Origin of the sequence: Nocardia sp. 852002-51101_SCH5132738, assembly GCF_001665695.1 — a bacterium.
In the GTDB taxonomy this organism is placed as follows: domain Bacteria; phylum Actinomycetota; class Actinomycetes; order Mycobacteriales; family Mycobacteriaceae; genus Nocardia; species Nocardia nova.
In genome coordinates, this window is sequence record NZ_LZML01000211.1 from 57,672 (window position 1) to 108,481 (window position 50,810).

Below are 50,810 nucleotides of genomic sequence, written 5' to 3' on the forward strand. Positions count from 1 at the left end.
TGGTGCACCTCGGCTTCCCGGATTCGGCGGTGGAGCGTCGAGCACCCCGAGAGGAGCCGGGTGATGAGCGGGCAGCAGGCGGAGAATCCGGAGTTCGCGCAGATCGTAGAGGCCGTCGTCCTCGGCATGCCCGCGGCGCGACATCTGGGGTTCGCGTTCCGCCGCGTCGAACGGGGCGAGGTCGAGATCGTGCAGCCCTATCGCACGGAGTTGACCGAGCACAACGGCAACTTTCAGGGCGGCGTGATCGGGTCGCTCGCGGACTTCGCCGGTGGTTCCGCGGCGGGGACGCTGTTACCGGCCGGCTGGGTGAACATGACGGTCGACTACACCGTCAAACTTCTGTCTCCGGCGCGAGGTGAGTATCTAGTGGCCCGCGGGCGGGTCGTGAAGCCCGGCAAGGCGCTCACCGTCGCGGCGGCCGAGGTCTACGGTGTCGACCAGGGCGCCGAAACACTCTGTGCGACAGCGTTGGTCACGATGCGAAACATCGACCTGCGCAGACCAGGAGCTACGCCCGCGGCTTCCGCCGCCGGTCGCGGGGATGCGTGAGTCGACCGCTCGCCGGATTTCTCTGTTCGGGCCTACACGTGCGAACACATCCTCGGCAACCCGGTGATCGGCGCGATGGCGAGGCCGAGTCGGGGCGCATTGTTACTGTTTTTCATGACCAGTGACTCGGCGCGGCGTAGAGAACAGCTGCGCAAATTCCTCCGCAGTCGCCGCGAACGGCTCGACCCCGCCGAGGTCGGGCTGGTGGCGACCGGACGACGTCGCACGCCGGGCCTGCTGCGCGAAGAGGTCGCACAGCTCGCGGGGGTCGGAGTGTCCTGGTACACGTGGCTCGAGCAGGGGCGCGATATCAAGGTGTCGACCGAAGTGCTGGACGCGATCGCGAGCGCACTGCGATTGACCGAGTGGGAGCGGGCCCACGTGTATCGGCTGGCAGGGATGAATCCGCCTCGGGCCGTGCGGGATCGGGATGCACAGGTCACCGCGGAACTGCGGCATCTGCTCACGGTGTGGTCACCGCGGCCCGCGGTGCTGCGTGACCGGTACTGGAACATCCTGGCCGTCAACGACGCGGCACGGATGGCCTTCGGCTACGACTGCGACGACTACAACTGTCTCGTCTCGTTTTTCACCAACGCGAGCTACCGGGAAATGCACCTGCACTAGGCCGCCGCCGCACCGGCGGTCGTCGCCGCCTATCGCGCGGATGCGGCGCTGAACGATCCCGAATTCGACAGGGTGATCACCGAACTCTCCACGATCAGCGCGGAATTCGCCGAACTGTGGGCCCGGCAGGAGGTGGGCGCCCCGACGCAGGCGGTGCACGCGGTGCGCCATCCGGCGGCGGGCGAGCTGTTCTTCGACACCACCACGTTGATCGTCGCGGACCATCCCGATTGGCATCTGGTGCTGTACAACCCCCGGCCGGGCACCGGGACCGAGCAGCGGCTGAGCCTGCTGACGCGGGATCGAACGGCCGCACCCGCATAGCCTGGTGGTGGTTATCCCACGTTGATCTCGCACTGGTTGTCGAGTCCGGCCCTCGGCAGGCTTCTTCCCATGGCACACAACAGATTCGACGGCAAGATCGCACTGGTCACGGGCGGGACGAGCGGTATGGGACTGGCCACCGCGCGGCGGTTGCGTGACGAGGGCGCGCGGGTGATCGTCACCGGCCGCGACCCGGGCCGGCTGGCCGCGACCGCCGATGAACTCGGGCCGGAGGCGCTCGCGATCGCCGGCGACACGACCGACCTCGCCGCCATCGATGCCGTCTTCGAGACCGTCCGGAACGGGTACGGCCGATTGGACGTGCTTTTCGTGAATGCGGGCATCGGATTCTTTCCGCCGACCGATGCGGTGACCGAGGCCGATTTCGACCGGGTGATCGGCGTCAACCTCAAAGGGGTGTTCTTCACCGTGCAGAAGGCGATTCCGCTACTGGCCCCCGACGCGGCCGTCGTGATCAACGCCTCGTGGGCACTGCACCGCGGCATGCCGTTCGGCTCGCTGTATTCGGCGACCAAGGCCGCGGCGCACAATCTGGCACGCACGTTCGCTGCCGAGTTGGGCGCCAAGGGAATTCGGGTCAACTCGGTGAGCCCGGGATATATCGACACCCCCGCGCTGCGGGCCGAGCTTCCCGAGGCCGTGCAGAGCGCTGTGGCCGGCGATATCGTCGCCGGCCGGATCGGGTCCGCCGAGGACGTCGCCGCCACTGTGGCCTTCCTGGCCTCGTCCGAGGCGTCGTACATCACCGGCCAGGATCTGCTCGTCGACGGAGGGCTGGTGGGCCTGGTTCCGAGCGCTGCGACCTGATCCCCCGGCCATAGCACTGCGCAAAACGCGGTTCACCGGGGCGCGTGGGCTCCTCTGTCGGAGGCAGCGGAAGTCACCGATTCGCGCCGGCACTGCCGGTGCCGGCGATCGGCACACACCACGAAGACCGGAAATCTGTCGTCTCGCGGACGCGGCTGGAAATGCACCCGCACCGGTCGATCCGACAGCAGCGGCACCTCCCCCTCCAGCGAGGTGTAGACCCACGGCCCCTCGTCGAGTTCGACGATCGCGACCGTCGACGGCGCACCACCAGCACCGGCACGGTCCACCACCCGCCACGACACGATCGAACCCACACCCGACGACGGCACCCGTTCCAGGTCATCCGACGCACACGAGGAACACCCCGCCGTGAGCGGCGCGAACAACTTGTCACACTTCGCGCATCGCCGGATCATCAAGATCTCTTCCGTGGTGCCGGCATGGGACCTGTGCCGAAGCTCGGGTGCAGACATCGAATCCTCCGCAACGTGACCGATAGATACGAACTCCAGGTTCGTCGCCGGCGACCACCATCGCGACGGTAGAACTACCTGTGCGTATACCTATTTTTCGGAGACCGACGTGTCGAGCCGCGAACCCCACGGATTCGACGTGGGGCACATTGCAGGCCTTCTGACCTGCACAGACAGAGTGGGCGCAGAGGGGTTCGAACCCCCGACCGCTGGTGTGTAAAACCAGTGCTCTACCACTGAGCTATACGCCCGGACTTCACCGGCCGGGCGGCGGTGAAGATGGTGTGCTGCGCGGGGCCGGTTGACCGGGACCGTGCGCGGCGGTTCATGAATCTAGTGCAGTGAGCGCTTTCTCCCAAGCCGCCTGGTCACGGGGCTCTCCGGGGCCGTTCATCTCGGCGAAGCGGATGATTCCGTCCTTGTCCACGACGAAGGTGCCGCGGTTGGGGAAGCCGGTTTTGTCGTTGAAGACACCGTAGGCCTGGGTGACGGCGCCGTGTGGCCAGAAATCCGACAGCAGCGGGAAGGTGTAGCCCTGCTCGGCCGCCCAGATCTTGTGGGTGGGCGGGGGTCCGACGGAGATGGCGAGGATCTCGGCGTTGTCGTTCTGGAACTTCGGCAGTTCGTCGCGCACCTTGCACAGCTCACCCTGGCAGATGCCGGTGAAAGCCAGCGGATAGAAGACGATCAGGACATTCTTGTGGCCCCGGTAATCGGCGAGGCTCACATCCTGGTTGTTCTGATCCTTCAGCGTGAAATCCGGTGCGGCCGTTCCCACTTCGAGCGGCATGCGCAGTCCTCCTGTCTTCGACGGCGGGCTGTTCCGGTACTCGGCGGCCGCCCGTGCGAAACAATAGTCACGCGGTGGATCAGCGCTGCTTCGAGGGCGTCTTGGGCTGCATCAGCTTGGTGCCGGTCCAGGTGCCGAGGCTGACCGGTGTGGTCGACGTCAACCCCGCGGTGGGGGCGGATTCGGCGATCTCGCTGGGGTCGACATGGCCGGGCTGACCGGTCTTGGGGGTGAGTACCCACACGACACCGTCCTCGGCGAGCGGACCGATGGCATCCATCAGCTCGTCGACCAGGTCCCCGTCTCCGTCGCGCCACCACAGCAGTACGACGTCGATCACCTCGTCGGTGTCCTCGTCGAGTAGCTCGGAGCCGATCGCGTCCTCGACAGACGCCCTCAACTCGTCTGCGGTGTCCTCGTCCCAGCCCAATTCCTGAACCGCCATGCCGTGGGCAATGCCAAGCTTCTGAGCGTAGTTCTGCGCGTCCGCCGCGGCGACCACGGTGGTGTCCTCCTCAACTCCCGACAACAGATAGTTGCAAGCGAACATGGTTATCGGCCGCAACGCAAGCCGATCCGCCCAAATAGCCTCCGAAATGTCGCGGATGCATGCCCCGGGGCGAAGCCCGCAGAGGCGGTTCGCAACGCCCTGAGCGGCCCCGGGACATCCGTTTCCCGGCTATCGCGCCGGGCATGCGGTCCGCACCGCGTTCAGCGCGTCGTTGACTCGCTTACTCGCGTCGTTGAGCGTGCCGACCGGTGCGGTGTAGGTCATCTTGCGGGATTCGCCGGCCAGACCGCGGGCGGCGTTCACGTATTCGGTGAGCTTCTGCGCGAGATCCGGGGGTAACGCGTCGCCGGCGGCGGTGACCCGCCCCTCCACGGTCCGCGCGGCGTCCTCGAGGGTCTGCGCTGCGGAATCGCGCTTGGCGTCCTGGTCGGGGGCGTTCGCATCGTGCGCGTCGACGAAGTCGTTGTACTTCGTCACCGCGGCACCGGTGGTGTCACGGAACGGTGTGCAGTTGTCGGCGACGGCTTTCGTCTGCGCGGCAGCCTTTTTCGACGAGGTGGCCGCGGCCGAGGACGCTGCCATCTCGGTCCGGAACGCGGCCGCGTCCGCCTGGTTCACGGTCGCGGTACCGTGGACAGCGGTAGAGCATCCTGCCACCACGAGTCCGGTGCCGACCGCCAAGGTCGCGCACGTCAGTCCGAACCCACGTGGGTTCAGCAGTTTCATCGTCCTCCCCGCTTCTCGAGCAGTCGAAAGAATGTCTTGTGGCGAGTTCGCTGCAACGAGCGTCACAGCCTAGCGAACGGTACTGGATTTACGGCTGACATGATGACCTGGGACGCATCATCGACAAGGATGTGAGGTGCGCCCCAAACCGTGAGCGACGGACGGCCCGCACACCAGCGGTGCTGCCCGGGGTTAGAGCCATCAGCTTGTCCACCCCCTGTACGAGGAGCATTGATTTTGACCGACCTGATGCACCCGATTTCGTCAAGTTCTGCATCCGACCCCGAGCCGACGAGCGCCAACGGTTCCGCCGACCACCAGTCGGCGCCCGCCCGCCCGGCCGGTGCGCGTGTGCGTGTGATCCGCGAGGGGGTGGCGTCATATCTACCGGACATCGACCCGGAGGAGACGAGCGAGTGGCTCGACTCCTTCGACGAGATGCTCGAGCGCGAGGGCCCCGGCCGCGCACGCTATCTGATGCTGCGCCTGCTGGAGCGCGCCGGTGAACGTCACGTCACCATCCCGTCGTTGACCTCCACCGATTACGTCAACACCATCCCCACCGAGAACGAGCCGTGGTTCCCCGGTGATGAAGAGGTCGAGCGCCGCTACCGCGCCTGGATCCGCTGGAACGCCGCGGTCATGGTGCATCGCGCGCAACGGCCGGGAATCGGTGTGGGCGGCCATATTTCGACCTACGCGTCGTCCGCGGCGCTGTACGAGGTCGGCTTCAACCACTTCTTCCGTGGCAAGAACCATCCCGGCGGCGGCGACCAGATCTTCATCCAGGGCCACGCCTCCCCCGGCATCTACGCCCGCGCCTTCCTCGAGGGCCGGCTGACCGAGGATCAGCTCGACGGGTTCCGCCAGGAATACAGCCACGGCGGTCCGGGCCACGGGCTGTCGTCGTATCCGCACCCGCGACTGATGCCCGATTTCTGGGAATTCCCCACGGTCTCCATGGGCTTGGGCCCGATGAACGCCATCTACCAGGCGCGCTTCAACCATTACCTGCACGATCGCGGGATCAAGGACACCTCCGATCAGCACGTGTGGGCCTTCCTCGGCGACGGCGAGATGGACGAGGCGGAATCGCGCGGCCTGGCCCATGTGGCGGCGCTGGAGGGTCTGGACAATCTGACCTTCGTCATCAACTGCAACCTGCAGCGGCTCGACGGCCCGGTCCGCGGTAACGGCAAGATCATCCAGGAGCTGGAGTCGTTCTTCCGCGGCGCCGGCTGGAACGTCATCAAGGTGATCTGGGGCCGGGAGTGGGACGCGCTGCTGGGCGCCGACCGCGACGGCGCGCTGGTCAACCTGATGAACTCCACCCCGGACGGCGACTACCAGACCTACAAGGCCAACGACGGCGCCTACGTGCGCGAGCACTTCTTCGGCCGCGATCCGCGCACCAAGGATCTGGTCAAGGATCTGACCGATCAGCAGGTCTGGAACCTCAAGCGCGGTGGCCACGACTACCGCAAGATCTACGCGGCCTACGCCGCGGCGCTGGCGCATCAGGGCAAGCCGACGGTGATCCTGGCCAAGACCATCAAGGGTTACGGCCTGGGCAAACACTTCGAGGCGCGCAACGCGACGCACCAGATGAAGAAGATGACGCTCGACGATCTGAAGGCGTTCCGCGACGTGCAGCGCATTCCGATCACCGACGCCCAGCTCGAGGCCGATCCGTATCTGCCCCCGTACTACCACCCGGGCATGGATTCGCACGAGATCGGCTACATGCTGGACCGCCGCCGCGCCCTGGGTGGCTTCCTGCCCGAACGGCGTTCGGCGGCAAAGCCTTTGCAGCTGCCCGGCGACGCGCCCTACGCCTCGGTGCGCAAGGGTTCGGGCAAGCAGAACGTCGCGACCACCATGGCGTTCGTGCGGCTGATGAAGGAACTGTTGCGCGACAAGGAGATCGGCAAGCGCATCGTGCCGATCATCCCGGACGAGGCCCGCACCTTCGGTATGGACTCGTGGTTCCCGTCGTTGAAGATCTACAACCGCAACGGGCAGTTGTACACCTCCGTCGACGCGGAATTGATGCTGGCCTACAAAGAAAGTCAAGTGGGCCAGATTCTGCACGAGGGCATCAACGAGGCCGGATCGACCGCATCGTTCACCGCGGCCGGCACGTCGTACGCCACCCACGGCGAGCCGATGATCCCGCTCTACATCTTCTATTCGATGTTCGGGTTCCAGCGCACCGGCGACGGCCTGTGGGCGGCCGCCGACCAGCTGGCCCGCGGCTTCGTACTCGGCGCGACCGCCGGGCGCACCACGCTGACCGGCGAGGGGTTGCAGCACAACGACGGCCATTCGCTGCTGCTGGCCTCCACCAATCCGGCGGTGGTCGCCTACGATCCGGCGTTCGCCTTCGAGATCGCCCACATCGTGCGCGACGGCCTGCGACGGATGTACGGGGGCGGGCGAGCGCAGCTCGGTCCGGGCGGAACCCTCGCCTCCGAGATGCCCGGGACCCATCCGGTGATGAAGGACGACGTCTTCGGCGGCGAGAACGTCTTCTACTACATCACCCTCTACAACGAGCCGTATCAGCAGCCGGCCGAGCCGGACGACCTCGACGTCGAGGGCCTGCTGAAGGGCATCTACCTGTACCGCCGGGGCGGCGAGGGTGACGTGCGCGCCCAGATCCTGGTCGCGGGTGTGACGCTGCCCGACGGCCTGCGCGCGCAGGAACTGCTGGGCGAGGACTGGGGTGTGCAGGCGGACGTGTGGTCGGTGACCTCGTGGAGCGAGCTGCGCCGGGAGGCGCTGGCCAAGGAGATCCACACGCTGCGGCATCCGGATGCCGGAACCGACGCGCCGTACATCACGCGAGTGCTGTCGCAGGCGCAGGGGCCGTTCGTGGCGGCCTCGGACTGGATGCGCGCGGTGCCGGACCAGATCCGCAAATGGGTCCCCGGTGACTACACCACGCTGGGCACCGACGGATTCGGGTTCTCCGACACCCGGCAGGCGGCGCGGCGGGTGTTCAACGTCGACGCCCAATCCATCGCGCTGGCGGCGCTGGAGGCCCTGGGACGCACCGGCGGGGTCGATCCGTCGGTGGTCGGGCAGGCCGCAACCCGCTACCGCATCGACGACGTCGACGCCGCGCCGAAATCGATGAGCAGCGAAGAACAGCTCGCGTGACCGTTCCGGTAGGGGCGCGAATCGCGCCCCTACCGGGGGGTTGCGGAGACCGACAGCGCGATGACGGAATATTGAACAGTGGAACGTAAACCGCCGCGGCCTCGCCGGGTTTCCGAGGGGTCGTCCGAGCACGAGGTCTATCTGCCGACCGGGGCGCTGTCCCCCAATCGGCAAACCCGCGATCCGCTGCCGGACACCCTGCTGAAACGGGTGAAGCAGTTCTCCGGGCGGCTGTCCACCGAGGCGATCGCCTCGATGGAGGACCGGCTACCGTTCTTCGGCGATCTGGATGCCGCCCAGCGCGCGGGCGTGCAGATGCTGGTGCAGACAGCGGTGGTCAATTTCCTGGAGTGGTTGCAGGATCCGGAAAGCGATATCCGTTTCAGCCTCGACGCGTTCCAGGTGATTCCGCAGGACCTGGCCCGCCGGCTGACCTTGCGGCAGACCGTCGACATGGTCCGGGTCGCGATGGAGTTCTTCGAGCAGTGGCTGCCGGCGCTGGCCCGCAACGACCGCCAGCTGGTGGCACTCACCGAGGCGGTGCTGCGCTACGGCCGCGAACTCGGTTTCGCCGCGGCGTCGGTCTACGCCTCCGCGGCCGAATCCCGCGGCGCCTGGGACACCCGCCTGGAGGCGCTGGTGGTCGACGCCGTGGTGCGTGGTGACACCGGCGCCGAAATGCTCTCGCGCGCCGCCACATTGAACTGGGATGCCACCGCCGCCGCGACGGTGCTGGTCGGCACACCACCGAAAGATCAAGTGGCCGTGGTGAGTTCGGTGCACGTCGTCGCCGCCCGGCACGGCCGCGCGGCGCTCGCGGTGGTGCAGGGTTCGCGGCTGGTGATGGTGGTCAGCGGCAATCTCGGCGATACCGGCTACCCCTCGCCGTTCCTGATGGATCTGCTCGCCGAGGCGTTCTCCGAGGGGCCCGTGGTGATCGGCCCGACCATGCGCACGCTGTCGGCGGCGCACGTCAGCGCGGTGGAGGCGATGGCCGGAATGGAGGCCGTGGTGGGCTGGCGGGCGGCGCCGCGGCCGGTGCACGCCTCCGAACTTCTGCCCGAGCGAGCCCTGCTCGGCGATCGGGCTGCGGTCGACGCTCTCAACGAGTATCTTGTGCTACCGTTGGCCGCCGCCGGGTCGGCCTTGTCGGACACGCTCGACGCCTACCTCGATTGCGGTGGAGCGGTCGAGACTTGCGCCCGGCAGCTGTTCGTTCATCCAAATACGGTCCGCTATCGGCTCAAGCGCATCGCCGAGGTCACCGGCCGGGATCCGATGAATCCTCGTGACGCCTATGTGCTCCGAATCGCGGCAACAGTGGGTCGTTTGACACGAATGCGTAACGAATCGTCTACACCTGCCTCAGAAGACTCGCAGGCAACTTTCTACGAAGATCGTCTGTAACGGACATCGGGGCGCTGTCGATCGCCTCGACCCACGTGCCGTTTTGTGGGGTCCACACAAAAGCGTCGCTCAAACATCATCGGCGCCGACATCTCCACGGACCCCCCTCACAGTGTTTTGTTAGAGGCGTGATCGCGTTGTTCGCCCCTGGACAGGGCTCTCAGACACCCGGCATGCTCGCGCCATGGCTCGATCTTCCCGGCGCGCGTGACCGCCTCGAACTGTGGTCCAAGGCCTCCGGCCTGGATCTGCTCCGCCTCGGCACCACCGCCACCGCGGAGGAGATCACCGATACCGCGGTGACCCAGCCGCTGGTCGTCGCCGCCGCGCTGCTGGCTTTCGCCGAGATTCCGCACGAAGCGGTCCCGGCGGATACCATCGTCGCCGGACATTCGGTCGGCGAGCTCGCCGCCGCAGCCGTCGCCGGTGTCGTCTCTCCCGACGACGCGGTGAAACTGGCCGCGATTCGCGGTGCGGAGATGGCCAAGGCGTGTGCGCTGGTTCCGACCGGCATGTCCGCCGTGCTCGGTGGCGACGAAGCCGCCGTGCTCGACCGGCTCGCCGAACTCGACCTGGTCCCGGCCAACCGCAACGCGGTCGGCCAGATCGTGGCGGCGGGCCGGCTGGATGCGCTGGCGGAACTGGCCGCGAACCCGCCGGAAAAGGCGCGGATTCGCGCGCTGCCCGTCGCCGGGGCCTTCCACACCGCGTTCATGGCACCCGCCCAGGACGCCGTGGCCGAAGCCATCTCCCAGATGGTCCCCGGTGAGCCGACCCGTACCCTGCTGTCGAACTACGACGGCAAGCCGGTCGACTCGGGCAAAGACGCCATCGAGAAGCTGGCGGCACAGGTGACCCGGCCCGTCCGGTGGGATCTGTGCACCGAAACCGTTCGCGCGGCAGCGGTTTCCGCGGTGGCCGAGTTGCCGCCGGCCGGAACCCTGGTCGGCATCGCCAAGCGGGAGCTCAAGGGCACCCCGAATCTGGCGCTGAAGACCCCCGAGAACATCCCCGCGTTTGTCGAGCTCTCGGCAACCGGCTAGCTTTCCTCGCGGCTCGCAGTGACGCGACCGTGAGCGAGCAGGACGAAACATTCGTCCACCTCGTACCGAAGAAATAATCGGGACCTCCGATTCACGTCGGACCAACGAAAGAACAAGAAGGGAGCCACCAAGTGGCCGCTCTGACCCAGGAACAGATCGTCGAAGAGCTCGGCAAGATCATCGAAGAGGTGACCGGCATCGAGCCCTCCGAGGTGACGATCGAGAAGTCTTTCGTCGATGACCTGGACATCGACTCGCTGTCGATGGTCGAGATCGCCGTGCAGACCGAGGACAAGTACGGCGTGAAGATCCCCGACGAGGATCTTGCCAGCCTCAAGACCGTGGGTGACGCCGTCTCCTACATCCAGAAGCTCGAGGCCGAGAACTCCGACGCGGCCGCTGAGCTCAAGGCCAAGTTCGACGCCCAGTAAGGCCGACACCGTGACCACTCCTTCCACTTTGAACGGGAACTTCCCGAACGTCGTCGTCACCAGCATGGCGGCGACCACGTCGATCGCGGGTGACGTCGATGCGACGTGGAAGGGACTCCTCAACGGCGAGAGCGGCATCGACGTTCTCGAGGATTCCTTCATCGAGGAATACGACCTCCCGGTTCGCATCGGCGGCCACCTGAAGGTTTCGCCGGACACCCTGCTCAGCCGGGTCGAGATCCGCCGCATGGCCTATGTCGAGCGGCTGGCGATGGTGCTGGGGCGCGAGGTGTGGAAGAACGCCGGCAGCCCCGAGGTCGACCCCGAGCGCCTGGCCGTGTCGATCGGCACCGGTCTCGGCGGCGGCGACGCGCTCATCGACTCGGTGGACAAGCTGAAGAACGGCGGCTACCGCAAGATCTCGCCGCTGGCCGTTCAGATGGTCATGCCGAACGGGCCGTCCGCTGTCGTGGGCCTCGAACTGGGGGCCAAGGCGGGAGTGGTCACCCCGGTCTCGGCATGTTCGTCGGGATCCGAGGGCATCGCCAACGCGTGGCGGATGATCGTCATGGGCGACGCCGACATGGTCGTCACCGGCGGTGTCGAGGGCTACATCTCCGACGTGCCGATCGCCGCGTTCTCCATGATGCGCGCGATGAGCACCCGCAACGACGACCCCAAGGGCGCGTCGCGGCCGTTCGACAAGGATCGTGACGGCTTCGTCTTCGGCGAGGCCGGTGCACTGATGGTCGTCGAGACCGAAGAGCACGCCAAGGCACGCGGGGCCACCATCCACGCTCGCCTGCTGGGTGCCGGCATCACTTCCGACGGCTTCCACCTGGTCGCCCCGGATCCCACGGGTGCCGGTGCGGCGCGCGCCATGGAGCGCGCCATGCAGACCGCCGGACTGTCGAAGTCCGACATCACGCACATCAACGCGCACGCGACCGCCACCCCGATCGGGGACACCGCGGAAGCGAACGCGATTTACAGGGCCGTGGGCAAGCACGCCTCGGTCTACGCGCCCAAGTCCGCCCTGGGCCACTCGATCGGCGCCGTGGGTGCCCTCGAGTCGGTGCTCACAGTGCTCAGCATTCGCGACGGCATCGTTCCGCCCACGCTGAACCTGGAGAACCAGGACCCGGAGATCGACCTGGATGTCGTGCACGGTGAGGCCCGTCGCCAGGACATCGAGTACGCGATCAACAACTCGTTCGGTTTCGGCGGCCACAACGTGGCGCTGGCCTTCGGACGGTACTGATCCGACTCGTCGACAACGTACTGTCGACAACTTCAGCGAACCCGGTGGGGCTTTTCGGCCAAGGCAGATCCCCTCGTCGAAAAGCCCCACCGGGATTTTTCATCTTTCGCAGCCGCGTCAGCGACTCCACATTCCATCGAGGAGAGACCGCGATGACCATCATGGCCCCCGCGCAGGCGGATGCCACGACCGATCCCCGTGATCCGCTGGGTCGGTTGCAGCGCTTCTTCGATCCCGGAACCGTCCTTCCGCTCCACCCCCGCGACAAGTCCGGCGTGCTGGCCGCCATCGGCGAGGTCGACGGCGTGCGCACCGTCGCGTACTGCTCCGACGCCACCGTGATGGGCGGCGCCATGGGTGTCGACGGGTGCAAGCACATCGTGGACGCGATCGATACCGCCATCGATTCCCGGATCCCCGTCGTCGGCATCTGGCATTCGGGCGGCGCCCGCCTGGCCGAGGGTGTCGAGGCACTGCACGCGGTCGGCACCGTCTTCGAGGCCATGGTGCGCGCCTCGGGCCTGGTCCCCCAGATTTCGGTGGTGGTCGGCTTCGCCGCCGGCGGCGCCGCGTACGGCCCCGCTCTGACCGACGTCGTGATCATGGCGCCCGAGGGCCGCGTCTTCGTCACCGGACCGGATGTCGTCAAGTCGGTCACCGGCGAGAACGTCGACATGGCCACCCTCGGTGGGCCCGAGACCCACGGCAAGAAGTCCGGTGTGTGCCATATCGTCGCCGACGACGAGAACGACGCGATGCACCGCGGCCGCCGCCTGGTCTCGATGTTCGCCGAACAGGGCGAATTCGACCTGTCCGCCGCCGCGCACGGCGATGTGGACCTCAAGGCGATGCTGCCGGAGTCGGCCAAGCGCGCCTACGACGTCAAGCCGGTCGTGCGCGAGCTGCTCGACAAGATCCCCTCGCCGGACGGCAACGACGAATCCTCCTTCGAGGAGATGCAGGGCGGTTACGCCCGCAGCATCGTCACCGGCCTGGGCCGCCTCGGTGGTCGCACGGTCGGCGTCCTCGCCAACAACCCGCTGCGCATGGGCGGCTGCCTCACCAGCGAATCCGCCGAGAAGGCAGCGCGTTTCGTGCGCCTGTGCAACTCCTTCGGCATCCCGCTGGTCGTCGTCACCGACGTGCCCGGCTACCTGCCCGGTGTCGGCATGGAATGGGAGGGCGTGGTGCGCCGCGGCGCGAAGCTGCTGCACGCCTTCGCCGAGGCTCGCGTCCCGCGCGTCACGCTGGTGACCCGGAAGATCTACGGCGGCGCCTACATCGCGATGAACGCCCGCTCGCTGGGCGCCACCGCCGTGTACGCCTGGCCGGAGTCCGAGGTGGCCGTGATGGGCGCCAAGGCCGCGGTCGGCATCCTGCACAAGAAGGCCATCGCGAAGGCCCCCGAAGAGGAGCGTGAGGCCCTGATCGAGCGCCTCACCGCCGAACACGAGACCATCGCCGGCGGAGTCGGACGGGCCCTGTCCCTCGGCGTCGTGGACGAGGTCATCGACCCGGCCAAGACCCGGTCCACCATCGCCGCCGCGCTGGCCTCGGCCCCGGCCCAGCCCAGCCACAACAAGAACATTCCGCTGTAAAGCGTTAGACGCCAACACATTACGGATGGTCTCCCTTGCGGAGGCCACCCGTAATGTCTTTCCGGCCCGGCATTTCCGGTTCGGCTACACACCTCCCAGGACAGGGAATAGTCCTGGATCGTGCCCAACCAGTTGACAGGTCATAATCGGGTACCGCCCGCTGTCGAGAGGCGTGAACGCCGGCGAACGCCTCCACAGCCGACACCACGCGACTCGCCGTGCGACGACGAGGGAGATCGGCGTGGACCAGTCACTGTCGGTGAACCCCGCCGAGTTGCGCGCTTCGGCCGCGGAACTGGAACGACTGGCCGACGAGGCCGCCCTGATCACGTCCGCGCTACGGTCGGCGCTCGAACACGAAGGGCACTGCTGGGGTGCGGATGAGCCCGGAAAGACCTTCGCGCACACGTATGTGCCCGACGCCGAACGCGGCCTCGAAGGACTCGAGAATCTCACCGGGAACCTGCGCGCATTGCGTAAAAATGCCGCCGAGGCGGCGGATGCCTTCGAAGACAACGATGTGAGCAGCGCACGGGCGGTGCAACGCTCGGGTGCGCCGAACGCTGCACCGGGATTCGATGTACCCGTCACCGCACCGACTACGCCGTTCGGTTCCGCGCCGTCGCATCCCGTTTCCAGCGAGTTGCCGGGCCCGCCCGCGCCCCATGAGGGTCGACGCCCTGATGGGGCGGCGGTCGATCAGGGGCCGCCCTCGTCCGACGGTCTGACGCGGATGCCTGATGCCGCGGCACGGTCCACCGGCTGGCCGACTCCCGCCACGGACGGCAGCGAATCCTCCCCGGCTGCGCCCGGCATTCGGACTCCCCCGGCGACCGGACACGCGGACGCAGACGCGCAGCCGCAGTCTTCTACTCCGGCACCTGCGACAGCGCCGGCGCCTCCATCTTCGGCCGCCACCGCTGAGCAGCAGAAGACCTCCACGCCGTCGCGGGTGGAGACCCCGTGGGCGCGAAACACTGCCGGCACACCCTGGACGGGCGCACCCGGCGCCACCGACGCACCCGCGACGCCGGGCAACACCACACCACCACGGGTAGCATCGCCGCGAACTACCGACCGCCCCGCCGGCCCCGAAAAGCCGGCACCGAAGCGGGGCGGCGCGCCACGACCGAACGCTCCACGCCGTCGCCGATCTGCACCCGCACGTCCGCGCACCGCCGCTGCCGCGGCGTCGGAGCTCGCACAGGACATGGCGGCCAGGCACGGTCTCGATATTCTCGGATTCGATTCGGGCGGCGTCTCCGCGGATACCGTGCGCGAGATCGCGGCCGCACTCGATGTCATCCGGGCCAGATACCCGGTGCACCTGCGCGGACTCGAAATCACGAGTAGCGCCGAACCATACTGCGAAGTCGAGAACCGCGCTCCCGTAACGCACGCTGCGCACGCCGAGCCGTGGATCACGGTGAGCCGAGCTGCCGCTGTCGATCCCCTCCTGCTCACCCCACCACCTACGGCCGGGCAGGCGGCGATCTACCGAGAGCGGCCGCTGTTCGCCGCCATGGTGCGCGAACTCGGCGCCGCTCTGGAAATGACGTGCGGCTCTCCTGTTCGCGAGGAAGCCCAGCGCGCGCTGATCAGAGCGTATCTGCGGCTCGACGGTGTCCAGCACGAATCCCTGGCGCGAGTGGTCCGCGGCTATAAGCTGTGGCGCGCCCAGCTCGGCCCGGATTGCTTCCGGGGCAACGTTTTCGCGCCCTCGCGCGCGTTGGCGGTTGCCTTCGCCGCCGGGGAATTGACCGCCGGGTCCGAAGGGCCGGCACGTGTGCTGCACGGTCTGCTGGTATCCCGGGCGATGTCACCGGAAACCCGCTGAGGTCGAGGTTCGCCCGCCGTGACCTTGACCTTGCCACCGTGGTTGCCCGAACCGGTGATGACCTGTGTAGCGGGCCATTTTCCCACCGGCGACGAATCAGCGATGCGCCGCTGCGCCGACGCCTGGGCCGACACCGCCGATCAGTGCCGTCCCATGGCCGAACGGCACACCGCCGCGGCCCGCACCATCCGGGCCGCCGGGCTCGGGCATACCGTCGACCAGTTCGCCCAACAGCACACAGAATTGGCCGACACCTGGCGTGACCAGGCCACCTACTGCGACAGCATGGCCAAGCAGTTGTACGAGGGTGCGAACAGCATCGAATTCCAGAAGCTGGTCTGCATCTTCACCGCAGGTGTGCTGGCGGCACAGTTGATTCGAGACGGGATCGCCTTCGCCGCCGGCGGGGGCCTGCTGGCAATTGCCGACCGGATGGCGGCCGAGACGGCGCTGGGAATACTCCGCAAGAAGGTGATCATGTGGCTGGCCGGCGCGGGCGTCAAGGCCGCAGCCGAGCGAGGCCTTCTCGTTCTCGCGCGCAACGCGGTGATCATCGGCATGGCCCAGGGCGGGCTCGTCAACCTGGCAGCGCAAGGCGTGCAGATCATGCAGGGACATCGAGACGACATCGATCCGGCGTCGGCCGCAGTGGCCATCATCGCAGGCGGTGCCGGCGGCGCGGCCGGCGCTGTCGTCGGTCACGCGGTCGCGCCCGTACCCGCCATGTTCGGCCGCACGGCGGCGCGGACATTCGACCGCCTGGCTCCGCATCTCGGCAGCAACATCACCGCAGGCTTGCGTCAGGCTGCCGCAACCCGGGCCGCACGGTTGTTCGCGCACCTCGGTGGAACGGTATTCGTCGGCGGAGCGGGCGGAGTCGCCGGCGGGATGGCAGGCGCCGTGGTCTCGCTGGCGGCGACCGGTCAGGCCTTCACGCGCCAGGCTTTCACGGAGGGGATCATTCCAGGTTTCGCGGGAGGTTTCCTGGGAGCCGCCGGCGCAGCGCTGCGACATGCGCCGGGTTCGATGCCTGCTGGTGTCCCCGGCACACCGCGACCGGAGTCTGGTGCGCCGGCCCGAGTTCGGTGGGTCGACCGGGGGACTCGTGAGAACGTCGCAGCCGTCACTCGACGAGATCCGGCACCGCTGGTTCTCGCCGCTTCGTCGCGAACACCCGCCCGGGCCGAGGAGCCCGTTGTCCCCGGTGCCGGCGATCACCGGCCATCCGGCCCCGCGCAGCACCCACAGAATTCTCCGTCCATACCGGGCAGGCAGCGGGTCGCGGCGGCGGTCGCCGAAGAGCTGCCGACGGCGGGCGCGCGTCTGCCCGAACGAGACTCCGGCGCCGAATCCGGCTCGGCGCGGCGCCCGGATCCGTTCGATCACAACACCGCCCTGCCTTCGGACAAAGAGCACCTGCGCCGGCAGCCCGTCGGCGCGGTGGCCGCCGATCCCGCGGTGCCGACCCACCCCGGCGGACCCGAACCAGCCCCGACCAAGGCGGATCTCATCACCGAGGGCGCTCGTTCCGACCGCCTGTCACGTGACGATCAGCTCGATGCATCCGGACCGCGCGGCGCAGTTTCCCGTGCCGCCGAACTCTCCTCGCCCGTTTCCTCGAGTACCGTCCGCGCACCGAGTCCACCTGCGCACGAACCGGTTCCGGCAGGCGTCGTGGCCGGCGCGGAGCCGAACGCTTTCGTGACCGGCGCAGCGGAACCGCAGCCACCCACCGTATCGACTGCTGCACAGACACATCAGCCGACCGATGGCGCTGTCGCACCCGGACCGCAGGGGCACGGCAGCACACCCGCTGGGCCGGAGACCGCTCCCGGCACCGCCATGCACAGCGAAGCCGCGGGCAACGGTCCAGGAGATCACGATCCGCAGACCGCGACGCCCAAGGCGCAGCCGGGCCGAAGCGCCGGTCCGGACCGCGGTCTCGCCGCCGACCCCCGGCCGCCTGCGGCAACCGGAGCGAGAGCGGAAGCTCGCGCACCCGCAGGGACCGGCGGCGCGCCACCGAAAGCGTCGACGGTCGATACGGCCGATCACCCGCCGTCCGGTGGGGTTCGCCCCGCCGAATCGCCCGACCCGGCACCTGGCCGCGAGACACACCGCGCCGCAGCTGATCCCGGCGAGCGGTCACCTGCGAGCGGCGGTGCCGGCGGTACCAATCCACCGGACGGGCCGCCCGCCGCGTCGTGGTCCGGCGGCGACGACCCCCGCCGGGTCGATCTGGCGGGCATTACCGCAGGCGATCACGACCACGGGACTCAGGCGGCGGCCACAGTCTCCGAACTGCTGCGCGGGTGGCCGGACACAGGTCCGCACCGGGCTGCGGAGATCACCGAGACCGTCACCCGAGCAATCGAATCCGGCGAGGGAACGATCGATCTCAGTGCGGAGATGGTCGTCGCGGATCCCGCCACCGGTGATCGCTCGCTACGCCTGTCCGTCACCGAGACGGCCGGCGCCCAGCGCCACGCCCTGACCGTCTGGTACTTCGACGAGAAGCCACCCGCACTCGCCCACAACGCCGAGGGCAAACCGGTCATCCCGTTCCCCGACCGGGCCGCACTCGGCACCGAGGAGCCGCGGTTCCCGTACATGCGCCGAGTCGGTGAGGAACGCGGTCACCTCGAGGCCCAATTGAACCGGGCCGGCTGGCCCGAAGACCACATCGACGCCGCCAAGCTGATCCATACCGAGGTCTATCAGAACGCCGTGGGCCTCAACCCCGATGGACGGCCGCCGGTTTCCTATCGTTCGGAAATCGGCCCCGGCCCGGGCGGTCCCCGGTTGCGGGTCTCGGTCACCGACCACATCCCCGGACTACCGCCGGAATACGATCCTGCCAACCCGACGGCCGTGGACAAGGAGAGCTCCCGCGGCGGCCTGCTACGAGCCGAACTCAGCCACAACACCGGAATCGACGAACACCCCGACGGCAGTAAGTCGATCTGGTTCGAACTCGACCGCTCCGAACCGGTCCCGGAACGCGAACCGGACCTCTCCCAATTCGGCGATCTGTCGGACCTGGGTGACCTTTCGGAGCTTGGGCTCGAACTCGACCCCACCGGTGAGATGGCGAGCGACCGAATCGATGCACACGAGGCGTCCGCGCCGGGCGAATTCACCGTCCCGCGAGCACTCGGCGAAGACGCTGCCGCAACCGCTGCGTGGGACTGGCTCGGCGAGCAGATGCCCGGCTGGCCGCCCGGGCGACTCGACGACGCTGGTCTCACATTGGCCGATGCGGTCGCGCACGCAGTCGATTCGACCGATGGCCCGGTCCGGGTCACCGCAGAGCAGACCGGCACCGGCGCCGATCGGGTACTGCACATCTCGGTTCTCGACACCGGGACCGTTCCGCACCCGGAATCCGGCCTCGGGGATGCTGTACACGGCCGTCTCGACAGCAGATTACGACCGGACGACGAGTCCGGCTGGACCAGAGAGCTCTCGTTCTCGATCCATGAGACCCCACCGCTGCCGCAGTGGCTGCACGATGCGATCGCCCCGGTACGCCACCTCGTGGTCAACGACGGTAACGGCACAGCCCTCGCAGTCGGCCCCAAGCAGTTCCTGCAGATGGCGAAAGCGCTGGCGCCCCATGTCGATCCGGCGCACCTGGATGTTGCCGCTGAGAACATTCACGCCGAGTTGAAACATGCGGGCCGAGTGAACTATTCACGTCTGAACAATCGGAAATCCGACTTCGAACCCGCGATTGTTCAGCTGCGGGCAGGTGAGCCGCCGATCGAAATCGAGGTGTATCCGTTCTGGGCCAACGATCTACGCAACAGCATGCGCGAACTCGGCCTCACGGGCCGCGGTGACGCGACGGTGCGACTGGACGACCTCGCCGACGCTATGAGCGAACAGCGCGCGCTGCACCGAGCAGCGAGAGAGCAAGCGGCCGCCGCGGACCGAGCCGACCGACTCGTCCGCACGATCCGAGAGCAGGCCGGCCTACCCCCGGAACAGGAACACGGCGACGTTCGCGAGAAACGCGGGCGCGAGTTCCGCCAAATGGACGATATGAACCACCGGCGTCTGGGACCGGACTACCCGTCGTTCGCCGGGGAAGGAGCACCCGCAGCACGTGGGCCGGTACGCACCGAGCCGACGGCAGATCTGGCCGCACTGTTGAACGATGTCGGAAATGCTCCCGGCGGATCTCGCCTCGTCGTCGGCGGGGGCCATCTCTACCGACCGGCCGAGGCCGGCGAAGTCTTCGTCAACGCGGGACCGCATGCGCACCCGGATCTGCTGGCCGATGTCCGCGACCTATCCGCGCTGCCGAGCGGAATATTCGATGAGATCTACTACGAACGAGTGCCGGCGCAGTACCTGCCGGATGCGGTGCCCGAGCTCTACCGGGTGCTGAAACCAGGCGGCAAGCTCCTCGTCTCGACCGGAATCGCCGGGATATCGTCGGGCGACAGCCGTGCGGCGGCGCTGTACCGGTTGCGTGACTGGGGGTTCGAAGACATCCGATACACCGTCGCCCGAGACGACCTGCACGATGCCGAGGCTCGCCCCAACGACTGGTACGAGATTACAGCGACGAAATCCCTTCAACCTCCACCGGACCGCCCGGTTCTGCGGCTTCGGCGATGACGTCCCGCCGAGGCCCTTCCTTGCCACGCCTGAGAGGTCGACGCGGCGCGCGCATCCTTACTGTGACCACAGAGCGGAACTGTTCACCGACCCGGAGGAGGCGCCTCGTGGACCGTTGGGAGCGGGAAGGGTTGCGGGCCGGCAACAGCGGGTTGCGTAATCAGGTCGATCATCTGCTGGATGCGTTCGAGCAGCAGCGGGAGCGGCTGGCCGAGGTGTCTCGGCAGCTGGAAGATGTTCGGGTGCAGGTCGATTCGTCTGATCACGCGGTGGGGGCGACCGTCGATGCGAACGGGCTGCTGACCGAGCTGCGACTCTCCGCGGCGGCTTTGCGCGGCGGACCCGAGAAGCTCGCGAGCACGATCGTCGATACCGTGCGAGCGGCGGCGGAGCAGGCGCGGCGGCAGCACGAATCGCTGACGGCCCCGATCGCCGCCGAACTCGACGATCTGGGTGATCTGCCCGATGTCGTGAGCGAGGCGCCGAGCCTGCGCGATATCCGTGCCCACTTCCGCGACGAGGGTTCGGCCGCGATCGAGTGAGGTTCAGCCGACGTCGCGGCGGAGCCAGGTGACCTCGGCGCCCTCGCCGCCGGTGCGGAAGGGTTCGAGTTCGTCGTCCCAGGCGGTGCCCAGGGCGCGATCGATGTCGGCGGAGATATCGCCGTGGCGGCCGCGGGCCCGGGCGGCGCGGACGATTTCGCGCAGCCGCATCTCGCCGACCATGACGTCGCCGTTGGCGCTCATCGCGCCGGTCCACAATCCGAGGCCGGGCACGAAACTGTAGCGTTCGCCGTCGACCCCTTCGGAGGGGTCCTCGGTGACCTCGAAGCGCAGTACGGGCCAATCCCGCAACGCCTTGGCAATTCGTCCCGCGGTACCGACCGGGCCGACCCAGTCCGTGGTTGCGCGCAGTTGTCCCGCGGCGGCCGGCTGGGCGGTCCAGCGCAGGGACGCAGGTGATTTCAGAGTGGAGGAAAGCGTCCATTCGATGTGCGGGCACAGCGCGGCCGGTGACGCGTGGATGTACACCACACCACACGTCACATCCGCGAACTGATCAGATGCGCGCACCTGTACACCTCCAGCCTCGACGTCGGACGTCTTCCCCAACATCCCGTCGAGCCCAGGCGTTGCCCGAGTTTACTGGAGTGCCCGATGTTACGGCTGTTACTTTTCGGCCGTGTCGCGAATCTGCTGGATATCGGCGATGACGGCGTCGCTGAGCGTCGGCCACACCGCTCGGGCCCAATCGCCGAAGTTCTCGTCGCTCAATGCCACACACGCCACCCCGATCTCCGGATCCACCCACAGGAAGGTGCCGGACTGCCCGAAATGCCCGTAGGTTCGCGGCGAGTTGGCTCCCCCCGTCCAATGCGGAGTCTTGTGGTCGCGGATCTCGAATCCCAGACCCCAATCATTGGGGCGCTGCGATCCGTATCCGGGAAGCACTCCGCCGACGCCCGGGAATTGCACGGAGGTCGCCGCGGCGAGCATGTCACCGGATATCAAGATCGGGTTCAGCAATTCTCCGGCGAAACGCAGGAGATCGTTCACCGTGGAGCGTCCGGCGTGCCCGGCGGATCCGGCCAGCACCGAGGATTTCATTCCGAGTGGCTCGAATACCGCCTGCCGCAGATATTCGGGAAATTCGATTCCGGTCTCGCGCGTGAGGAACTCGGCGAGGACCTCGAATCCGGCGCTGGAATAGATGCGGCGCTGCCCGGGCTCGGCCATGATCACCGTGGTGTCGAAGGCCAGTCCGGCCGTATGCGCCAGCAGGTGGCGCACGGTGGAGCCGGGCGGGCCGGCGGGCTGGTCCAGTTCGATCGCACCTTCTTCGACCGCCACCAGAACCGCGTAGGCGGCAAGGGGTTTCGTGACCGACGCGAGGGCGAACACCCGGTCGAGGTCTCCCTCGGTGCCGACCACGCCGTGTGCATCGACGACGCCCGCGGCGGCATGCCGGACGGGCCAGTCGCGAATCTGTTCGAGTGCTCGCACGGCACCGAGCCTACGAGAAGGCTCCGAACCCACCGGCCGCGGGGAGGCGGCTACGCCGGGCCGTCGCTGCGATAGGGCGCGGCCACCAGTTGCTCGTCCTGACGAGCCAGCAGCGTGCGACGCCGGGTCAGCTCGGCGATCTGCGTGTCGAGGTGAGACAGGCCCTCCCGCATGATCTTTCGGGTGTGATCGCAGTGCTGTAAGCCCGTGGCGGTCGCACACGGCAGCAGTTCGCGGATGGCGCTGGTCGGCAGTCCGGCGGCGAGCAGCTCGCGAATGCGGTGCACCCGCTGCGGTGCGTCGTCGGCGTAGACGCGGTAACCGTTGCCGTCGCGGCGGGCGCTCAGCAGCCCTTGCTCCTCGTAGTAGCGCAGCAGGCGGGTGCTGACGCCGGTGGTGTTCGCCAGCTCGCCGATCAGCACTGCGCCCTCCCGGACTTGACCTTCACACTCATGTCAATCCCTAACGTCGCCGCCATGACGAACATTTCACTGTCCACATCGGTCACCGGCAGCGGTCCCGCGGTCGTGCTCGCGCACGGCGCGGGCGGCGGAATCGAGGCCAACTTCGGCTCCCTGATCCCGCTGCTCGCCGAACGGCATACCGTGATCGGCTCCGACTATCCGGCCGACGACACCGTGCTGACCCTCGACGGGCTGGCCGACGCACTGGTCGAGGAGGCGGTATCGGCGGGCGCCCAGCGATTCCCGATCATCGGATTCTCGCTCGGCACCGCGGTGGCGGTGCGCGCCGCCGTGCGTCATCCCGATCGGGTCACCGGCTTGGTGCTCGCGGCCGGGCTGGCCCGGGCCGACCATCGGGCCCGGCTCGTGCTGGATCTGTGGCGCGGCACGCTCGCCGCACGCGACCACGATGCGTTCGCGCGGGTGGTCCTGTTGTCCGGATACAGCGCCGCCTTCACCAATTCCCTGCCCGACGAGGTGTATTCGCAGTACCTGGCCCAGATCGCGGCCGGTGTCCCGGGCGGGGCGGCGGCGCAGGCGGATCTGGTCGCCCGGGTGGACACCCGCGCCGATCTGCCCCGGGTCGCGGTGCCGACCCGGGTCATCGCCGCGACCGCGGATCTGCTGGTCGATCCCGCCAATTCGCGCGAGCTGGCGGCGGCCATTCCGGGCGCCGAATACGTCGAGGTAGCGGCGGGGCACGTGCTGATGCACGAGGCGCCGGAGGCGTGGCATCGCGCTGTGCTCGACTACTTCGCGGACAGCTCCCGAATCCACGCCGCCTGATCGGTTTCCGATCGGGGTGGACACCGTACGACGCCGCGGCGGTGACCGTTACCATCGGTTGCACTATGGGCGAGGTTGCTGAGGTACACGGTGAGGTGGCGACCGGTTTCGAGCCGGTCGCGGACGCGTTTCGACGCAACTTCGCCCGGTTCGGCGAGATCGGGGCGGCCGTGGCCGTCTACGACGGGGACCGGCCGGTGGTGGATCTGTGGGCGGGGTTCCGCGATCCCCGCAGACAGCTGCCGTGGGAGCGCGACACCATAGTTCCGGTGTTCTCCTCGACGAAGGGGATGACGGCATTCGCCGTGGCGGGTGCCGTATCCCGCGGAGTCCTCGACTATCAGGCCCCGGTCGCGCAGTATTGGCCGGAATTCGCCGCACACGGCAAGGAATCGATCACCGTGCGGCAGCTGCTCGACCACCGCGCGGGTCTGCCGGTGCTGGACCGGGTGGTGCGGTTGTCCGATATGGCCGACCGGGATCGGCTCGCGGAGATCCTGGCCGACCAGAAACCACTGTGGAGTCCGGGCACCCGGCAGGGTTATCACCCGATCACCGCCGGGCTGTATCAGGGCGAACTGCTCCGCCGCGTCGATCCGCGGCACCGCACCCTGGGCCGCATCTTCGCCGAGGACTTCGCCGGCCCGCTCGCGCTGGACTTCTTCATCGGATTGCCGGAGGAGCAATCCCTCGATCGCATCGCCACGCTCGCGTCCACCTCCGGCCTGGACGTGCTGCGGTACGAGCGAGACGTGCCGCTGCGCATCGCGATTCAGATGTTTCTGCGGCGCGGGCTCACCTATCGCGCCTTGAGCAGCCCCCGCACCGGCGCACCCGAACGTGCCACCCGCCGCGAATTCCTCGGTGTCGAAAGCCCCGCCGCGGGTGGGGTGGGCACGGCGCGTTCCTTGGCGCGGGTCTACGGCGCGGCGGCGGGGCGCACCGGTGAATTGCCCATCGCACCGGGCATTCTGCACCGGCTGGCCACCGCCGACACCGTCGACGACGTGCCCGCAGACGATCTGGTGCTGCTCACCCGCAGCCGCTACCATCTGGGGTTCCGCAAATCGTGTGGCAGCTTCCGTTTCGGCAGCGACAGGCGCGCGTACGGCACCACCGGTTACGGGGGCTCGTTCGGGTTCGCCGATCCCGCAACGGGTTTGGGTTTCGGCTATGTGATGAACCGCCTCGGCACCGCCGTCCTCGACGATGCGCGCGCCCGCGCCGTGCGGGAGGCACTACTCCGCTGCGGCTGATCACGCCACCGCGCCGACTTACCACCACTGACGATGACCTCTTCCGTGCTGTTAACTCACTCTTTGCCGGCAGGTGACCAGGTGTGCGAGCGGATCGCACACACTGTCCGAGCCGGACGGCGAGGAGAAAGCGCGGATGCGAATGGTGATCGGACACAGGCCAACCCACGCCACCACCCGGGACGGCATCCGGGACCCCGGCAGATTCGGCGCGTTCGGCGGCCGCTACGTTCCCGAAGGATTGATGGCGGCGCTCACCGACGTCGAGAACGCCCATCGAGCGGCCTGGGCGGATCCCGAATACCACGGCGAACTCGACCGGTTGCTGCGGGAGCGAGTCGGCCGCCCGACCCTGCTGCACGCGGCGCCGCGACTGGCCCGCGCGCTGAATGTCCCCGGAGTGCAGGTATTCCTGAAGCGCGAGGATATGACGCACACGGGCGCCCACAAGATCAACAATGCCCTCGGGCAGGGGCTGCTGGCCGTGCGGATGGGCAAGACCCGCGTCATCGCCGAAACCGGGGCCGGGCAGCACGGCGTCGCGGTGGCGACCGTCTGCGCCATGCTCGGGCTGACGTGCGTGATCTACATGGGCGCCGACGATATGGCCCGCCAGCAGAGCAACGTCGTGCGGATGCGGCTACTCGGCGCGGACGTGCGCGCCGTCCGTTCCGGTGATCGCCGATTGAAGGCCGCGGTGACCGAGGCGGTGCGAGATTGGGTGGCGCACACCGAAACCACGCATTTCCTGTTCGGCACCGCCACCGGGCCCGCACCCTATCCACGGATGGTGCGTGACCATCAGAGCCGGATCGGCATCGAGTCCCGGGCACAGCTGCTGGCGGCGGCGGGACGGCTGCCCGACCACGTCATCGCGTGCGTGGGCGGCGGCAGTAACGCGATCGGGATGTTCCACCCCTTCACCGGCGATGCGCAGGTGCGGCTGATCGGTGTGGAGGCCGGGGGCCGCGGCTTACACACCGGCGAGCACGCGGCCACACTCAGCGCGGGCACACCGGGTGAGATGGACGGCGCGTTCAGCTACGTCCTGCAGGACCAGGAGGGACAGATCGCGCGAACCCACAGCATCGCGGCCGGATTGGATTATCCGGGGGTGGGCCCGGAACTGAGCCATCTCAAGGACATCGGCCGCATCGACCACGCCGTCGCGACCGACGCGGCGGCGCTGCGCGGACTGGATACGCTGTGCCGGACCGAGGGCATCATCACCGCACTCGAATCCGCGCACGCCGTGGGATATCTGCTGGAGCTGGCCGAACAGGGCGGAATCGCCGAGGACGCGCTGATTCTGCTGTGCCTGTCCGGCCGCGGCGACAAGGATCTCGCCATCCTCGCCGACCTGCTCGACGCCGGCTGACGCCGCGCCCGGCTCATTCGCAGAGCCGGTTGGCCTTCTCGAACAGTTCCAGGGTGATGGCGTGCAGGAAATCGCCGGTCTGCTTGGGCGCCTTGCCGGCGCAGGCACGCGCGTGCGTGCCCTCGAGGACGATGCCGAGTTTGAAGCAGGCCAGCACCGTGTACCAGCCGGCGTGACCGAGGTCGCGGTCGGAGAAGTTCGCGTAGTGGGCGATCATCTCCTCGGCGGTGGGCAGGCCACCCGCGGCGCCGAGCTTGCCGACCAGGGCGGCGCCGGTGGTTCCGGGCTCGGGCCGGGTGGCGATCTGCCAGCCCAGATCCAGCAGCGGATCACCGATCGTCGACATCTCCCAGTCGACCATGGCGGCGACCTCGGGCCCGTCGTAGGAGAACATCATGTTGGCCAGGTGGCAGTCGCCGTGCAGGATGCCCGGCCGCCACTGTGCGGGCCGGTTGCGGTCGAGCCAGTCGCCGACTCGGTCCACCCCCGGGATCTGCGGGCCGGGGTAGCCGTCGTTGCTGCTGTAGGACTCGAGTTCGCCGAGCCAGCGCGGCACCTGGCGTTCCAGGAAACCGTCCGGCTTGCCGTAATCGGCCAGCCCCAGCGCCTCGTAGTCGAGCGAACCGAGCCGGGCGATGGCCTCGACCGCCGACAGTCCCATCTGCCGCCGCACCTCGGGATCGCCGACGTGCAGGGCGGGCAACTCGTTCTGCGGGTTGAAGCCGGTGATCGGCTCCATCAGATAGAAGACCGCGCCGATCACCGATTCGTCGGCGCCCGCGGCGATCACCCGCGGCGCGCGCACGCCGGTGCCGGCCAGCGCGCCGAGCAGGCGGGATTCGCGGCGGATCACGTCGTTGCTCTTGGGACGCAGATGTTTCGGCCCGCGGCGCAGCACGAATTCGCGGCCACCCCGGCGGAACCGCAGCATGATGTTCTGGGTGCCGCCGCCGAGCGAGGTCACATCCTCGAAGTCGCCGCCGGGCAGGCCCTGCTCATCCATCCACTCGCCGACGGCCGCGAAATCGACGACCTCGCGCTCGACCTCGGCCGGTTGCACCACAGACATGCCCCACATTGTGCACCACCACGACCGGTCAACTGAAGGCGTATGCCCTCACTGCGTCGTCCGAGATGCCCGATACGGTGATGCACATGAGCACGTCCCGGTCTCGGCATGCGGGCGAGACCACTGTCGACCACGCGGTGCGCACCCGAACCCCCGTGCGCACCCTGCTGATCGACAACTACGACTCGTTCACCTACAACCTCTTCCAGTTGATCGGCACGGTGAACGGCGCCGAGCCGACCGTGCTGCGCAACGACGAGGTCGACACCCTGGCCGAGCTGGACCTCGACCGGTTCGACAACATCGTCGTCTCCCCCGGGCCCGGACGCCCCGATGTACCAAGGGATTTCGGGATCTCGCAGGCACTGATCGACCGTGCGGAGCTCCCGCTGCTGGGCGTCTGCCTCGGACACCAGGGCATCGTGCTGGCGGCCGGTGGGCGGGTGATCCCGGCGCCCGCGCCCCGGCACGGCTATCCGGACCGCATCAGCCACGACGGTCGCGACCTGTTCGCCGGGGTTCCCGCCGACTTCCTGGCCGTGCGCTATCACTCGCTGTGCGCCGCCCAGCCCCTGCCGGACGCGCTGGCGATCACCGCGACCGCGCCCGACGGGGTGGTGATGGGCGTTCGCCACCGGCACCGCCCGCAATGGGGTGTGCAGTTCCATCCGGAATCGGTGTCGAGCGAATTCGGCGCCGCGCTGCTGGGTAATTTCGCGCGGCTGACCCGGGAGTGGTGGGCGCATCGGGCCGTGACCGGCCGGGCATCGGGCGTCCACGAACCGTCACGGGACATCTCACGGCCGGGCGAATGCCCGGCTCGCCCGCAACTCGGCCGGACGGGCGTCGCGTCGTCGATAGGTGCGACGTCCGCCGCGCCCGATCCGGTCCCCAATGGGCCCGGAACCCCAGAGGCCGGCGCCCCGCGGCCGACGACTCTCACCGTGCTGCACAAGGTGATCGACCGCGCCGTGGAGACGGAATCCGTTGTGCTGCGGGTATATCCGGACTCGCCGACGGCGTTCTGGCTCGACAGTGCGCACGTGGAGCCGGGGCTGGATCGGTTCAGTTTCGCCGGTGATGCGTCCGGGCCGCTGGCGGAGGTGGTCCGGTATCGGGTGGGCGCGGGATGTGTGATCGAGAATCGAACCGGAACGCGCACCGATCCGCGGCCGGTGCTCGACTATCTGTCGGCGCGGCTGAGTGCGCTGAACATCCGATTCCCCGATGTGCCCTTCGATTTCGTCGGCGGCTACGTCGGCTATCTGGGCTACGAGATGAAGGCCGACTGCGGTGCGAGGACCGGGCATCGATCGCCCTATCCGGACGCGCAGTGGCTCTTCGCCGATCGGCTGGTCGTAGTCGATCACGTCGCGGGTCGCACCCATCTGATCGCTGTCACCGACGCCGATTCGGCCGCCGAGAATCACCGCTGGCTGGCCGATACGCGCGCGATCGTCGCGAGCCTGCCGGATCGGCGGAATCCGGAACCGCTCACCCTTCCCGCCGACGAGGAGGCCGTCGTCTCCCGCCTGACCCGCGGCCGGGACCGCTATCTGGCCGATATCGCGGCGGTCGACGCCGAGCTGCGCGCCGGGGAGACATACGAGGTGAACCTCACCGACAGCGCGACCATCGACTCCGATGCGCCGGGACTCGAGGTCTACCGGATGCTGCGGCGCAGCAATCCCGCCCCGTACGCGGCGTACCTGCGCTTCGGCGAGCTCCATATCGCCTGTTCCTCACCGGAGCGCTTTCTGAAGATCGACCGCACCCGCACGGTGGAGACCAAGCCGATCAAGGGCACCGCCCCGCGCGGCGCGACTCCGGAGGCGGACGAAAACCTCTGCCGCGCCTTGGAATTGGACCCCAAGACGCGGGCCGAGAATCTGATGATCGTCGACCTGCTGCGCAACGATCTGGGCCGGGTGTGCGAGCTGGGCAGCGTGCATGTGCCCGAGCTGATGGTCGCGGAGACCTACACCACGATGCATCAGTTGGTGAGCACCGTGCGCGGGCGGCTGCGCCCGGAGGTGGATGTGCTCGATTGCCTGCGCGCATGCTTCCCGGGCGGCTCGATGACCGGGGCTCCGAAGCTGCGGACCATGGAGATCATCGACGGGCTGGAGACCGAGGCGCGCGGCATCTACTCGGGCACGATCGGGTTTCTGGGTCTGGGCGGAACGGCGGATCTCAATATCGTCATCCGTACCGCGGTCCGCGACGAGCGCGGCTGGCGCGTCGGCGCGGGCGGCGCGGTGGTGCTGGACTCCGATGCCGACGCGGAATTCCACGAGATGGTGCTCAAGGCCGCGGCCGCGGCCCGTGCTGTGATCGCGACGGCCGAGTTGCCGCGATCGGCGGGCAGGGCGGGTCTATTTCCCGCGTCGACGTGACTTCGGCTCCGGTTGCGGTGGTTCCGCCTCGCGGCTGGTGAGGCGGCCCAGCATCGAGATGCCCGGCAGTTTCGACAGCCGGTTGAACACCTCCTCACCCAGCGCGATCACGGCCTCGAGCCGCGGCAGCAGCCGGTCGTAGGCCGCGAAGGCCGGATCGGCCAGCGCCAGGGTCCGGTCGAGGCGGTCGATGGTGGAATTGAGCCGGTCGATGGCGATCGCCAGATTCTCGATCAGATCCGGAAGTTGCGCGGCCAACTGTACGGAGGCGGGCGGGAGCCGCACCGCGGTGCCGAAGGCGGTACCGGCGGTGACCTGCGCGGCATCGATGGCCTGGCCCGCGGCGGTCTGCGCGGCCTGCGCGGCGGCCTGGGCGGCGGCGAGGATTTCCGTCGCACCCGGCACCCGCGCGCCGCTGGGCTTACGCCCGGAGTCACCCTTCGGGTTCGTCATGGTTCCACTGTGCCGCACCCGGACAGTCACGAAAAGCTCCGCGCCGACCGCGCGATTCGTGTCGGGGCGGCCTGGCATAGTTCGTGGCGATGACAACCATGCGCCCCACCGTCGACGGTGACGCCACGCCGGTACCGACTTCGCTTCTGTCGGTACTGGTTTCGTGGCGTTCGACGGCGTCGCTGGACGCGCATGCCGTCCTGCTGACCGCCGGCGGGCGGGTCCGCTCCGCCCGCGACGTGGTGTATTTCAACGCGCCGCGCCACCCCTCCCAGGCGGTGACCGTGGATCAGGATCCGCATCCGGGCACCGCGCGGCTGTCGGTCTCGCTGCCCCGGACGGAGGCCGAGATCGTCCGCATCCTGATCACGGGGTCCGGCGCCGACGAGCCGCTGGCCGCACTGCCCGGCCTCGCGGTTTCGGTCGAGGACGCCGAGGGCCTGGTGGCGCGTGCCGACGTGGCCGCGGAGCCGGGTGCGTGGGCCGCGGTGTTCGGAGAGTTCCGCCGGGCCGAGGACCGATGGTGGTTCGTGCGCGGCGGACCGCAGCACGCCGGCGCGGCGGACTTGTTCACGACATTCGGCGCAGCCGTCTCGGAGTCGGCACAGCACCGGTCGCAGCGACTATCGTTGCACCGCAACAGTTTCGCCACACCCATGCCCCCGCCACCGGACGAGCGCCCCGATTGGCATCCCGACCCCACGGACGCGGCCTCACTGCGCTGGTGGGACGGCTCCCGGTGGACCGAGCAGACCGTGGCACGCCCACCCTCCGACCCACGCGCCTGTCCCCGGTGCGGGCGGCGGCGGGGCTGGCGCCTGCTCGGCGCCGCGCCCTGCCGCGCGTGCGCCGCGGAGGTCGAGGACTACCTCTTCGGCTGGCGCACCCGGGCGCTGCGCGTCCTGACCACCACCGGCCCGAGCGGACCCGACTGGGACGAGCTGTGGACGCGGATCCGCCGTCAGCGCATCGACCCCGACACCGCCCGCGCGGCCCTGCGCGGACCCGCCGTCGCCCATCTCGAGCGCATGGCGGCTTTCGCACTCGCCGACGGCACGATCGGCGGCGCCGAGCTGGAACGATTCGATGCGACGGTCGCCGCGCTCGAGGTGCGCGACGCGGCCGTGGACGAGTTGCGCCGCAGCCTGCGGCGGCTGCGCATCCTGTCCCGGCTGCGTGCGGGCGAGCTCCCGGTGATCGCGGTGCCCGATCTGCATCTGGACCCGCAGGAACGCGTCCATCTCGACACCGCCGCGACCCGCATCCGCCGGTCGGGCCGCGGCGCGCAGGCGTCACCGGGACGGTTGATCTGCTCGAACCGGAAGTTACGCTTCATCGGACCCGACGCGGGTATCGAAATACCCTGGGCCCGAGCGGTTTCCGTAGCGGCCACCGAGACGGGCGTGACGGTGGCGGCGACCTCGGCACGCGGCGGGGCCGAATTCGATGTCGACGAACCGGAATTGGTGGCCGCGATCGTGGAAGGCGCCCTGCGAGTGGCGAAACGGCTCACGGTCGCGCCGAGCAGACGCGACAGCCGGTCCATCGCACCCGATATCAAGGCGGAAGTGTGGCATCGCGACGGCGGCCGGTGCGTGGAATGCGGCGCCACCCACTACCTCGAATTCGACCACATCATTCCGCTCAGCCGCGGCGGCGCGACCAGTGCGGCGAATCTGCAGATCCTGTGCCGCGGCTGCAACCGCGACAAGGGCGACCACATCTGAGCCGTCGTCAGCCCGCCTCTCCGGCGATCTCGAATCCGGCCTCGGTCAGCGCATCGGTGGCGGCGGCGCTGCGCGATTCGGGCACCAGGACCAGATCCGCATGGTAGGTCGAGGCGACGAAGACGGGAATGCCGTGCTGCGCCAGGGGTTCCAGAATCGCGGTCAGCGCACCGGAGGTGTCCAGCTCGCGGGGCGTGGCGGCGTACAGGCCGAGCCAGCACGACTCCCGCTCCCACGGCGGGGCCTCGCGCACGACCGTCAGCCCCTCCGGCGCCCGCACCAGCGCCACCCATTCGTCGTCCTCCGGAAAGGTCGCGGACGGGATGTGGTCGACGCTGAATCGGGACGGCACGATGTGCAAGCGCTGGGATTTCGCCATCGGCTCATCGTAGGCGGGGCTCAGGTCGTCGCCACCGGCAACTCCTCGCCGTTGGAGGTGCGCAGCCCATCCGGCCGCCCGGCGAAGTAGCGCGCGTTGAGTTCGTCCGCCGAAATGTGGTGCGCCTGCGCGAAACCGGCCTCCCGGGCCATGGCGACGAGCTGCGCCGGGGCGTAGAAGCTGAGGAACGGCGTGCCCGAGGCCGCCGCACCCGAGACCGCGAATTCCCGGCTCGGCCGATCCTGTTCGTCGAGCAGTTCCAGCGGCGGCTGGAAGGTCATCACGACCGTGGATCCGGGCGCTGTCCGCGCCAGCAGCGACAGCGTTTCGCGGTTGGCCTCGTCGGTGAGATACATGCTCACCCCCAGCGAGGCGACGATAGCGGGCCGGGACGGATCGAAACCGGCCGCGGTCAGGCGCTCCCACCACGAATCCTTCTCGAAATCGACGGGGACCGAACGCAACCACTCCGGGAGGCCGTAACCGGTCTCGGCCAGACGCTGCCGCTTCCAGGCCTGCGTCTGCGGCTGATCGACCTCGAAAATCCGGAAACGAGCGGCGATGTCGGGTTTGCGCTGCGGGAACGTCTCCAGTCCGGCGCCCAGCAGCACGTATTGGCCGACCCGCCCGGCCTGTTCGGTGAGCAGATCCTCCACGAATCGCGACCGCACCACGATGCTCGCCCGGAAGCGGCTGGTGCCCACGGGATCCATATCGCCGCGCTCGCGCCAGCCCTCCGGCGGATCGGCCAGACGCAGGCCGATCTCGTCGTCGAGCACATGCGGCGGCGGGTCGAGCCGAACGTGCAGCGCGCGCCACAGCGCAACCCGCACGGCGGTCTGATCGGGCACGGCGGTCTGATCGGGCACCGCACCGGTCCGGGTATCGCTCATCGGTCACCACCGGGAGCCTGCAGCGTCCACACTCGCCCGTCGGGATCACGCACCGTCATCTCGCGGGTTCCGTAATGGGTGTCGGCGAACGGCGAGACCACCTCGACCGGCGCCGGAAAGTCCTGCTCCGCTTCCACTTTCAGCACGACCTGCATTCCCGGTTCACGATCCGCCGGCACCTCGGCGATGAACAGATACGGACCGTCCCCGTTGCGGAGCTGTCCGGAATTGTGGTCGGTGGCGAATTCCAGTTCGAAGCCCAGCTGCTGGAAGAACTTCGCCGATTTCCCCCAGTTGTGGGTCTCCAGAAAAATCGCCTCGACACCTCTGGCGGCCATCTCACTTCTCCTTCTCACGCGTCGGCGGTTCGGCGCCGAGATACGCCCGCAGCGCCTCGGCCACCAACGCCGACAGCGACATCTCCGATTCGACCGCCCGGTATTTGACCTGCTTGATCAGCTCCACCGGGAGATACACGTTGAACTGCTTGACTTCCTCGGCACCCACGAGAGAACACTAACATGCTAGCAATCTAGATTGCTAGATCTATCGGCCCGCGAAGGTCACGAAGTGATCTTCCGAACCGGCTACTCGGACGGCTCCTCGTCCGATCGCGGCGTCCCCGACAGCCGGATCACCCCCGCCTCCAGGTCGAGATCCAGCCGCGGCCGATGCTGCTGCCCGTCGCTGTCACCGCCGCTCTCGTCGGTCAGCTTCTTGCCGGGGAACATCTCACCGAACACGCCCATAACCCCACGATAGCCGCCTGCGCGGCCGCGGGCGGGGACGGAAACGGCCTCAGCGCAGTTTGATCGACCCGCCGTCGACCATCAGGGTCTGGCCGGTCATGTATTTCGCATCCGCGCTGGCCAGGAATACCGCGACCCGGCCGATATCGCTTTCCGGGTCGCCGAAGCGATGCAGCGGGGTGCGCGCGAGCAAGGCCTCCTCGACGCCGGGATTTGCCTCGATATAGGCGGCGACCCCCTCGGTCAGCGCCAGCGGCGAGATCACGTTGACATTGATGTCGTCGGCGGCCCATTCGTTGGCGGCGACCCGGCTGATCGCCCGGATCGCCTCCTTCGCCGCCGCGTACGAACCCTGCCGCACCTGCCCCTCCAGCCCCGCGCCGGAGGCGAAGTTGATCACCGAGCCGCGGTTGCGCTTCAGATACGGATAGCAAGCGCGCATCAATCGTAAGGTCGGATAGAAGCCGGTGCCGAAGGACAGGTCGAACATTTCCTGGGTGGTCTCGAGCAGCGGCGCCTGCTTGGAGACGTGGGCGTTGTCGACCAGCACGTGCACCGAGCCGAACCGCTCGACCGCCGCGGCGACGATCAACTCGGCGCTCTCCTCGCGGGTGATGTCGGCGTGCAGATACGCCGCTGCGCCGGCCAGCTCCCGTTCCAGCTCACGTCCGGCCTCGTCGTTGATGTCGACGAACAGGATCTCGGCGCCTTCCTTCGCGAAGGCGCGCACGATTCCCCGGCCGATGCCGCCCGCACCACCGGTGACGATCGCAACCTTTCCTTCGAGCCGCACACCCACTCCTCTCGCTCCGGAAAAATTCCACGCTGTCAGGTCCGCGGATTCGGGTCGGGCGCCGTTCCGGTCAGCGGGATACCGGACGAACGGGATGGACCGCCATCGCGCAGTGTGTCTGCCGTCACTACACTCGGGCTTCAATTCCGGTTCTCGCCCAGATTCGACGGGCAGGATGGAAGTGACTCACGATCGGAGGCATCGATGCCACTGGCCACATCGGCACCCCGCCCCCTGCCGCCGTCGATGGTGGAGCGGATGACGCTCATTCTCGACATGTTCGAGCACCGGTCGACGCGGCTGAGCCTCGTGGAGATCTGCACACACAGCGGGCTCCCGCGCTCGACCGCGCATCGCATCCTCGACCAGCTGGTGAAACTGCACTGGCTCGAGCACACCCCTTCGGGCTACTGCCTGGGCCGCCGTTCACTCGGGCTCGGTGGCTACGACGGCCGGCACGGCGAGATCCGCGAGGCGGCGGCCGAGCACCTGCACGAACTGCAGCTACGGACCGGACTCGTGGTGCACCTGGCGGCTCTCGAAGGCGCCGACGAGGTGTTCCTGGACAAACTCGGCGGCCCGTTCGCGCGCACGCTGGAATCGCATGTGGGACGCCGCAGTTTCGCCCACCTCACCACCGGCGGCCGCGCCATGCTGGCCTGGCTGCCGCCGGAGGAAGTGGAGGCACTGCTCGGCAAGCAGCTGTCGAATCCGGTCCAGGGCCGAGGCTGGGATGTGCCGAGCCTGCATCGCGAATTGAACCGGATCCGCCGCAATCGCGGGCTGTCGTTCGACCGCGGCGAATACACCAATGCGATGGTGGGCCGGGTACTTCCCAGCGTGGCCGCCGCGATCCGGGGTCCGCAGGGTCCGCTGGCCGCGATCTGCCTGTGCGGGGAAACGAACTTCGCGACGATGGAGCGTCTCGCCCCGCTGGTCGCGGAGGCGGCCGCGCGAACCTCGCGCGCGCTGGCCGCCGAGTCCCGCGGGCGACGTCATGTCCCGGCCGGCCGGCGCGCACAGGCGGTCCGGACGAACGGGCGCTCGCTCGCCGCCTCGCCGAGCCGCGCCTAGGCGGCCGCGAGTCTCGCTGAGCGGAAACGCCGGCATATGCCGGCGGCGTGCGTGACACAGTGCGGTGGTTGTGATGCTCCACACAGAAGGACCGCCCATGACCACCACGTCCATGCCCGATATCGCCGCCGTCATGCGCGAGCTGGCCGGTCCGGGCGGCAGATTCGAGCTCGTCGAGGAGGAGGTTCTCGGCGCTCGCATGCCGGTGCTGCGACACCGTCGCCGCGCGGTCGCCGAACTGCTCGCCGACTCGGTGCGCTTCGGTGACCGGGACTATCTCGTCACCGAGGATCGGCGGGTGAGCTATCGAGAACACGCCGCCGCGGCCGCCGCGCTGGCCGCCGCGCTGCGGGAGGAGTACGGCGTGGGGCGCGGTGATCGGGTCGCGATCCTGGCCGCGAACACCGTCGAATGGGTGATCACCTTCTGGGCGGCGCAGAGCCTCGGCGCGATCGCCGTCGGGCTCAACGGGTGGTGGGTGCCGCGCGAGATCGAGTACGGACTGGCGTTGACCGAACCGGCCGTGGTGGTCGTGGACGCGAAGCGGGCGAAGCTGCTCGCCGATATCGACACCGCCGCCGCAGTGGTGACCATGGACGAGGATCTGCCGCGTCTGATCGCCGCCCACGCCGGCGCCGAACCGACGGTCCCCGACGTGGCGGAGGACGATCCCGCCGTCATCCTGTTCACCAGCGGCACCAGCGGAAAACCCAAGGCGGCCTTGCATTCCCAGCGTAATCTGCTCGCGGTGACCGGCTATTTCGAGTACACCGACGCACTGGCCGCCGCGTTCACCGGAAAGACCCTGGAACCCGGCGCGCCGCTGGATCTGCGCTGCCTGCTGACCTCTCCCCTGTTCCACATCGCCAGCCTGCACAATCTGGTGGTGCCGCGGCTGGCCACCGGCAGCGCGGTGATCATGCCGCAGGGCGGATTCGACGCCGACCGGATTCTGCGCCTGATCGAGAAGGAGCGGGTGACCAACTGGGGTGCGGTGCCCACCATGGCCTCCCGGCTGCTCGAACACGGCGATATCGGACGCTACGACACCTCCTCGCTCACCGCCTTCGCCCTCGCGTCTGCGCCGTCGTCACCGGCGTTCAAACAACGTCTGCGCGAAGAGGTTCCGTTCGCTGCCGACGCCTTGGTGGACAGCTACGGCCTCACCGAATGCAGTACCGCGGTCGCCGTCGCCACCCCTGCCGACCTCGCCGAATCCCCCGGGACGCTGGGCCGGCCGATCATCAGCGTGGCACTCGAGATCCGCGATGCCGACGGGACACCCGTTCCGGAGGGCGTCGAAGGTGAGGTTTACGTCCGCAGCCCGTTCGTCATGCTGGGTTACTGGCGCAATCCCGAAGCCACCGCGGCGGCGATCGATGCCGAGCGCTGGTTGCGCACGGGCGATTTCGGCGTGATGGAACAAGGTCGCCTGCGCCTGACCGGCCGCCGATCGGATCTTATTCTGCGCGGCGGCGAGAACATCTACCCGGTCGAGATCGAGCAGTGCCTCGACGAACACCCCGATGTCGTGGAATGCGCCGTCGTCGGTGAACCGCACCCCGATCTCGGGCAGCAGGTGGCGGCCGTCGTCGTTCTCACCGAGGGGTCCACGGCGTCGGAGGCGGATCTGCGCGAATTCGCCCGCGAACGGCTGGCATATTTCAAGGTGCCCGAACGGTGGCGGATCACCTCGGATCCGTTGCCGCGCAACATCACCGGCAAGCTGATCCGGTCCGGGATCACGGTCTGACACAGGGGTTTCGAGGTGTCGGCCGGCGCCCGCGACTCGATCCGGCGCCGATATTGCCGAATGTACGCCACGCCGGGCTCTACACTGGTGCGGACCTGATTGCCCTGTGTCACAGAGTGAGTGGTGTGCATGCCTCCGGATCCCGACCAGATGACGGCGGCGTTCGAACGATTATCGGCCCGAATGACGGTGCTGCAGGCCGGAATGCTGCTGGCACCGACGATGCACGAACAGGGTGCCGCCCGCTACGGCCGCATTGTCGCGGCGCAGCTGGCGGCACTCACGATCCGCGGACATGTCGATGTGCATGTCGGTAACGACGGATTCGAGGGCGCGGATTCGCTGCGAGCGGTCCTGCTCCCCGGCCCGCCCGAACCGGTGGCCGCCGAGGAGCGGCAGTTGTTGCGGCATCTGTTCGGCAACGGCTACTCCGTGCGCATCGCCGCCTGCACCGACGGGCCGGGCTGGGATCGGCTGAACGCGACGGTGCGCCGCGAGTTGATCGGCAACGGTTTCGGCTGGGCCAAACCCGATCGATACCGGGCGCTGCGCACGATGGTCCGGCTGCGCCGGCGCATGCTCGATTACGCGGCACAGCGACCGGCGTGGCAGGACAACGAGGCGCTGCACCTCGCGGGCTATCCCTACGCGGTGCTGTTCGCCGTCGACACCGGTCCGGGCCCGCATTGGCCGGGACCGGAGGAAGGCTCGCAGGCGCAGCTGTCCCTGCCGTGGAATCTGCCGCAGGCCTGCGCGCACGCCGTCCGCGATTCCGGCGAGATCGCCTACAGCGCGCCACCGGTAGGCACCGAGGAGCGGCTGGCCGAAGTCGAGCAGCTGCTGATCGCCATGGATTCCCATTCGCAGGGGGTGCGGTACCACCATATGGTCGAGGCCGAGCGACTGCACCGCTTGATCGACGATTACCGCTGGCGCTACAGCTTTCACACGCTGACCACCTCTCCTCGCCCCGAGCTGCTGCGCGCCGCACTGCTGGATCTGGTGCGCGAAACCGAAACCGTGCGCGCGTATGTGCGGCCCGGAGTGCCGGGTCACGAAGAGGCCGTGCTGGTTTGGATGTACGCGGTGCGGCTGTCGGATCTCGTCCTGGACCGCACGCCGTGACCCGGGGTCAGGAGCCGACCACGTCGCGGGCGCGGCCGACGAGGAGCGGATCGGCGGGAGCGACGATGTCGAGTTCCTTGTTCTCGTAGTCGAACAGGCCCAGGACGTGGCGCATCGCGTTGAGGCGGGCGCGTTTCTTGTCGTTGCTCTTGACCACGATCCACGGCGCGTAGTCGGTATCGGTGTGTTCGAAGTTCTCCTCCTTGGCGGCGGTGTAGTCGTCCCACTTGTCCAGCGAGGACGATCTGCGCCAGGTCGTCGACGATGAATCCGGTGGTGTCGGTCAGGTCGACGGCGGACTCGAGGTCGGCGACGGCACTGAGATTGCGTTGCATGTCCGCCCTTCAGTCGTGGAATCCGGTGAGCGGCCAGCCACCGGCGGCGAGCTTCGCCGCGACTTGGCGCAGATCGTCCTCGCTCGGTTCGCAGCGGGTCACTTCCACGATCGCCGCCTCGACCTGCTCGCGATCGACGACGTCGGGCCGGCCCGCCAGCAGCAGGCCGAGAATCCGGTCGAGTTCGTCCTTGTTCAGTTGCTTCTTCAGCAGCGCGAGCAGCGGGAAGTAGTCCTTCGGTGGGACGCCGTCCGGGTAGCCGGCGCGCAGCCAATCCAGGATCTGCGCGAGCAAGCCCTCATCGTTGGTCCTCGAATTCACCTGTGTACTCCTACTTCTCGACCAGGGTCGGATAGATGTGCTCGAAGCTGACCGCTTTGCCGAAACCGGACGCGACGATGATCGTGATACCGACGGCGATCGCGGCGACCACGACGGCGAAGACCACAACGGCCACCGCGGCGCCGAACGGATTGGGCCGGTGGACGGTTCCGTCGGCCGACTCGTGTCCGTTGGCGACCGCGAGACCGCGCACGCCGACGGCGAACAGCGCGGGCAGACCGGCGCCCAGCACGATGCCGACGAGCAGAATCTTCCAGACCGATTCGAGAACGAGCTTTATCGTTTCCATGGTTCTCAGACCTTCGCGATCGTGTCCGCGGGAGCGACCGGCTCGTCCCATTCGGCGTTGACGTTGGTGTGGTCGACCTTCTGCGCTTGGGCGCGCCGGTACATGTAGACCGAGAGCGCGCACAGGATCGCGAAGGCGATCAGCGGGCCCAGCAGGGTCGGGATCTTCGCGGCGATCACCCACATCACCGCGCCCACCACGGCGGCGGCCGGCAGGGTGATGACCCACGCCGCCACCATGCGCAGCGCGATGTTCCAGCGCACCTGCGCACCGGGCTTACCGACACCGGAACCCAGGATCGAGCCGGTGGCGACGTGGGTGGTCGAGAGCGCGAAGCCGAGGTGGCTGGAGGCGAGAATGATTGTCGCCGAGGAGGCTTCGGCCGCCATGCCCTGCGGCGAACTGATCTCGACCAGTCCCTTGCCGAGCGTGCGAATGATGCGCCAGCCGCCGATATAGGTGCCCAGGGCGATGGCGGCGGCGCACGCGAACTTCACCCACAGCGGGACATTGTCGGTTTCGTGCCAGGCGAGGGGGCCGGTCGACCGCGGATCCGAGGCGCTGTAGCCGATCAGCGCCAGGGTGATCACGCCCATCGTCTTCTGGGCGTCGTTGGTCCCGTGCGCGAGCGAGACCAGGGAGGCGGTGCCGATCTGCCCCCACCGGAACCCGGCCTCGGTGAACCGTTCGCCGATACCGACCACGATCTTGAAGATCAGGAAGGTGCCGACCGCGGCCACGATGCCCGCGATCACCGGTGAGAACAGCGCGGGCATGATCACCTTGCCCACCACCCCGTCGATCTTCCCGTGCCCGATCCACACCACGCCCGCACCGGAAGCGATTGCGGCGCCGATCAATCCGCCGAACAGCGCATGCGAACTCGAGCTCGGCAGGCCCAGCAGCCAGGTCAGCAGATTCCAGATGATGCCGCCGATCAGTCCTGCCATCACGATGATCAGCAGGGCCCGCCCGTGATCCGCGGTGAACTCGGCTTTCGGTGTCCCGTCCTTGTTCTGGATCTTGACCACCGCGTTGGTGACCGTCAACGCGACCTCCACCGACAAGAACGCACCGACCAGATTCAGCAGCGCCGAAAGAGTCACCGCGGTCGTGGGTTTGAGGGCACCCGTCGCGATGGACGTCGCCATCGCATTCCCCGTGTCGTGAAAACCGTTGGTGAAGTCGAAGGCAAGCGCCGTGACGATCACCAGCAGCAGGATGATCAGTTCGCTGTTCACTCTCGTGATGGTGCGGTGTGCAGGCCTCGCCCACAATCCCCTGCCGCTTTTCGGCAACGCCGCCTAGCTGGGCGTTTCATCGACGTCGGGCAGAGGTTCATCGAAAGTTCCCGATGGAATCGTCTGCCTGCCACTTGCCGGAATCGGCGGGGCCTCCGGTGAACTGATCGCCCTGAGGATCTGCGGCGCTAGGCGGCGACGATGGCCTCGGCGACCAGGCGGAGATCCGGCACCGCGCCCCGCGGTTCACGCACCCAGGTCCGGCGCGGGTTGCCAGGGGTGGGGAGCGCGATCAACGCGCCGGGACCGGTCTGGGTGACGAAGCAGCGGAACAGGTCCAGCGACCACCATCCCGCGCCCTCACCACAACGGGGATTCTCGGCCAGAAACGACCACACGCACCGGTCCCCCACCCCGACCCGCATCACCGGCACCGCCAGATCACCGAGTATGCCGAGCACCGAAGCGCCCCGCTCGGCGGGTGTCATCACCGCACAGAGGCGCCCCGACCGCATGACCAGCGCCCCGATCCGTTGTTCGTACCAGGTGTCACCGAATATCTCCCGATATCGCGACTGCGCGGGCGCAATGCACGGAGTGGTCTGTTCGGTTACCTGCTCGCTCGCGTAGATGGCTGTCATCAGCCGATCCTCCAGCCCGTTCGCTATCGGACTGTGGCGGTGGAGTGACAGACGTGCTACAGAACAGCGGGGACCGTCCGGCACAGTTCGGTAGGGGCCGAAGGGTTTCGCTTCTACTCTCCCGGCATGAGTTCAGCTGTGCAGCAGAGTCGTGAGGCCGAGGCATTCCTCGAGGCGCGCCGGGCCATCGCTCCGGAGGTGGTCCGCGCGTGTGCGGGGTGGACGGCGCACGAGGTTACCGCGCATCTCGTGGCCGGGGCCGTCGAGATCAGCCGGCATCTGGAGCCGTATCTGAACGGTGAGCCGGTGCCCGCCACGCGCGGGTTCGAGGAGCGGGAGGCGCCGTTTCGGGCGATGAGCGACCCGGAATTGATGCGACGGCTGGAACTCGAGGAGCAGCGGTTGCGGGGGCTGCTCGGGGATGTTCTGGCCGCCGACCCCGACGCGGTCGTCCCGTGGACCGGCCGGACCATGCCCGTGGCGATGTTCCTGCCGCATCTGCGCAGCGAGTTCGCCGTCCACCGCTGGGACATCACCGGGGACGACGGCATCGGCGACGAACTCCTCGCCCAGCCCGAACTCACCGCCCACGCCGTGCGCGCGCTCGGCCCGATGCTGCTGGCGTCGGGCGTGCGCCGCGATCCGTCTCCGGATGAGAATTTCGACGTGCGGCTGTGCTCACCGGGGGCGCCCGATATCCGGCTGTCGGTTGAATCTGGTTGCGCTGCACTGAGTTCGGTCGAGGACGCATCCGACGCCCCCGGCCTCGAGCTGGACGCCGCGGCCCGCCTCCTCGTCCTGTGGGGACGCCGTCCCGAGCCCCGCACCCGCGTCCGCAGCACCCTCACTCCCGCCCAACTCACCAGGCTGCACGCGCTGCTCGCCGGCTACTGACACGAAAGGGCGAAACCGCCCTCGCGCCACCCCCTTTCACCACGAGACGCCACCCGCCCGAGCCCAACTAGGCCGTCGCACCCCCGACCCGGTAGCATCCCCCACGCGCGTGCAGCGCGGCGAGGGGCGGTAGCTCAGTCGGTTAGAGCCGCGGACTCATAATCCGCTGGTCGTGGGTTCGAGCCCCACCCGCCCCACAATCTCTCTCACCAGCGGAATCGCCTAACCGTAGAGTCGGCCCGAGACAGCACAGCGCTCGATGAGCCGTGTACTTCATCGTGCTGATTCGAGGGCCGCGACCCGACTACCGCCCCGCGAGTTCGGCGACGACCGGGGCGAACCGGTCGGCCATGTCGGCGCCGAAGACGAAATAGGAGAAGCCGATCTCTTCGCGGCGTCGTTGGATTTCCTCGAGGGCGGCGGCCGGATCATCCGGAAGTACGTTCAGCGCGTCCGCCGCGCGCAGCGCGGCCGGGTCGGTGTCGGGGGATGCCATATACGGCGCGACGGTATCGCCGACCACGGGCACGGCGAGTGCGAGCTCGAGATCGCCGGTGGTGCGGAAGTCGCGGGCCAGGCGTTCGACCTCACTTCGAGGCTGGTCCCCCAGCGCGAAGGTGACCGTGTCGGCGACCTCGGCCGCCAGCGCTCGGGCCTTGGGCCCGAGGACGGCCATCGCCACCGGGGTGTGACGGTCGGGGCCGTCGAGATCGCGCAGCGCCTTCACCGTCTCACGCACCTCGGCCAGCCGCTCGCTCGGCGGGAGGACGGGCAGCCCTTTGTCGCGCAGCTCGTCCTCGATACCCGGCCTGCCGGTGCCGATGCCCATCTCGAAGCGGCCCTCGGTCAGCAGCGACAGCGAATGCGCTTCCCACGCCGTCTGCCAGGGCGGGCGCAGCGGAGAGGCGTACACCCAGGTGCCCACGCGCAGGTCGGTCAAGGCGGCGGCGGTGGCCAGCATGGGGCCGGGGGCCGGTTGCGTGAGCGGAAAGTCGGGAACCAGCACCGTCGAGTATCCGCTGCCGGCGATGCGGCGCACGCGATCTCGCCACGTCGGCACATCGGTCGTGAGCGGGGCGACGACCCCGAAGCGAAACGGTCTCGTCATGGCTGAACTCCTGTCGGTCGGTGCGTTCGAAAACATGGACGGCGGATCCCCGCGAAATTCATCGGCGCGGCCGGAAAGCGTCCGGCCATGCACCGACCACGTCGCGGGGTGGGCGACGATGAGCGGCCGGTCGGACTGGCGAGGTTCTCCAGCCGTATGCCTCAGCTGTCGCCCACCAACTGCGGTGCGTAATCTTCGGTGGGCTAAGCGTTCTCGCAAGAGGCGGGAGGGAAACCCGCCGCCGTCCGAGCCCAGGGAACTATCGCCGCCCCGCCCGCATCGCTGTCAACTGCGCCGCGCCCTCGCCGGTGAGCCGGTCGAGGGCCGGCGCGCGGCCGGTGATGAGCAGCAGCAGGTCGGCGGCGGCCCCCTCGACGACCGGTCCGGCGCCGGCGGTCCATCGGCAGTCGGAGGCCACGAGGCGGTAACTCCCGAACTTCGAGCGGGCATGGAACGGAAAGCCACCGTTCCATACGCGATCGAGGGCCGATCGCGCTGCGGGTACCGGCATTTCGCGGGGGATGCCGAGCGGGATCGCGATGTCCTGGCCGTGTACGAGCAGATCCATCAGGCGGTCGACGGGCGTCGTGCCGACGGGTGTGCGCCGAACGCCGATACTGTCGTGCAGGTCGGCGAGCAACCGGGTCGTGGTCCGGCGGTCGGCGTGGCGGATGGCGCTGTCGCGGACCATTCGATCGAAGTCGCCTCGGGCTCGGATCAGATGGAACAGGATCGTCCCGAGGCCGGAATCCGCCGACAGGATCAGGTGTGCGACCACATCGCGAACCCGCCAGCCCGCACACAACGAAGGCTGCTCCCAACCACTCTCGGGCAGGGCCCGCAACAGTTCGACCAGGCTCGCGCGCTCGGCGGCGACGGCCTGCCAGACCTGCTCGGTATCGATCGATGTCTTTCCAGCCATTGTCGGAACTCCTCAGGGTGATCGGTGTTGCCGTACCGTAGGAGTTCCAGCCGGGTGGAGGTTCCAGCAACTGTGACCCACAACACACGTCGCGATGGTCTGATCACCATCGGAGAGCTGTCCGAACGCACCGGCGTCCCGGTCCGCACCATCCGCTTCTATTGCGACGAAGGGGTACTGGACGCGCACCGCAGCGCGGGCGGGCATCGACTGTTCGATCCGGCGACGGCGGTGGATCACCTGCAGCTCGTGCGCCGGCTGCGCACGCTCGGCCTCGGGTTGCAGGCGATCACGGCCGTACTCACCGGCACCACCTCGATCGCCGACGCCGTCGCCGCCGAAAGAGCCACGCTCGACGCCGAATTGGAGGCACTGACCTGGCGCCGGGCCGTGCTGGCGGCGGTCGAGGACGCCTCGCCCGGCCGGCGCGCCGCGCGGCTGGAACTACTGGCCGCCGTCGGCGACAGCCGGCGCGCCCGCGACGATCTGGTCGCGTTCTGGCGCCGAGTGCTCACCCCGATCGCACCGGAGACATTCGACGGTTTCGTCGCCATGAACATTCCGGCCCCGCCCGCCGATCCGACGCCCCGGCAAGTCGTCGCCTACGCCGAGCTCGCCACCGCGGTGACCGATCCGCGCCTGACCGCCGCGATGACACAACAGCTCTGGCGACACGACCCCACGAATATCCGCGACAAACGCGCACTGCTGTCCGGCGTCGCCGAAGCCTGCGAAATCGTGGACCCGCTGGTCGCGACGCGCGTGGAACCACGGCCGGGCGCGGAACTCGACCGGTTTCTCGCCGCCCACGCCGCCGCCCGGCGCGTCCGCCCCACGGCCGAGTTCCGGCGCCGGCTGCTCCACGGCGCCGACGACAACGATCCGCGCATCCGCCGGTACTGGACGCTCACCGCCGAAATCACCGGTACGACCACCACCGGCGCGGCGCAGGACTGGCTGTACCGGGCGCTGAGCCGGTGGTAGCGACGCCGCGCGGCCCTACTTCTCCAGGTAAGCGACCATTCCGTCGATGAGTCCCTGGATGGCGTCGTCGAGGTTGCCATAGGTGCCGAGGGTGCGTTCGGAGGTGATGCCGCGCATGGCGGCGGGGATGAGTGCGGCGACGCGGCGGATTTTGACCGGGTCGACGCCCAGGTCGGCGAAGGCTCGTTCACATGCCTTGTCCCAGTTGGGTTTCCACGAGGCGAGTTCGGCGGCGGTCAGCGGATAGTCGCGTTCGAGTTCGGCGTGGTCGCGAGGCAGGGCGGCGCGCAGGGTTTCGATGGCGAGGGATTCGGGGCGGCGCAATCCGATCGCCATGGTGTTGATCAGGGCGGCGACCCGTTCGGACAGGGTTCCTTCGGTCGCGATACCGGCGGGCAGGTCGCCGCGTTTGTCGGCGGTGTAGCGAAGCACCGCCGCCCAGAGTCCGTCGATATCGCCGAACTGATATTTCACGACTCCCCAGGTCGCGCCGATGTCGCGGGCGATCCGGTTGCCGGATACGGCCGCGGGGTCGCCGGTGGCCAGCGAGGTGATCGCGGCCTCGAGCATGGCCTCCCGCGATTGGATACCGCGCTTGTTCGCACGCCTCCTGTGCACCGCTACCTCCGTCACGACGGTCGATAATACCGTCCCTGAACTGCGGCATCCAGTTTCAACGAACCCTCTTGTTTTCTTTCATAGAGGCTTCTACTCTTGTGTCGCCGGGCGCGGCGGTCTGCGCCGCGACGTGCAGCCCCTCGCCGAATGTGGAGGATCGAGATGGCAAAACCACCCCTGTCGATGGAGCCGACGGGCTGGTTCCAGGTCGCGTGGTGCACCGAGATCCCCATCGGCGCCGTCCACAAGATGAAGTACTTCGGCCGCGAGATGGTCGCGTGGCGCTCGGCATCGGGGCAGCTCGCGGTATTCGACGCGTACTGCGAACATCTCGGCGCGCATCTGGGCTACGGCGGGCGCGTCGACGGCGAGAACCTGGTGTGCCCGTTCCACGGATGGGAGTGGAATCGGCAGGGGCGCAACGTCTGCATCCCCTACGAGGCACATCCCAACAAGGGCCGCCGCATCCGCAGCTATCCGGTCGTCGAACGCAACGAGGCCGTGTGGATCTGGTACGACATCGACGGCCGCGCACCGTATTTCGAGGTGCCGGACATCTTCGAGGCATTCGGTGACGACAAGACCGCCGCCGACTACTATCCGCCGGTGCCCGCGGCCACACTGTTCCGGCCGGGCCTGGAACTGCATCCGCAGTACATCATGGAGAACGGCGTCGACTTCGCGCATTTCAAGGTCGTGCACAAGACGCCGTTCGTGCCGGAGTTCACCCGCCACGACTTCTCCGGCCCGGTGTCCTACGTGGACTTCACCATCGCCTTCGACGAGGGCATCAGCGAATCGGACGTCAACAGCGGCGTGGAATCGATCAACGCCGGGCTGGGCTGTTCGATCACCAAGAGCTGGGGCATGGTCGACAACCGCACCATGCCCGCGGTGACGCCGGTGGACGAATACACCTCCGATGTCCGGTTCACCGTGTGGATCGGACGCAAGACGGGCGACGACAGCCCCGAGATCAGCCGATACGGAAAGACGATGGCCGATTTCGTGATCGACCAGTTCGAGGCCGACATCAACATCTGGGCCCACCAACGCTACTCCGATCCACCCGCGTTGAGCCGCAAGGAATTTCAGGGATTCACCGCGCTACGCCAGTGGGCGCTGCAGTTCTATCCCGACGGCGGCCCCGCGGGCACCGACCCGCACCGGCCGCACAGCGGCGCCGTACATCCCGCGGCCGACGCGACCGCCTGAGCACCGTCACCCCCGCAGCCACCACACCGAAAGGCACGCGATGAGCACCTCCGACACGATCCGGGTATTCCAGGTCGCCACCGGCAATCTCGGCACCGAGATGATCGGGCGCATCCGCAACCATCCCGATCTCGAGCTCGTCGGGTTGCACTGCTACACGCCCGAGAAGATCGGCCGCGACGCCGGTGAGATCGTCGGCCTCGACCCCATCGGGGTCACCGCGACCGGGACTGTCGAGGAGATCATCGCCGCGCGGCCCGACGTCCTCACCTTCCACGGCGTCTTCCCCGACGAAGATCTCTACGAGAAGGTCCTCGAAGCGGGTATCAACGTGGTCACCACCGCGGACTGGATCACCGGTTTCCACCGCGACACCAACCACGCCCATCCCTCGGGCCGCAAGGTCAGCGAGGTGATCCAGGCCGCCTGTGAGCGCGGAAATGCCACCTTCTACGGCACCGGCATGAACCCGGGTCTGTGCCAGATTCTCGGCATCGTGCACACCGCGGACGTCGCCGACATCGAGAACATCACCGTCACCGAATCGGTCGACGTCTCCTGTCACCACTCCGTCGACACCTGGAAGGCCGTGGGCTACGGCCGCCCGGTCGACGACCCCACGATCCCGGATTCGCTCTACCGGTACACCGCGGTGTTCGCCGACTCGGTCTACCTCATGGCCGACGCCTTCGGACTCGAACTCGACGAGGTGACGTTCGGCTACGAACTCGGCGCCTGCACCAAGGACGTCGACCTCGGCTGGTACTTCATGCCGAAGGGCTCGCTCGGCGCGAGCTACATCAAATATCAGGGCATGGTCGACGGTGTCCCGCGCGTGGAGACCCATCTCGAGTGGCAGATGACGCCGCACACCGACCCGTCGTGGGAGATCAAGGGCTGCTACATCACTCAGGTGACCGGCGACCCCAACATCTACAGCAAGCACATGATCTTCCCGCGCAAGGGTTTCGATCTGTCGAACCCGGAGAACTTCGCCTCGATCGGCATGACCGTCACCGGCCTGCCGGCCCTGAATGCCATTCGATCCGTGGTGGCCGCGCGCCCCGGCATCATCACCAGCGCGGACCTGCCGCTGCGCACCTTCGCGGGACGCTTCAGGATCTGAACGCTCGGCAGCCGCATCCCGGCCCGTCGCGTGGATCGCGCATGCACGGGGTGCGGCTGAATCTTGTTGCGGGCTTTCGCGCTCCGCGCCGGTTAGTGTTGGGCAGGGGTTGCCTAGTCGTCTGATCGGAGGTGTGCGATGGCTGATCTGTTTTCCACCGCGCTGCGGGCTCATCAGTGGATCTACGAGAAGTCGGACGGGTACGTGGGGCACCGGCTGCTGTTCGGAAACCCCACCCTGTTGTTGCGAACGGTGGGGCGCAAGACCGGGCAGCCGCGCACCAGTGCGCTGACCTATGCGCGAGACGGCGACGACTATCTGGTGACGGCGTCCAACGGCGGGTCGCCGCGGCCGCCGGGGTGGCTGGCGAATGTGAAGGCGGCCCCGGAGTGCGAGATCCAGGTCGGGCATCGGCGGATTCCGGTGACCGCGCGGCCGACGTATCCGGACGACACCGAGTACGCGCGGCGGTGGTCGCTGGTCGACAAGGTCAACAAAGGCCGGTACACGCAGTACCAGAAGATGACCGATCGGCCCATATCGGTGGTGGTGCTCAGCCCGCGGAAGTGACGCGGGCGGCGGTCGGACTCGTCACATTCGTCCGGATCGCTTGGTTTTCGGGCAAAGGTTTCGCTATCCTCGCCTCCGAGGGGAGTACTTCCCAAGCGCCACACCGGTCAGTACGGATTCCGCCGTCGGGATCCCCGGATGGCCGCCCGGATATCGGGTGAAGGAGACCTCGGGTGCTTTCGCATACCCGAGGAGACCTGTGAACTCGTCCGTTCTCGCAGCCCAGCAGCTGCACACCATCGGCTCCCCCTGGCTGTGGGCCGCCACCATCGCCGGTGTGCTGGTTCTGCTCGCGCTGGACTTCGTCGTCACTCGCAAACCGCACGAGGTGTCGATGCGGGAGGCGGTCGGCTGGACCGTGTTCTACCTGGCGTTGCCGGTCGCGTTCTTCGGCATTCTGTGGGCCGGATTCGGATCGAAGCCCGCCACCGAGTTCATCACCGGTTATCTGCTGGAGAAGTCGCTCTCGGTGGACAACCTGTTCGTCTTCATGCTGCTGCTGGCGGCCTTCGCGGTCCCGGCGGTGCTGGCGCAACGGGTGCTGCTGTTCGGCATCGTGGGCGCACTGGTGCTGCGCGGCATCTTCATCGCCGTCGGTGCGGCGGCGCTCGCCTCGCTGGACTGGGCGTTCCTGCTGTTCGGCGCGGTTTTGCTGCTCACCGCGCTCAAGCTGATCCGCGACGCGGTCACCGGGCACGAACAGGAAGTCGACATCTCCCGGATGCGCTCGGTGCGCCTGATGCGCAGGCTGATGCCCGTCACCGACGACTACCGCGGCACGAAGATGGCCGTGCGGGAGGCCGGCCGCCGCGCCCTGACCCCGCTCGCCCTGGTGGTCACCGCCGTCATGGCCACCGACCTGGTGTTCGCGATCGACTCGGTGCCCGCGGTCTACGGCGTCACCGGCGACCCGTATCTGGTGTTCGCCACCAACGCCTTCGCCCTGCTGGGCCTGCGCGCCCTCTACTTCGTCCTGCAGGCGGTCCTGGCCCGCCTGGTGCACCTCGCCTACGGCCTGGCCGTGATCCTCGGCTTCATCGGCGTCAAACTGGTGCTGCACTGGGCCCACGGCTACTGGGACTGGCTGCCGGAGATCCCCACCGCCGCCTCGCTGCTGGTGATCGTGGTGGTGCTCGGCGTAGTGACCGTGACCAGCCTGCTGGCCACCCGGGGCGAGAAGGACGGCGACTCCGCCACTGTCGACACGTCCGCTCGATGAGCATCGCGGCCCGCGGGCGCAGGAGTTGTCCGCCGCGCGATCTCGGCCGTACCGTGGGCCGGTGCTGTCCCGCTTCCGGCGTATCGATCCGGTCCGCACCCGGCGCGCCGTCGACGCGCTGCGATTGCCGGAGGCCGTCTTCAAGACCTGTCCCTGGCAGCCGCGGGAATTGGTGGACACCGGTCTGCGGCAATGGTTGCGATGCTGCGGAGCGGCGCTGGCGGACGACCAGGTGATCGGCATGCCGTCCCATGCCGTGGACGAGGCGTGGCACGGTCTGATCCTGTGCACCAAGCGTTACCGGGACTTCTGCGAGGCCGCGTACGGCCGGTTCCTGCACCATTTTCCCGAGGGAGACGGCTACGGCGGCGGCAGCGGTGTGCCGATGGCGACTCAGCTCGGACGCACCGTCGTCGCGTGGTCCCTCGTCGCCGACCCCGGCGAGGACTGCGTGCTATGGGATCTGGATGTCGTTGTGGGAGTGGAGAATCCGTGGGGAGTCTCGCCGGAGCGGATCGCCGAGGTGGAAACCGCCCTGGGTGAGATCAGCGGAGGTTCAGGGCGCCGCGCTCGGCGGTGACGATGGCCGCCGGTCGCCACGGATTGCTCCTACCGCACAGACCCAGACCGGCGCGAACCGATCGGGTGCGGCGATCCCCCGGGCCGCCCGCGCGTGCCGGCCGAGGTGGCCGTTCGACCTAGCTGCTGCTGCCGCCACCGCAACTACTACCACCGCCAACACCATGGCCCGGCTGCCCGGCGCGACTCCGTTGCCGGAGAGCAGATCCGCGAATGCGCCTGCAGCGCGG

General features: G+C 68.2%; 49 protein-coding genes, 2 tRNA genes and 2 pseudogenes. 28 read left to right on the plus strand and 25 right to left on the minus strand.

The features are described 5' to 3' along the window. The first annotated feature begins 63 nt into the window (after positions 1–63). From A5789_RS33730 to A5789_RS33740, 3 genes and pseudogenes are all read left to right on the plus strand, one after another. Positions 64–552 (plus strand): PaaI family thioesterase, encoded by a 489-nt coding sequence (locus A5789_RS33730; RefSeq protein WP_064902391.1) that lies wholly within the window; start codon positions 64–66, stop codon positions 550–552. Positions 553–666: 114 nt separating this feature from the next. Continuing rightward, a pseudogene (locus tag A5789_RS33735) lies at positions 667–1,503 on the plus strand (helix-turn-helix transcriptional regulator). Positions 1,504–1,572: 69 nt separating this feature from the next. Then, a complete protein-coding gene (locus A5789_RS33740) occupies positions 1,573–2,331 on the plus strand; it encodes an SDR family oxidoreductase (RefSeq protein WP_063011302.1) in 759 nt (252 codons plus the stop codon). 32 nt (positions 2,332–2,363) lie between these two features. On the opposite strand, the gene A5789_RS33745 is transcribed toward A5789_RS33740, so the two are convergent. From A5789_RS33745 to A5789_RS33765, 5 genes are all read right to left on the minus strand, one after another. After that, entirely contained in the window at positions 2,364–2,807 is a 444-nt protein-coding gene (locus tag A5789_RS33745; protein ID WP_064902390.1) for a Zn-ribbon domain-containing OB-fold protein, read from the minus strand. Positions 2,808–2,986: 179 nt separating this feature from the next. After that, a tRNA-Val gene (locus tag A5789_RS33750) sits at positions 2,987–3,058 on the minus strand. A gap of 74 nt (positions 3,059–3,132) precedes the next feature. Beyond that, positions 3,133–3,597 (minus strand): peroxiredoxin, encoded by a 465-nt coding sequence (locus tag A5789_RS33755; RefSeq protein WP_062999484.1) that lies wholly within the window; start codon positions 3,595–3,597, stop codon positions 3,133–3,135. A 79-nt stretch (positions 3,598–3,676) separates the two neighbouring features. Further along, the gene (locus A5789_RS33760; protein WP_030518770.1) at positions 3,677–4,099 is read right to left on the minus strand and encodes a DUF3052 domain-containing protein; all 423 of its coding nucleotides are present in this window, start codon (positions 4,097–4,099) and stop codon (positions 3,677–3,679) included. Between the two features lie 177 nt (positions 4,100–4,276). After that, the gene (locus A5789_RS33765; protein WP_064902389.1) at positions 4,277–4,834 is read right to left on the minus strand and encodes a hypothetical protein; all 558 of its coding nucleotides are present in this window, start codon (positions 4,832–4,834) and stop codon (positions 4,277–4,279) included. A gap of 237 nt (positions 4,835–5,071) precedes the next feature. Here A5789_RS33765 and aceE point away from each other — a divergent pair, with 237 nt between their 5' ends. From aceE to A5789_RS33815, 9 genes are all read left to right on the plus strand, one after another. Beyond that, positions 5,072–7,996: a pyruvate dehydrogenase (acetyl-transferring), homodimeric type gene (aceE, locus tag A5789_RS33770; RefSeq protein WP_064902388.1), complete on the plus strand. Its 2,925-nt coding sequence runs from the start codon at positions 5,072–5,074 to the stop codon at positions 7,994–7,996. A gap of 78 nt (positions 7,997–8,074) precedes the next feature. Further along, entirely contained in the window at positions 8,075–9,403 is a 1,329-nt protein-coding gene (locus A5789_RS33775) for a CdaR family transcriptional regulator (protein WP_063011308.1), read from the plus strand. 128 nt (positions 9,404–9,531) lie between these two features. After that, positions 9,532–10,446 (plus strand): ACP S-malonyltransferase, encoded by a 915-nt coding sequence (locus A5789_RS33780; RefSeq protein ID WP_082941133.1) that lies wholly within the window; start codon positions 9,532–9,534, stop codon positions 10,444–10,446. 131 nt (positions 10,447–10,577) lie between these two features. Next, positions 10,578–10,877 carry a meromycolate extension acyl carrier protein AcpM gene (gene acpM, locus A5789_RS33785; protein WP_030518485.1) on the plus strand — a complete coding sequence of 100 codons (300 nt, stop codon included), beginning with the start codon at positions 10,578–10,580 and terminating at the stop codon, positions 10,875–10,877. 10 nt (positions 10,878–10,887) lie between these two features. Beyond that, on the plus strand, positions 10,888–12,138 hold the full coding sequence (locus A5789_RS33790) for a KasA/KasB family beta-ketoacyl-ACP synthase (RefSeq protein WP_063011310.1): 1,251 nt from the start codon (positions 10,888–10,890) through the stop codon (positions 12,136–12,138). 152 nt (positions 12,139–12,290) lie between these two features. Next, positions 12,291–13,736, plus strand: coding sequence for an acyl-CoA carboxylase subunit beta (locus tag A5789_RS33795; protein WP_063011312.1), 1,446 nt, complete (start codon positions 12,291–12,293; stop codon positions 13,734–13,736). 241 nt (positions 13,737–13,977) lie between these two features. Continuing rightward, complete coding sequence (locus A5789_RS37105; RefSeq protein ID WP_155525582.1) at positions 13,978–15,573, plus strand: hypothetical protein; 1,596 nt, start codon at positions 13,978–13,980, stop codon at positions 15,571–15,573. Positions 15,574–15,591: 18 nt separating this feature from the next. Beyond that, positions 15,592–20,199, plus strand: coding sequence for a hypothetical protein (locus tag A5789_RS33810; protein WP_064902385.1), 4,608 nt, complete (start codon positions 15,592–15,594; stop codon positions 20,197–20,199). A 107-nt stretch (positions 20,200–20,306) separates the two neighbouring features. Further along, positions 20,307–20,741 (plus strand): YbaB/EbfC family nucleoid-associated protein, encoded by a 435-nt coding sequence (locus A5789_RS33815; RefSeq protein ID WP_064902384.1) that lies wholly within the window; start codon positions 20,307–20,309, stop codon positions 20,739–20,741. Between the two features lie 3 nt (positions 20,742–20,744). Here the strand turns inward: A5789_RS33815 and A5789_RS33820 are convergent, their stop codons facing one another. The 3 genes from A5789_RS33820 to A5789_RS33830 form a co-directional block, all read right to left on the minus strand. Beyond that, positions 20,745–21,272 (minus strand): DUF3145 domain-containing protein, encoded by a 528-nt coding sequence (locus A5789_RS33820; protein ID WP_030518482.1) that lies wholly within the window; start codon positions 21,270–21,272, stop codon positions 20,745–20,747. A gap of 96 nt (positions 21,273–21,368) precedes the next feature. Continuing rightward, complete coding sequence (locus A5789_RS33825; protein ID WP_063011322.1) at positions 21,369–22,202, minus strand: serine hydrolase; 834 nt, start codon at positions 22,200–22,202, stop codon at positions 21,369–21,371. 50 nt (positions 22,203–22,252) lie between these two features. Continuing rightward, positions 22,253–22,624, minus strand: a complete 372-nt coding sequence (locus tag A5789_RS33830; protein ID WP_063011324.1) for a MerR family transcriptional regulator — start codon at positions 22,622–22,624, stop codon at positions 22,253–22,255. Between the two features lie 54 nt (positions 22,625–22,678). On the opposite strand from A5789_RS33830, the gene A5789_RS33835 reads away from it, so the two are divergent. From A5789_RS33835 to trpB, 3 genes are all read left to right on the plus strand, one after another. Then, on the plus strand, positions 22,679–23,452 hold the full coding sequence (locus tag A5789_RS33835) for an alpha/beta fold hydrolase (protein ID WP_063011326.1): 774 nt from the start codon (positions 22,679–22,681) through the stop codon (positions 23,450–23,452). 65 nt (positions 23,453–23,517) lie between these two features. Then, positions 23,518–24,708: a serine hydrolase domain-containing protein gene (locus A5789_RS33840; protein ID WP_064902383.1), complete on the plus strand. Its 1,191-nt coding sequence runs from the start codon at positions 23,518–23,520 to the stop codon at positions 24,706–24,708. 136 nt (positions 24,709–24,844) lie between these two features. Beyond that, complete coding sequence (gene trpB, locus A5789_RS33845; protein ID WP_064902382.1) at positions 24,845–26,086, plus strand: tryptophan synthase subunit beta; 1,242 nt, start codon at positions 24,845–24,847, stop codon at positions 26,084–26,086. A gap of 13 nt (positions 26,087–26,099) precedes the next feature. Here trpB and A5789_RS33850 read toward each other — a convergent pair whose 3' ends face one another. Next, complete coding sequence (locus A5789_RS33850) at positions 26,100–27,164, minus strand: phosphotransferase family protein (RefSeq protein ID WP_082941135.1); 1,065 nt, start codon at positions 27,162–27,164, stop codon at positions 26,100–26,102. 146 nt (positions 27,165–27,310) lie between these two features. Between A5789_RS33850 and pabB the strand changes: the two genes are divergently transcribed. Then, positions 27,311–29,551, plus strand: coding sequence for an aminodeoxychorismate synthase component I (pabB, locus tag A5789_RS33855; protein WP_193615470.1), 2,241 nt, complete (start codon positions 27,311–27,313; stop codon positions 29,549–29,551). Here pabB and A5789_RS33860 read toward each other — a convergent pair. After that, a complete protein-coding gene (locus A5789_RS33860) occupies positions 29,531–30,004 on the minus strand; it encodes a hypothetical protein (protein WP_063011353.1) in 474 nt (157 codons plus the stop codon). The genes pabB and A5789_RS33860 overlap by 21 nt on opposite strands. 89 nt (positions 30,005–30,093) lie before the next feature. Here A5789_RS33860 and A5789_RS33865 point away from each other — a divergent pair, with 89 nt between their 5' ends. After that, the gene (locus A5789_RS33865; RefSeq protein ID WP_227462736.1) at positions 30,094–31,731 is read left to right on the plus strand and encodes an HNH endonuclease; all 1,638 of its coding nucleotides are present in this window, start codon (positions 30,094–30,096) and stop codon (positions 31,729–31,731) included. 7 nt (positions 31,732–31,738) lie between these two features. Here A5789_RS33865 and A5789_RS33870 read toward each other — a convergent pair whose 3' ends face one another. The 6 genes from A5789_RS33870 to A5789_RS33890 all read right to left on the minus strand — a co-directional run bounded on the left by A5789_RS33870 (position 31,739) and on the right by A5789_RS33890 (position 34,545). Next, positions 31,739–32,110: an ACT domain-containing protein gene (locus tag A5789_RS33870; RefSeq protein ID WP_063022945.1), complete on the minus strand. Its 372-nt coding sequence runs from the start codon at positions 32,108–32,110 to the stop codon at positions 31,739–31,741. Between the two features lie 20 nt (positions 32,111–32,130). Further along, positions 32,131–33,003 carry a class I SAM-dependent methyltransferase gene (locus A5789_RS33875; protein WP_064902380.1) on the minus strand — a complete coding sequence of 291 codons (873 nt, stop codon included), beginning with the start codon at positions 33,001–33,003 and terminating at the stop codon, positions 32,131–32,133. Continuing rightward, a complete protein-coding gene (locus A5789_RS33880) occupies positions 33,000–33,341 on the minus strand; it encodes a glyoxalase/bleomycin resistance/extradiol dioxygenase family protein (protein WP_039784179.1) in 342 nt (113 codons plus the stop codon). The genes A5789_RS33875 and A5789_RS33880 overlap by 4 nt, the downstream gene beginning before the upstream one ends. A 1-nt stretch (position 33,342) precedes the next feature. Further along, entirely contained in the window at positions 33,343–33,510 is a 168-nt protein-coding gene (locus A5789_RS33885; RefSeq protein WP_036499828.1) for a CopG family transcriptional regulator, read from the minus strand. A gap of 80 nt (positions 33,511–33,590) precedes the next feature. Continuing rightward, positions 33,591–33,752 carry a hypothetical protein gene (locus tag A5789_RS37550; RefSeq protein WP_169812493.1) on the minus strand — a complete coding sequence of 54 codons (162 nt, stop codon included), beginning with the start codon at positions 33,750–33,752 and terminating at the stop codon, positions 33,591–33,593. A 49-nt stretch (positions 33,753–33,801) separates the two neighbouring features. Then, the gene (locus A5789_RS33890; RefSeq protein WP_064902429.1) at positions 33,802–34,545 is read right to left on the minus strand and encodes an SDR family NAD(P)-dependent oxidoreductase; all 744 of its coding nucleotides are present in this window, start codon (positions 34,543–34,545) and stop codon (positions 33,802–33,804) included. A 204-nt stretch (positions 34,546–34,749) separates the two neighbouring features. Between A5789_RS33890 and A5789_RS33895 the strand changes: the two genes are divergently transcribed. The 3 genes from A5789_RS33895 to A5789_RS33905 all read left to right on the plus strand — a co-directional run bounded on the left by A5789_RS33895 (position 34,750) and on the right by A5789_RS33905 (position 38,497). Beyond that, positions 34,750–35,619 (plus strand): IclR family transcriptional regulator, encoded by an 870-nt coding sequence (locus A5789_RS33895; RefSeq protein ID WP_104362860.1) that lies wholly within the window; start codon positions 34,750–34,752, stop codon positions 35,617–35,619. Between the two features lie 97 nt (positions 35,620–35,716). Beyond that, positions 35,717–37,372 carry a class I adenylate-forming enzyme family protein gene (locus tag A5789_RS33900; RefSeq protein ID WP_064902379.1) on the plus strand — a complete coding sequence of 552 codons (1,656 nt, stop codon included), beginning with the start codon at positions 35,717–35,719 and terminating at the stop codon, positions 37,370–37,372. Positions 37,373–37,555: 183 nt separating this feature from the next. Beyond that, positions 37,556–38,497, plus strand: a complete 942-nt coding sequence (locus A5789_RS33905; protein WP_063014543.1) for a hypothetical protein — start codon at positions 37,556–37,558, stop codon at positions 38,495–38,497. A gap of 7 nt (positions 38,498–38,504) precedes the next feature. Here A5789_RS33905 and A5789_RS36145 read toward each other — a convergent pair. The 5 genes and pseudogenes from A5789_RS36145 to A5789_RS33925 all read right to left on the minus strand — a co-directional run. After that, a pseudogene (locus tag A5789_RS36145) lies at positions 38,505–38,738 on the minus strand (polyphosphate kinase 2); the annotation flags it as partial. Positions 38,739–38,841: 103 nt separating this feature from the next. Then, the gene (locus tag A5789_RS33910; protein ID WP_063909229.1) at positions 38,842–39,153 is read right to left on the minus strand and encodes a DUF3349 domain-containing protein; all 312 of its coding nucleotides are present in this window, start codon (positions 39,151–39,153) and stop codon (positions 38,842–38,844) included. 10 nt (positions 39,154–39,163) lie between these two features. Continuing rightward, positions 39,164–39,463, minus strand: coding sequence for a hypothetical protein (locus A5789_RS33915; RefSeq protein ID WP_064902378.1), 300 nt, complete (start codon positions 39,461–39,463; stop codon positions 39,164–39,166). Positions 39,464–39,468: 5 nt separating this feature from the next. Further along, positions 39,469–40,704: an inorganic phosphate transporter gene (locus A5789_RS33920; RefSeq protein WP_030518463.1), complete on the minus strand. Its 1,236-nt coding sequence runs from the start codon at positions 40,702–40,704 to the stop codon at positions 39,469–39,471. Positions 40,705–40,892: 188 nt separating this feature from the next. Next, on the minus strand, positions 40,893–41,345 hold the full coding sequence (locus tag A5789_RS33925) for a hypothetical protein (protein ID WP_030518462.1): 453 nt from the start codon (positions 41,343–41,345) through the stop codon (positions 40,893–40,895). A 126-nt stretch (positions 41,346–41,471) separates the two neighbouring features. Here A5789_RS33925 and A5789_RS33930 point away from each other — a divergent pair, with 126 nt between their 5' ends. Together A5789_RS33930 and A5789_RS33935 are read left to right on the plus strand one after the other, a co-directional pair. Beyond that, a complete protein-coding gene (locus A5789_RS33930; RefSeq protein WP_082941136.1) occupies positions 41,472–42,239 on the plus strand; it encodes a maleylpyruvate isomerase N-terminal domain-containing protein in 768 nt (255 codons plus the stop codon). A gap of 123 nt (positions 42,240–42,362) precedes the next feature. Continuing rightward, positions 42,363–42,436 (plus strand) — tRNA-Ile (locus A5789_RS33935). A 107-nt stretch (positions 42,437–42,543) separates the two neighbouring features. Here A5789_RS33935 and A5789_RS33940 read toward each other — a convergent pair. Continuing rightward, positions 42,544–43,347: an LLM class flavin-dependent oxidoreductase gene (locus tag A5789_RS33940; RefSeq protein ID WP_064902377.1), complete on the minus strand. Its 804-nt coding sequence runs from the start codon at positions 43,345–43,347 to the stop codon at positions 42,544–42,546. A gap of 259 nt (positions 43,348–43,606) precedes the next feature. Beyond that, positions 43,607–44,269 carry a maleylpyruvate isomerase family mycothiol-dependent enzyme gene (locus A5789_RS33945; protein ID WP_082941137.1) on the minus strand — a complete coding sequence of 221 codons (663 nt, stop codon included), beginning with the start codon at positions 44,267–44,269 and terminating at the stop codon, positions 43,607–43,609. Positions 44,270–44,341: 72 nt separating this feature from the next. Here A5789_RS33945 and A5789_RS33950 point away from each other — a divergent pair, with 72 nt between their 5' ends. Then, a complete protein-coding gene (locus A5789_RS33950; protein ID WP_064902376.1) occupies positions 44,342–45,253 on the plus strand; it encodes a MerR family transcriptional regulator in 912 nt (303 codons plus the stop codon). 15 nt (positions 45,254–45,268) lie between these two features. Here A5789_RS33950 and A5789_RS33955 read toward each other — a convergent pair whose 3' ends face one another. Then, positions 45,269–45,886 carry a TetR/AcrR family transcriptional regulator gene (locus A5789_RS33955; protein WP_082941138.1) on the minus strand — a complete coding sequence of 206 codons (618 nt, stop codon included), beginning with the start codon at positions 45,884–45,886 and terminating at the stop codon, positions 45,269–45,271. Positions 45,887–46,033: 147 nt separating this feature from the next. Here A5789_RS33955 and A5789_RS33960 point away from each other — a divergent pair, with 147 nt between their 5' ends. The 5 genes from A5789_RS33960 to A5789_RS33980 all read left to right on the plus strand — a co-directional run bounded on the left by A5789_RS33960 (position 46,034) and on the right by A5789_RS33980 (position 50,581). Next, positions 46,034–47,086 (plus strand): Rieske 2Fe-2S domain-containing protein, encoded by a 1,053-nt coding sequence (locus A5789_RS33960; RefSeq protein WP_064902374.1) that lies wholly within the window; start codon positions 46,034–46,036, stop codon positions 47,084–47,086. A 40-nt stretch (positions 47,087–47,126) separates the two neighbouring features. After that, entirely contained in the window at positions 47,127–48,212 is a 1,086-nt protein-coding gene (locus A5789_RS33965) for a dihydrodipicolinate reductase (RefSeq protein ID WP_063014527.1), read from the plus strand. Positions 48,213–48,350: 138 nt separating this feature from the next. Further along, entirely contained in the window at positions 48,351–48,782 is a 432-nt protein-coding gene (locus A5789_RS33970) for a nitroreductase family deazaflavin-dependent oxidoreductase (protein WP_063014525.1), read from the plus strand. Positions 48,783–48,981: 199 nt separating this feature from the next. Continuing rightward, positions 48,982–50,001 carry a TerC/Alx family metal homeostasis membrane protein gene (locus A5789_RS33975; protein WP_063014523.1) on the plus strand — a complete coding sequence of 340 codons (1,020 nt, stop codon included), beginning with the start codon at positions 48,982–48,984 and terminating at the stop codon, positions 49,999–50,001. A gap of 61 nt (positions 50,002–50,062) precedes the next feature. After that, positions 50,063–50,581, plus strand: a complete 519-nt coding sequence (locus A5789_RS33980) for a hypothetical protein (protein ID WP_063014521.1) — start codon at positions 50,063–50,065, stop codon at positions 50,579–50,581. Here the strand turns inward: A5789_RS33980 and A5789_RS38165 are convergent. Beyond that, positions 50,558–50,810, minus strand: a 253-nt coding sequence (locus A5789_RS38165; protein WP_231956673.1) for a hypothetical protein, incomplete at its 5' end; no start/stop codon positions are given. The two genes, A5789_RS33980 and A5789_RS38165, sit on opposite strands and share 24 nt — an antisense overlap.

Excerpts from the sequence above, each read along its gene's own strand:
- A5789_RS33915 (WP_064902378.1), bottom strand. The coding sequence starts at position 39,463 with ATGGAAACGATAAAGCTCGTTCTCGAATCGGTCTGGAAGATTCTGCTC.
- A5789_RS33870 (WP_063022945.1), bottom strand. The coding sequence starts at position 32,110 with ATGGCGAAATCCCAGCGCTTGCACATCGTGCCGTCCCGATTCAGCGTC.
- A5789_RS33900 (WP_064902379.1), top strand. The coding sequence starts at position 35,717 with ATGACCACCACGTCCATGCCCGATATCGCCGCCGTCATGCGCGAGCTG.
- A5789_RS37550 (WP_169812493.1), bottom strand. The coding sequence starts at position 33,752 with ATGGGCGTGTTCGGTGAGATGTTCCCCGGCAAGAAGCTGACCGACGAG.
- A5789_RS33755 (WP_062999484.1), bottom strand. The coding sequence starts at position 3,597 with ATGCCGCTCGAAGTGGGAACGGCCGCACCGGATTTCACGCTGAAGGAT.
- A5789_RS33880 (WP_039784179.1), bottom strand. The coding sequence starts at position 33,341 with ATGGCCGCCAGAGGTGTCGAGGCGATTTTTCTGGAGACCCACAACTGG.
- A5789_RS33840 (WP_064902383.1), top strand. The coding sequence starts at position 23,518 with ATGGGCGAGGTTGCTGAGGTACACGGTGAGGTGGCGACCGGTTTCGAG.
- A5789_RS33765 (WP_064902389.1), bottom strand. The coding sequence starts at position 4,834 with ATGAAACTGCTGAACCCACGTGGGTTCGGACTGACGTGCGCGACCTTG.
- A5789_RS33730 (WP_064902391.1), top strand. The coding sequence starts at position 64 with ATGAGCGGGCAGCAGGCGGAGAATCCGGAGTTCGCGCAGATCGTAGAG.
- trpB (WP_064902382.1), top strand. The coding sequence starts at position 24,845 with ATGCGAATGGTGATCGGACACAGGCCAACCCACGCCACCACCCGGGAC.
- A5789_RS33965 (WP_063014527.1), top strand. The coding sequence starts at position 47,127 with ATGAGCACCTCCGACACGATCCGGGTATTCCAGGTCGCCACCGGCAAT.
- A5789_RS33875 (WP_064902380.1), bottom strand. The coding sequence starts at position 33,003 with ATGAGCGATACCCGGACCGGTGCGGTGCCCGATCAGACCGCCGTGCCC.
- A5789_RS33850 (WP_082941135.1), bottom strand. The coding sequence starts at position 27,164 with ATGTGGGGCATGTCTGTGGTGCAACCGGCCGAGGTCGAGCGCGAGGTC.
- A5789_RS33860 (WP_063011353.1), bottom strand. The coding sequence starts at position 30,004 with ATGACGAACCCGAAGGGTGACTCCGGGCGTAAGCCCAGCGGCGCGCGG.
- A5789_RS33970 (WP_063014525.1), top strand. The coding sequence starts at position 48,351 with ATGGCTGATCTGTTTTCCACCGCGCTGCGGGCTCATCAGTGGATCTAC.
- A5789_RS33795 (WP_063011312.1), top strand. The coding sequence starts at position 12,291 with ATGACCATCATGGCCCCCGCGCAGGCGGATGCCACGACCGATCCCCGT.
- A5789_RS33865 (WP_227462736.1), top strand. The coding sequence starts at position 30,094 with ATGACAACCATGCGCCCCACCGTCGACGGTGACGCCACGCCGGTACCG.
- A5789_RS33740 (WP_063011302.1), top strand. The coding sequence starts at position 1,573 with ATGGCACACAACAGATTCGACGGCAAGATCGCACTGGTCACGGGCGGG.
- A5789_RS33960 (WP_064902374.1), top strand. The coding sequence starts at position 46,034 with ATGGCAAAACCACCCCTGTCGATGGAGCCGACGGGCTGGTTCCAGGTC.
- A5789_RS33895 (WP_104362860.1), top strand. The coding sequence starts at position 34,750 with ATGCCACTGGCCACATCGGCACCCCGCCCCCTGCCGCCGTCGATGGTG.
- A5789_RS33940 (WP_064902377.1), bottom strand. The coding sequence starts at position 43,347 with ATGACGAGACCGTTTCGCTTCGGGGTCGTCGCCCCGCTCACGACCGAT.
- A5789_RS33930 (WP_082941136.1), top strand. The coding sequence starts at position 41,472 with ATGAGTTCAGCTGTGCAGCAGAGTCGTGAGGCCGAGGCATTCCTCGAG.
- A5789_RS33945 (WP_082941137.1), bottom strand. The coding sequence starts at position 44,269 with ATGGCTGGAAAGACATCGATCGATACCGAGCAGGTCTGGCAGGCCGTC.
- A5789_RS33745 (WP_064902390.1), bottom strand. The coding sequence starts at position 2,807 with ATGTCTGCACCCGAGCTTCGGCACAGGTCCCATGCCGGCACCACGGAA.
- A5789_RS33835 (WP_063011326.1), top strand. The coding sequence starts at position 22,679 with ATGACGAACATTTCACTGTCCACATCGGTCACCGGCAGCGGTCCCGCG.
- A5789_RS33925 (WP_030518462.1), bottom strand. The coding sequence starts at position 41,345 with ATGACAGCCATCTACGCGAGCGAGCAGGTAACCGAACAGACCACTCCG.
- A5789_RS33905 (WP_063014543.1), top strand. The coding sequence starts at position 37,556 with ATGACGGTGCTGCAGGCCGGAATGCTGCTGGCACCGACGATGCACGAA.